Source organism: Flavobacterium lindanitolerans (assembly GCF_002846575.1).
GTDB lineage: Bacteria > Bacteroidota > Bacteroidia > Flavobacteriales > Flavobacteriaceae > Flavobacterium > Flavobacterium lindanitolerans.
Map to the genome: position 1 here is coordinate 1 of NZ_PJND01000013.1, position 55,092 is coordinate 55,092.

The window sequence follows — 55,092 nt, forward strand, 5'->3', positions numbered from 1 at the left end:
CATGTTATAATCCTTTTGGCTACGTTTAATTGCCTTACTTTCGTTGTCTTTCATAATAAAGTCGATTTGGTGTCAACTTATTTCAGGATGGGACAGACTTAACAAAAAAGCCGATAGTAAAACTATCGGCTTTTTTTATTTTGGATACTTATTAGTATTTATAAGCAACTCCTTTTTTGATAACCTGTGAGCCTCCCAAAGCATTAGAACTAGCACCAACAGTAGCTTTGTCAGCCATTAACAAAATAAAAGGACATCCTAATTTTGCAGCTTCCATTTTTAGTTTTTTCTCTGCTTTCTTATCACCTGTATTTCCTGTCTGGAAATTGATAAGACCGGTCTTACCTCTTACCTCATCTACTTTTTTCAATCCTGCGATATAAGATTTCTCCTCAAGGATAACAACTTTTTCCCAGTCTTTTTCAGAGCTCACTTCAATTTTCTCAGAAACCTCTTCTACTCTCCCGCTTTTGCCGTAAACAATTTTTTCAATAGCATATTTTCCTATTGAGTTTTCAGCATCCTCTCCATCATATTTGAAAACAACCACATATTCATCCAAACGAATAACTTTTCCATTTACAGTTTCCCCGCTGTGTTTAAAAATTTTGTCTGATTGTGCAAAAATTAACGACGAAGTCATTAATAACATTAATAATAAAATACTTTTTTTCATTTTTTTAAGTTAAAGATTGATTTTTGGCGCAAATATAAGATTTTTACTCACAAAAAAAAGTTCAATTGCTTTCACTCCTCAGATAATTAAGCTAATTTTAAGACTCATAAAAAAGCGCCATGAAAGACCTCGAAAATCGCGAAGATTTGACTCTCCTGATGGACAATTTTTATCAAAAATTGCTTCAAAACAAAGCAATCAGTTACTTGTTTACAGAAGTGGCCCAAATAGACCTGGAACATCATCTTCCTGTTATTGTAGATTTCTGGAATCTTAGCCTGTTTGGCAAAGGCAATTATAAAAACAATGTGCTTAAACTCCATTTAGACCTTAATGAAAAATCCAAACTGTCTCCGCAACATTTTAAAATCTGGCTTGATACGTTCTACCTGACTGTAGATGAAAACTTTTCAGGAGAAAATTCGGAAAAAATAAAGACCAAAGCACTTTCCATTGCCAATGTAATGCAAATTAAACTGCATAAATCAGCTTAAAATAAAATCATATTCTTAGTTATTGCGCTTAAAAATAACTATTTGATAATTATATGCATGCATAATACTTTTTTACAAAGAAGCGCGTTAATTTTTAATACATTAGCAAAAAACATAATCATTCAATAATGAACATAAAAATCATAGGTTCTGGCAGCTATATACCGGAAATCAGAGTTGCCAACCACGACTTTGACAATCATATTTTTCTGGACGACAATAGTGAGCCCTTATCACACCCTACTGAGCTTATTATTGAAAAGTTTAAGGATATAACAGGAATAGAAGAACGTCGCTACGCCGACAGTCATTTGCTGGCTTCCGATATTGGTTTTCTGGCTTCTCAAAAAGCAATTGAGGATGCCAATATAGATGCCGAAACTATAGACTATATTATTGTCGCCCATAATTTTGGTGATGTACAATATGGAAAAATCCAATCCGACATCCTGCCGAGTCTGGCTTCAAGAATCAAACACAAGCTCCAGATAAAAAATCCCAAGTGTGTAGCCTATGATATCCTTTTCGGATGTCCCGGCTGGATTGAAGGCATACTGCAAGCCAATGCTTTCATCAAATCAGGAATGGGAAAACGCTGTCTGGTCATTGGAGCCGAAACACTTTCAAGAGTTTTGGACCCGCATGACCGCGATTCCATGATTTATGCCGATGGTGCTGGTGCTACGATAGTAGAAGGTACAGATAAAAATGAAGGCTTACTGTCCTACGAAAGCGCAACTTTTGCTTATGAAGAAGCAAACTACCTGTTTTTTGGGAAGTCCTATAATAAAGAACTGAATCCGGATGTACGCTACATTAAAATGTACGGTCGAAAAATTTATGAGTTTGCCTTGAGTCAGGTTCCTATGGCTATGAAAAGCTGTCTGGAAAAAAGCGGAATCGACATTTCGGAAGTCAAAAAGGTACTTATCCATCAAGCCAACGAAAAAATGGATGAGGCAATCATCAACCGTTTTTACAAACTCTTCAAGGCAGTTCCACCAGCCGGTGTTATGCCTATGAGCATTCACAAATTGGGCAATAGCAGCGTAGCCACTGTACCAACACTATATGATTTACTTATCAAAGGAAAAATCGAAAATCAGGAACTTCGTAAAGGAGATGTTATTATCTTTGCATCCGTTGGTGCAGGAATGAATGTAAATGCATTTACGTATCGGTTATAACAAAAGTTCCGGTTTCAGGCTTCATTGCTCGAAGCCTTAAACTTGAAACAAGATGTACGAAAAAACTTTTCCAGAAAAAAGATTCAAGCTTACGCTCGATTTTTTAAATAAACATATCAATTCTTCTGAAACAATCCTGGACCTGGGAGTTGAAAATCCTTTCTCGAAAATTATGAAGGAAAACGGATTCCAGGTTATTAATACCACAGGAGAAGACCTTGATAAAGATCAGACAGCTCTTCAGTCACAGCAATACACAGTGACAACGGCGTTTGAAATTTTTGAACATCTGCTGAATCCGTACACTGTGCTTCAAAATATTAAGTCCGATAAATTATTTATATCTATCCCAATGCGCCTTTGGTTTTCACCTGCTTACCGTAGCAAAACCGATATGTGGGACAGACACTATCATGAATTTGAAGATTGGCAACTGGACTGGCTATTGGAAAAAACCGGATGGAAAATACTCGACCGTCAAAAATGGGCAAATCCGGTAAAAAAGTTTGGAATCAGGCCTTTATTGCGAAGATTTACAAACAGGTATTATATAGTATACGCAGAGAAAGTACATAATTCCTGACTTTATGAACTATTATATCGTCATTCCTGCCCACAATGAAGAAGCTTTTATTGCACTGACATTACAGTCGTTGGCAGACCAGACAGCTGTTCCGGCAAAAGTTGTTGTGGTAGATGACAATTCAACCGACAATACTTCGGCAATAGTACAGGAATTTGCCTCAAAATACCCCTACATACATCTTGTTCAAAAAACATCTGAAGCTATCCACCTCCCGGGAAGCAAGGTTATTCAGGCTTTTCACAAAGGATACGAAACTCTGGACAGCAATTATGATATAATTGTAAAATTAGACGCCGACCTAATACTGCCGGAAAACTATTTTGAAACGATAATCAATATTTTCAAATCAGACCCAAAAACAGGCATGGCGGGCGGTTTTGCCTATATCGAAAAAAACGGCGATTGGATTCTTGAAAACCTGACAGACAAAGACCATATCCGCGGAGCTTTTAAAGCCTATCGCAAAGAATGTTTTCTACAGATTGGCACTCTTAAGCCTGCTATGGGATGGGATACCGTTGATGAATTGTTGTGTAAATTTTACGACTGGAAGGTAGTAACAGACCAATCATTAAAGGTTAAGCATTTAAAACCGACTGGCGCCAATTATAACAAAACAGCACGTTACAAGCAGGGCGAAGCTTTCTATACATTAGGTTATGGTTTTTTTATTACGGCAATTGCTTCCGCAAAACTGGCAATGCTAAAGAAAAAACCTTTTTTGTTTTTTGATTACATCAGAGGCTTTTTTAAAGCCCAGTCTCAAAAAAAGCCGTTACTCGTTACCCGGGAACAGGCTAAATTTATCAGGAACTACCGATTGAAAAAAATGAAAGAAAAGCTATTCTGATTTGCAGGGTTATTTATTAGTTAAAAAACTCACAAAGCAAAACCAGCTACTCTTGACAATTTTCGTATTTTAGCCATTATTTAGAAACTCATAATGATAATTCGATACTTAACCCAGATAGGACGCTATTTTATTATGTTGAAGGAAATCTTCAATAAGCCAACAAAATGGTCCTATATGAAACAACTCATCCTGAAGGAAATTGACGATTTGATTATCGGTTCCTTAGGAATCGTTTCTTTTATTTCTTTCTTCATCGGAGGGGTTGTTGCCATCCAGACGGCGCTCAACCTGACAAATCCTCTGATACCAAAAACCCTGATCGCTTTTGCCACAAGGCAATCTGTTATTCTGGAGTTTGCCCCTACCTTTATTTCCATTATCATGGCCGGAAAAGTAGGGTCTTTTATTACTTCCAGTATTGGAACAATGAGAGTAACGGAACAAATTGATGCATTGGAAGTGATGGGAGTTAACTCTCTCAACTATCTGGTATTTCCAAAAATCATTGCCTTGATGCTTTATCCTTTCGTGATTGCCTTAAGTATGTTCTTAGGTATTTTGGGAGGTTATATGGCTTCCGTATACGGAAACCTGACATCAAGCGACGAGTTTATTATGGGTCTGCAAACGGAATTTATTCCATTCCATATCGTGTATGCGTTTATAAAAACAATGGTTTACGCCTTAATCCTGGCAACTATTCCTTCCTTTCATGGTTATTATATGAAAGGTGGTGCTTTGGAAGTAGGTAAAGCCAGTACCGTTTCTTTTGTCTGGACGAGTGTCGTGGTGATTCTCATGAACTATATTCTAACACAATTACTTTTAAGCTAATGATTGAAGTAAAAGATATAAAAAAGTCATTTGGCGATGCGCAGATATTAAAAGGGATTTCTACCACTTTTGAAGCCGGAAAAACCAATCTCATTATTGGGCGAAGCGGTTCCGGAAAGACAGTATTGCTGAAAACATTACTTGGAATCCATACTCCTGACGAAGGAACTATTTCTTTCAACGGGAAAATCTATTCTGAATTGAGTAAAGATGAAAAGAGGGAATTGAGAACCGAAATTGGAATGGTATTTCAGGGGAGTGCACTTTTCGATTCTATGACGGTTGAAGAAAATGTAGGTTTCCCGTTAAAAATGTTTACCAACAAGAAAAAAAATGAGATACGCGACCGTGTCAATCAGGTACTCGAAAGAGTGAATCTGGTGGATGCCAATAACAAGTATCCTTCAGAAATTTCGGGAGGTATGCAGAAACGTGTGGCCATTGCAAGAGCTATTGTAAACAATCCTAAATATCTTTTCTGTGACGAGCCTAACTCCGGATTAGACCCGGAAACTTCCATATTGATTGACGTGCTGATTCAGGAAATTACCAAAGAATACAACATGACAACCGTCATCAATACGCACGATATGAACTCGGTTTTGCAGATTGGAGAAAAGATTGTATTCCTGAAAAACGGAATTAAAGAATGGGAAGGAACCAATGAAGAAATTTTAGAAACGAAAAACAAGTCAATTGTTGAATTCGTTTACTCGTCCGACCTGTTTAAAAAAGTGCGCGAAAGCCTACTAGCCGATATCGAAGATGAGGACAAAGAAGAAAAATAAAAAAAGCCTGCAATAGCAGGCTTTTTATTTGTTTACAATCTCTCGGATTCTCTTTATTTCCTGCTCTTTCCCTTTAGGATAAATCAACAGTACATCTTCCTTGTCAACAATGATATAGTCGTTTAATCCATCAATAACGATTAATTTTTTAGCATCGGTACGAATAATATTATTGGAAGCATTTTCCAAAACTACAGATGCGTTTACGACAGCATTCAACTGGTTATCTTTTGGAAGTTTTTCATACAAAGAGCCCCATGTTCCTAAATCGTTCCAGTCAAAAGTGGCCGGAAGCACAAACACATTAGGCGCTTTTTCCATGACAGCATAATCAATCGAAATATTTTCAGATTCGGCATAATTCTCTTCAATAAAAACTTTTTCCAAATCAGAATTATAGGCACCATAACCAAGCATGAACAAAGCATACATCTGCGGCTGATAGGTCTCAAAAGCCTGTATAATTGATTTTGCGCTCCAGATAAATATTCCGGCATTCCAAAGAAAATTACCGCTCTTCAGAAACTCTTTTGCTGTTTCATAATCCGGTTTTTCCCGAAACTGACTTACTTTTTTTACTTGGTTTGCATCCGACTTATCGTATTCGATATAGCCAAAACCTGTATTTGGGAAAGTAGGCTGTATTCCCAGAGTCATCAAAGCATTGTCTTTTTCACAAAAATCAAAAGCAGTCTGCAAATCGCTTACGAATGCCCTTTCATCTTCAATCCAATGGTCGCTTGGAGCCACAACTATAACAGCATCAGGATTTATCTTTTTTATTTTTAATGAAGCATATAAAATACAAGGAGCCGTGTTTCTCATGGCTGGCTCAAGCAATACCTGTTCCTGGCTTACTTGAGGAAGCTGGCTTAAAACCAAGTCATTATAGCTTTCATTGGTCAGAATAAAAATATTTTCTTCCGGAATTAGTTTAGACAGCCTGCTGAAAGTTTTTTGAATCAGGGTTTCTCCCGTTCCCAACATATCGTGAAATTGCTTTGGAAACTCATTGGTACTAACCGGCCAAAATCGGGAACCCACACCTCCAGCCATTAATATGGCAAAATAGTTTTTATTCATCTTGGATAAATCATTTACACAATCTCTATGTAAATATTATTATTTCTTAATTCAAATCAAAATCGTTTAATCAACATTTAACATCTGGCAGGCAAAAGCTCAACCTCTGCATTGGGACTAAACAAATAGATTCTTCCCGTACTTATTTCCTGGCATTCGAACCTTTTGATTCTCTGAGCTCCTTTCTTAAATATTTTGCCATTATGAATCCTGAAAAAACTCCCGTAAGGTATTTCAAAAATATAACTTTTGTCGTTTTCTTTGTCAAATTGTTTTAAGGCCAAGGACAAAGTGGCATCGGTATCACTACTTGCCGCAGGATTCCTAAAATGCCTCGCCATTAGCGGTAAAACCTGACTTGGAAAAATCTCAGGACGGATAAAAGGCACCATCAATTGCTGGAAGGTATATTTCCATTCGTTACCATGGGGTTTAATATTCCTGCCAAACTTTTTAAAAGCCACAAGATGCGCAATTTCATGAATCAGCGTCATCAGGAACTTGTACTTATTCAGGTTTGAATTTATGGTAATTTCATGTTTTCCCCCGGGGCCTTTTCTATAATCACCGTGGCGCGTTACCCGTTCATTGACAATTTTAAGATGGACCTCATTAGCCTTAATTAATTCGAAACAGGGTTCCACTGCATGTTCAGGGAGATATTTTGATAAGACTTCACTCATTATTACAAATTTATTTATTTTTGGTAGAAATGCTATACATTTAGAATATGATTGAGGAAATAAAAATATATTATGATGAATTAGCATCCACTTACGACCAAAACAGGTTTGGAAATTCCTACGGCACCTACATCGACATACAGGAAAGAGCCTATTTAAAAAAGTATTTGCCTCACCTCAGCTCGGCTAACATTTTGGATTTAGGCTGTGGAACGGGAAGATTTCTGGACCTGGCAAGCCACGGAGTAGATATCAGTCCAAAAATGATTGATGTCGCAAAACACAAGTTTCCGGAAAAAAACATCAATTTAGGCAGTGTTTCAGATATTCCGCACCCTGATACTTTCTTTGACATTATATTCTCTTTTCACGTTATAATGCATTTGGACAAAGTCACTGTGCATGAATTCCTTAAGGAATCACATCAAAAATTAAAAAAAGGCGGGAAACTAATTTTTGATTTTCCTTCTCAAAAAAGAAGAAAACTTTTCAATTATAAAAAAACAGGCTGGCATGGCGCCAATGCTCTTTCAATAAAAGATATCGAAAGTCTTATAACTCCAGACTGGACCATAAAATATTACCGGGGAATCCTTTTTTTTCCTATCCACAGATTTCCTTCTTCAGCCCGACCTTTATTGCAAAAAATAGATGCCTTTTTTTGCAAATCCTTTCTCAAAGAATATTCTTCCTACCTCGTCATCGAATTAGAAAAAGCTCAACCAAGTGAAAAAACTTATCCCAACCGCAATAAAACTAAAATTCAGGGTAATTAAAAGACATATTACCGATTTAAAATTTATCTCTAAGAATCGCTTTGCCCAAAAAAGACCACAAGAAAATATATCCGGTTTCTCTATCACAATTAAACAGGAAATAAAAAAAGGAACCCATTTCGACAACAAAATCCACAATCTAAAACTGGCCTCGAAAGCAATCAATCAAGTCTGTATTTATCCTGACGAACTTTTTTCTTTTTGGAAAATAGTGGGAAATCCTTCCGAAAGAAACGGTTTTAAAAAAGGACGGAATATCGTAAACCAGAAAATTTCTGAAGAAACGGGCGGCGGACTTTGCCAACTTTCCGGAATTATTTACCACACGGCTCTCCTAGCCAATTTAGAGATACTGGAAAGGCATAACCATTCTGTAGACATCTATTCCGAAGAAGAGCGATTCACTCCCTTAGGGGCAGATGCCACTGTGGTTTATGGTTATAAAGACCTTCGGATTAAAAACAACAATCCTTTCCCTATCCAATTCAAAATCGAAATCCAAGGTTCCTATATTAGTTGCTCCCTAAACAGCCCAAAAGAAATTGAAGAGCACCACGTGACTTTCAATACCATTGATAAAGGCAGGAAAATTGAAGTGGTTACTTTTATAGAAAATAAAAAAGTGGCAATTTCTTTCTACAACAAATTAAGGAGTTGAGGAAGATACCTGAAGGACTTTTCCGTTATAGAACTTATTCCCTTTTAGAGTAAAATCATAAATATAATCTGCCATTTCTTTTGCCGAAAGTGGTGCCTGATAACCCGGGAAAGCTTCAGCAAGCATTTCGGTCTGGACAGAGCCTAACGCCAATACATTAAAAGAAATGCCTCTTTCTTTATATTCTTCAGAAAGCAGTTCAGAAAGCGTAATAACAGCACCTTTACTGGAACTATAGGCAGACAGTCCGGCAAATTTCATACTTCCCTGAATGCCGCCCATACTGCTAATTGTCACTACATGGCTTCCGGATTTTAAATAAGGCAGTGAGATTCTTGTCAGCGAAGCAACGCCAAAAACATTTACCTTATAAATCTGCTCAAAATCTTGCGTAGATGTTTCTGAAAAAGGTTTTAACAACAACGCCCCTGCATTATGAACGATTGCATCAACCTGTTTCCATGCAGAAGAAAGGAAATTTTCGATTTTAGCCAAATCGGCTTCATTCGCCAGGTCAACAGAAAGACAGGTAATATTTGGATTTTCTATTAATGCCTTTGGTGTTTTTCTGGAAATGGCCAAAACCTGATGACCTTCGTTTGCAAATAACAAAGCCAGTTCATAACCAATTCCTCTGCTTGTTCCTGTTATAATGATATTTTTCATTTCAATTTTAAATCGCAAAGCTATCTTTGCATTATAAGTTATACTTTTTGATATATAGATCTCTTAAATCTGCATAATTCTTTTAATCTGTGGCTAAATAAAATCCGCAACCGAAGCCTATCGTTCAAAACAAACGTATCATTAGCCATTAATTATTTTTCAAAACTATTTCTTTTTTTGGAAGAATGGGTTGGTTTTAGCTAAAATAAAAAATCCTGCCATTAGTCTTTCAAAATATATCCCTGCACTCTCCTCCATAGAACCATTTTTTAAGCTTTATGGTGAAATTTACGAGAATCATCCTTTTCTTACATTCTCAAAATGCCACCAAAATTGTTGAATTCCACACTTTTTTGGAGCAAATTCCACACTTTTACACAGATTCCCCATATTCCACAATAATTCAAAACATAAAAATACCATTGATTTACAGTTATTTACATATAATTCGCATTACTTTCTCAAAATGGCACATTTCTTTCTATTAACTAATCGAAAAAGAAACACAGCTATTACCACAAAAAAAATTGTTATGAAAAAGATTTTAGTATTAGCCGCATTAATATTGAGTTTTGGAGTAAACGCTGCGGCATCAGATAAAACGATAAATGAAATTTCCCTAACCCAGGAAAAACAATATAAACCTATTGAACCATCTGCTATTCCTGCTGATGTTTTAAAAACCATCAGTTCTAAATATGGCGGATATACAATAAAGGAAGCGCACGTTGCTAGCGACGGAGAATACAAGCTGGTCCTATCAAAAGATGACAAGACCGTTACTGCTTATTTCACGGCTACAGGTGAGTTTATAAAAGAAGCATAGTTTAAGTTAAGTTTGTTGAAGGAAGAATTTATAATTCTTCGCAATATAAAGGAGATGTGGGGGCATCTCCTTTATTGTTTTATATTATAACATATATTAACATTTAAAATTCGTTTAAAATTTTAAATTTGTGAAAACATTTATACCCCAATATGAGCTCGAAAATTTTGGTGATTGATGATGACACGTCTTTTTGCGTAATGCTGAAAACCTTCTTGCAAAAAAAAGGTTATGATGTTACCAACGCTTTCAATGCGAAAGAAGCTGAAGAAGCGATACGAAATCAAATTTTTGATGTTGTCCTTACTGATATCCGATTGCCTGACAGTGATGGTATTCAGATATTAAAATATATAAAAGAAACTTCTTTTAAAACCCAGGTCGTCCTAATGACCGGTTATACGGATATTAAAACAGCTGTCAGCGCGATGAAAATGGGAGCTTACGATTATGTAGGCAAACCTATCAATCCTGACGAAATTCTCCATACTATAGAGCAGGCCTTAAAAAAGAGACTTGAAAAGCCGGAACAGCCTGTTACCGAAAAAAAAGAGAAAAAGGAAACTTCCTCTTCCGATTTTGCTTTTGTAAAAGGCGGCAGCTCGACATCCAATCAGCTTCATGAATACATCAGTCTTGTTTCGCCAACCAACATGTCGGTACTCATTATTGGTGATAGCGGTACTGGAAAAGAATATATTGCCCACACCATTCACACACAGAGCAAACGAAAGGACAAGCCTTTTATTCCTGTTGATTGTGGTGCCATTCCTAAAGAACTTGCTTCAAGCGAATTTTTCGGACACATAAAAGGTTCCTTCACAGGTGCCATTAATGATAAAACGGGACATTTTGAAGCAGCAAACGGCGGTACATTATTTTTAGACGAAGTAGGAAACCTTTCCTATGAAGTCCAGATTCAGTTGCTTCGTGCGTTACAGGAACGAAAAGTAAAACCGGTGGGAAGCAATCATGAAGTCAAGGTTGATATTCGTGTTATTGCTGCTACCAACGAAGACCTTTCAGAAGCAGTCAAGCGAGGTGATTTTCGTGAGGACCTTTATCACAGGCTCAATGAATTCTGCATTCAGGCTCCAAAACTGAGTGAAAGAAAACAGGACATCATGGTTTTCGCTCATCATTTTTTGGCTTTGGCTAACGACGACCTTGAAAAAAACATCGAGGGTTTTGATGACGAAGTCATTGAACTATTCATGAATTATGACTGGCCGGGCAACTTACGTGAGATGAAGAACACCATCAAACGTTCTGTATTATTAACGAAGAGCAATTCTGTTCCTATTGACGTTTTGCCACAGGAAATGCGTTCTGCCATTGAGCAGGAAAACGCTATTCCTTATTATTCGAAAGAAAATGAAGAATCGGCTATACGCTCAGCTTTGGAAAAAGCAGGCTTCAATAAAACCAAAGCGGCTAAATTGCTGAATATCGATAGGAAAACGCTTTATAACAAATTGAAATTATACAGTATCGACCTTTAGTTTTTTTAGTTACTGAGCGACTTAGTATCTCGGCAACTAAGTACTTAAGCACACTATTTGACAAGCTAACTTCAAATCTACCTAAGAAATTCATTTTAGACGCGGATTTAAGGAAATCTATATCAATTATAAAAGGTGTGAAAAGCTCGTTTTCTATAACTTCCTATTTCGCAAACAAAACACACGACCTTAGTAACTCAGAACCTTAGCAACTTAGCATCTCTTTAACTAATTTCCTTTTCCAATTCAGAAATAAGGACTGATAATTTTTGGAAAATAATTGCTACATACTTTTCCATTTCTTCCTTATCATATTCCAAACTCTGGTCTTCTATTGGTTCTAAGAGGTCTGAAATTGAATATACTTCCATTTGTTTCAGCATCGGAATCATTTTATGGGCAACTTCCGACATCCTTTTCAGGTTCATTTCACAGGTGGCTTGTCGCAACGCTTCGGTGTTTTCGGAAACGCTGGTGATAAAAGTATCCACAATTAATTTTAAAGAAACCGGATCGTTTTGGGTAAACTTATTCAGACTAGACAAATCAAATAATTTTTCATCTTTCCTTGCTTCTGCTACCTGAACAGCAACATCTACAGGCTTTCCATTAAATATGGATTTCATAAGCAGCAACAACTCTTCCAGACGCAATGGTTTTGGATGGAATGCAGTAAATCCTTTGCTTGTAAAATCTTCAGGATTAAGATTTCTTTTACCAGATAAGGCAATTACAGGAATAGCTGCTATTTCCGGATTATTGTTATTGCGAATAATTCTCACTAATTCAAATCCGTCAATATTAGGCATCTGTATATCGCTCAGGACAAGGTCAAATTGTTCGTGCTCCAACAGATTTCTCACTTTGGCTGCGTCAACCAGTGTAGTCACTTTTACTGGATAATTCGCGAAAATTTCTTTCATCAGCGAAAGCTGCATCGCATCGTCATCAACAATCAAAATTCTTTTGTCTTTCAAAAATTCCGTTTCCGAATCCAAATTTGGAACCCCAACCTCAACAGCTTCAGCTTCCGATTTTATGGCCGGAATCGTAATCGTAAATATGGAACCTTTATTTTCTTCACTATCTACCACTATATCTCCATCTAAAAGCTGTAGCATTCTTTTCGCAATCGTCAAGCCAAGACCAGTTCCTCCAAATTTCTTTTCTATTCCGGCATGCGCTTGCGTAAACTCTTTAAAAACCGCTTTTTGCTTGTTCTTTGCAATCCCGATTCCGGTATCGATTACAGAAACAACAATGGTAGCCGATTCTACCCTGGCATGAACCTCAACAGATCCTTCCTGGGTGAATTTTATAGCGTTTGAAATCAGATTGGTCAAAATTTGCTTCAACCTGTAGGGATCAGATATAAAATTGTCATCCAACACTTCTTCCACATCCCAATTGAGCTCGATTCCTTTATTCTCTGCATTCGGCTCTAACGGCTTGCAGGTACTTTCAATCAGGTCTTTAAAATTAAAGCTGACTTTCTCAATATTAATGCGGTTGTTTTCCAATTTGGAGAAATCCACCAAATCATTAACCAGCTTTAATATATAATTTGAAGAATGTTTTATATTATCTAAGTATTGTAACTGTTTTGGATTAACATCGGTATTTTTTAACAGGTCTGAAAAACCGATCACGCTTCCCAATGGCGTCTGTATATCATGCGTAACGGTAGCCAAAAGCATCATTTTACTTCGCAACAAGTCTTCTTTTTCAGCATTAAGGGCTTCAAGCTGGTTTCTGTAGTTTTGGTTTATGGTAAGGTCTCTTATTATTATATAGCCAAAAACAATCAGGAGACAGAATGTTATGGCACCAACCCATGCAATAGTTTGGATTGTATTATCAATAGCCCGTTTGGATTCATTAATTTTTGCATATGATTTTTCCAACATCTGCTTTTCTAAAGAAGAAAGTACGGTTCGGAGCTGGTCGGAAATATATCGGTTTTCATCAAGCATTTTCTGCTCCTTTCCCACTAATTCATATTGCTTATCAATTTCTCGTGAAGCTTCTTTCCTTATCGCTCCTTGAATAGCCATAGTAAGTGAATCATTGGAAAGCGGCAGTTTGCTCAAAGAGTCCAGCTGTTTTTTCGTAAGTACTTCATTTAAAAACGAACGGTACTGCTGTCTTCCCGAAAACTGCACCGGTTTTATTTTTTTGACCAATGAATCTTTAGTGTAATATACCTTTCTTTCGGCTCTTTTATAGGTTGCCCTCGTATCGAGATATTTCCTGAATTCTATAATTTCATTGATACTGTTTTTCTTTCTCTGCAAGAGGTATTGAATCGTATCCAGCTTAGGAAGCTGTGTTTTATCCGCTTCTGATTTTATAGCTTCAATTTCTAATTTTATACTGTCAAGCAGTTTGGTATATTCATTAAGATCTGCCTTAGAACCTGTCAATATTGAGTTTCTCCCCACAGTTTCAGAAGCATATAAACTGGCAATTGCATTACTGACACGGATTACCTTTTGGCTGTCTGCATTGGCATTATTACTGGGAGTGGCAATTTTTAGGATTTCAGAATAGATAAACCAGACCGACAAAGCGGCTATTACAAAAAGCAACAAATACCCTATAATAACTTTTACTTTTAAAGATCTCGGTTTCTGACTCATGAGGATAAAGATAGTATTTTAAAATAATTTGTTAAAAAAAAATCCAGCAGAAACTGCCGGATTTTTTTAACGTCAAAATTTGACAAATTTATGCATTCAGAATACTTCTTGAAATTACGATTCTTTGAATTTCTGAAGTTCCTTCATATATCTGGGTGATTTTTGCATCACGCATCATTCTTTCTACATGGTATTCTCTAACATATCCGTTACCACCATGAATCTGTACCGCTTCAATAGTAGTATCCATTGCTGTTTGAGAAGCAAACAATTTTGCCATTGCTCCTGATTGTGAAATGTCTTGTCCCGCATCTTTTTCACAAGCTGCTTTCAGGCAAAGCATTTCTGCAGCACTGATTTGCGTTGCCATATCTGCCAGTTTAAAAGCAATAGCCTGATGCTTGGAAATTTCTTTCCCGAAAGCTTTTCTTTCTTTTGAGTATTTCAATGCCAGTTCGTAAGCTCCGGCTGCGATTCCAAGTGCCTGAGAAGCAATTCCGATTCTTCCCCCATTCAATACTGCCATTGCAAAATTGAATCCGAAACCTTCTTCACCGATTCTGTTTTCTTTTGGAACTTTCACATCTGTAAACATTAAAGAATGTGTATCAGATCCGCGAATTCCCATTTTTTGCTCTTTCGGACCAATTTCAAAACCAGCCCATCCTTTTTCAACAAGGAAAGCATTAATTCCTTTATGTCCTTTTTCAATATCGGTTTGAGCAATTACAATATAAGTAGAAGCTGTAGCTCCGTTAGTAATCCAGTTTTTTGTACCATTCAAAAGGTAATGGTCACCTTTGTCAATTGCTGTTGTTTTTTGAGAAGTCGCATCACTTCCGGCTTCCGGCTCAGAAAGACAGAAAGCTCCTATTACTTCACCTTTAGCCAAAGGCACAAGGTATTTTTGTTTTTGTTCCTCATTGCAGTATTTCTCTATACCTGCACAAACAAGTGAGTTGTTCACAGACATTACTACTGCTGCCGAAGCATCTACTTTTGCAATTTCTTTCATTGCCAAAACGTAAGAAACGCTATCCAATCCGGCTCCACCATATTTCGGGTCAACCATCATTCCAAGGAAACCTAAATCGGCCATCATTTTGACCTGTTCTGTTGGGAATTTTGAATGTTCGTCTCTTTCAATTACACCTGGAAGCAGTTCTGCCTGAGCAAAATCTCTTGCCGCTTGCTGAATCATCAGATGTTCTTCGGTTAGTTTAAAATCCATAATTTTAAAGGTATTATTTGCCGTTTTATTGTTTTTGTGCGCCCAAATGTAAATATTAAATATCAAATTTTCAATAAGATTGCCTAATTTTGGCGCTATGGCTAAAGAAAACTATAACGTTATCGGAGTTATGTCAGGCACATCCTTGGATGGTATTGATCTGGCCCATATAATTTTTAGTCGGTTGGAAAACCGCTGGCACTATCAAATTGAGGAAACCAAGGCAGTTCCTTATACGGAAGACTGGGTTTTCAGACTAAAAAAAGCAGTAGATTTTTCACCAGAAGAACTCGAAAAACTAAATACAGATTATACCTTATTATTAGGTAATGTGATTTCTGATTTTATCGCAGCAAATCAGTTGGAAAATCTGGATGGTGTATGTTCTCACGGACATACAATCCTGCACCAGCCCCAAAACGGTTTTACCTTGCAGATTGGAAATCTTCCGGAAATAGCAAAACTTACCAATCAGAAAGTAATCTGCGATTTCCGCGTACAGGATGTGGAATATGGCGGACAAGGAGCTCCATTGGTTCCAATTGGTGACCGTTTCCTGTTTCCCGAATATGATTTTTGCCTGAATCTTGGCGGCTTTTCCAATATTTCCTTTAAACAGGATGATAAAAGAATCGCATTTGATATTTCTCCTGTCAATACGGTACTTAATTTTTATGCCGACCTATTAGGTTATGAATATGACGACAAAGGAACGATTGCGCGAAGCGGAACTATTTCTGAATTGCTATTACAGGAACTTAACAACATTGATTTTTATGCTCAGGCCTATCCTAAATCCCTAGGCTATGAGTTTGTAAAAACAATCATACTGCCTATGATGGAAAGACATAACATTTCCATAGAAGACAAATTGCGGACTTTTACAGAGCATATCGCTATACAGACTTTGTTAGCCGTTCCTAAAAAAACAGGAAGACTTCTGGTAACCGGAGGTGGCGCCTATAATGAATTTTTACTCGAGAGAATGGCCTTCCATTTACCTGAAATGAAATTCGAAGTGCCGGATGACAAAACAGTACAATATAAAGAAGCGCTGATTTTTGCCTTGCTTGGCGTTTTAAAACTGCAAAATGAAGTGAATGTACTGGCTAGCGTGACCGGAGCCAAACACGACCACAGTTCAGGAAAAATATTCCTGCCATAAACGGAATTTCTAAAACTTTGCGCATTGATGCTTTTAAAACTATATTTGCAAACCAATAAAAAACAACATACAAATAATACAATATAATGAAAGATTTACTTAAGAAATTTGAGAATAAAGAGCCTGAAATAATATTCAACTGGAAAGATTCCGAAACTGAAGCCGAAGGGTGGACAGTAATCAATTCGCTTCGCGGTGGTGCTGCCGGAGGTGGAACAAGAATGAGAAAAGGACTTGACGTGAATGAGGTTCTCTCTTTGGCAAAAACCATGGAGGTAAAATTTTCAGTTTCAGGGCCGGCAATTGGCGGAGCTAAATCCGGTATCAATTTCGACCCGAACGACCCAAGAAAAAAAGGCGTTTTACAAAGGTGGTATAAAGCCGTTTCTCCTTTATTGAAAAGCTATTACGGAACCGGAGGCGATTTGAATGTTGATGAAATCCACGAAGTAATTCCAATGACTGAAGAATGCGGTGTATGGCACCCACAAGAAGGAGTTTTCAACGGACATTTCAAACCAAGCGAAGCTGATAAAATCAACAGAATCGGACAATTGCGTCAAGGTGTTGTAAAAGTTATTGAAAATCCTATCTACTCTCCTGATGTAAACCAAAAATATACAGTAGCCGACATGATTACCGGTTTTGGTGTTGCGGAAGCGGTGCGTCATTTCTATGACATCTACGGCGGAAACATCAAAGGTAAAAAAGCCATCGTTCAGGGATTTGGAAATGTTGGTTCTGCCGCGGCTTATTACCTGGCTAATTCAGGAGCGAAAATCGTGGGTATTATCGACAGAGATGGCGGAGTTATCAACGAAAACGGTTTTACTTTTGAAGAAATCAGAAATTTATTCGTTAATAAAAACGGCAACCAGCTTGTAGCAGACAATATGATTTCTTTTGCAGAAATCAATCAAAAAATATGGACTATCGGTGCTGAAATCTTCACTCCGTGTGCTGCTTCAAGATTGGTTACTCAAGAGCAATTAGACAATATGGCGGCTGCCGGATTGGAAGTGATTTCATGTGGTGCCAACGTTCCATTTGCTGATAAAGAGATTTTCTTTGGCCCGATTATGGAAGCTGCCGACAAAAAGATAAGCCTGATTCCTGATTTTATTTCAAACTGCGGAATGGCAAGGGTATTTGCTTATTTCATGGAGAAAAAAGTACAGATGACAGACGAAGCTATCTTTAGCGATACTTCTGAAACCATCAAAAATGCAATCCAGAAAGCGCATGACCTGAATGCTGACAAGAAAAACATCAGCGCCACTGCTTTCGAAATTGCCCTAAAACAGTTGGTCTAATTATTGATAGTATTCAGATAACATTTTTTCGATAATTACGTTATCTTTATCAAGCATAATTCGCAAAAACTATGAATGTCACCCTTTCTGACGAACAAAAAAAATCCTTAGCCATCACAACAGCTTTGTTTGCGTTGCTGCTATTGCTTTTGTTTCTGATCAAATTTGCTACCGAGGAAAGAATCCAGGAACTTGCCGGAGGCGGAGGTGGAGGTGTGACCGTAAATTTTGGCGATAGTGAGTTTGGTTCTGGTGCTGATTATACCAGTGAGGTTTTAAAAGTAACCCAAACGACAAAGTCAGCACCACAGCCAACAGCCAGTTCACAGGAAGACATTTTGACGCAAGACTCTGATGAGGATGCTGTTTCTGTTACCGAAACAAAAAAGCCTGTCAAAACAGAAGTCAAAAAACCTACTACTACTCCGGTTGAAGTCAAAAAACCATCCAAATCCACAAATGATGCACTTTCCAGCATTTTGGGTGGTGCCAATAAAGGCGGTGATGGTGACGATGGAATATCGGGAAATAAAGGAAAGCTGAATGGCGATAAAAATTCCAACAATTATTATGGCGATGGTGGCTCTGGCGGAGGAACCGGAGGCGGGAACGGACCGGGTAACGGTCCCGGAAATGGACCGGGAAGCGGACCAGGCTCTGGCGGCGGAAGCGGAGGCGGTTATTCGTTAGGAAACCGAAAAGCTTTGTCAAAACCAATGCCCAACAGCGATTGCAGTAATGAAACCGGGATTGTTGTTGTTGAAGTGTCTGTAGATAAAAACGGCAATACCATTAGCGCTACTGCCGGAATCAAGGGAACTACCATTACAGCCAAATGTTTAAGAGACCAGGCAAAACAAGCCGCCATGAGAACCAAATGGCAGGCAAGCAGTGATGCCCCTGACCGCCAGGTTGGTAAAATCATTTATAACTTCGGCTTAAATTAAATTACTGAAATCATCTCCTGATGACCTATACCGAAACCTTAGACTGGATGTTTAGCCAGCTGCCAATGTATCAAAAACAAGGCGCTTCGGCTTACAAAGAAGACCTGACCAATACTGTTTTATTAGCCAACCATCTTCATCATCCGGAAAAGAACATTAAAACAATTCATGTAGCCGGAACTAATGGAAAAGGCTCTACCTCTCATTTTCTGGCTTCGATTTTACAGGAAGCCGGATATAAAACCGGACTCTATACTTCTCCTCATTTAAAAGATTTCAGGGAAAGAATAAAAATTGACGGCAAAGAAATCTCAGAAGATTTTGTGATACAATTTATCGCTGCAAACAAATCTTTTTTTGAACAGAACCAGTTGAGTTTTTTTGAAATGACCGTTGGACTGGCCTTTGATTATTTCCGTCAGGAAAAGGTAGATATTGCCATTATTGAAGTGGGTATGGGCGGGCGATTGGATTCCACCAATATCATTTCTCCTTTACTTTCTGTTATTACCAATATCGGGATGGACCATGTACAGTTTTTAGGCAATACGATGGAAAAGATTGCTTTTGAAAAAGCCGGAATCATCAAACCAAAAACTCCTGTAGTTATTGGAGAATATACTACAGAAACAAGACCCGTATTTGAGAAAAGAGCAACAGAAATGCAGTCTGAAATATACTTCGCTTCCGATTTAACCAACACTACCTTCCCTTCTACCCTTACGGGAGATTATCAGGAACAAAATAAGAAAACCGTATTACAGGCCGTTCGCGCACTGCAGTCGCAGGGTAATTTTCTAATTTCAGAAGAAAATATAAAAGATGGACTCTGGAATGTCATAAAAAACACCGGATTGCAAGGACGTTGGCAGCAATTAAAAGAAGCTCCTAAGGTAATTTGCGATACAGCCCATAACAAACACGGACTGGAAATTGTTATGAAACAGGTCGCTCGTCAAAAATTTGACATTCTGCACATTGTTTTGGGTGTTGTAAACGACAAAGATTTGGATGATGTACTGCCTCTTTTTCCAAAAAATGCCAAATATTATTTTTGCAGGCCCAATATTCCCCGCGGACTAGACGCAACAGCATTACAAGAAAAAGCAGCAACTTTTGGGCTTAACGGAAAAGTATACTCCTCTGTTGCAGAAGCTTACAAAAACGCTTTAGAAAATGCTTCTGAAACGGATTTTATCTACATTGGCGGAAGCACATTTGTAGTGGCAGAAATTTTATAATTTTTACGAATATTGTTTGCAGATATAAAAAAACAGTCTATATTTGCACTCGCAAACAAGTTCACCGAACACCATTACAATAATCAAAATGATGTGAGGTAATAAGGGCGATTAGCTCAGTTGGTTCAGAGCATCTGGTTTACACCCAGAGGGTCGGGGGTTCGAATCCCTCATCGCCCACAGAAACTTAAGCCTCACCAGGAAATCCTAGTGAGGCTTTTTCTTTGGCACAACGTTTATAAATTTTGCCACAGGATGTTTGTTTTCAGCAATGGCTAAAAAAGTAAAACCTCACTAACAGCTTTCTCCCGACCTTCACAATACATCTGTCAATCCAGGCAACCTATCTTTACTTTCAAACTTGTTTACTTACTAACCGTATCATAAAAAAATCCCAAACTCTTATCAGAATTTGGGATTTAGTCATTAAGCAATTGTTTTATTTATTTTTTTATAATTTTAATAATTTTCGCGGAATCACCACTAGTTACCTTAACAAAGTAATTCCCTGACGGTAAATTCGAAAATTCCACTACTCCGTCATTCGCATTTATCGATTTGGCATATACTTCCTGGCCCAATACATTATTTACACTTATAGTATTAATTGTATGGCTATATTTAATGTACAGCACGTCCGAAGTTGGATTTGGATAAAAACTAAGCTTTGCATCATTAAAAGAATTCGTACCCAAGGCAACCGAAACCGTTACCGGATATGGAGCGCTGCTACAACCTTGACTTGTCGTATAGACTGCATAATAAGTAGCTCCGTTCACCAAAGTTGTAGTGCTGTTCAGCGGATTAGTATGTGATATTGCATCCGATTCAGAGGCATACCAGACAACAGTTGACGGACTGATAACAATATCAGAGATTGTTGCATCACCGGAAACGTCAACGGTTATTGTCTGGGACGATTCACCAACCGGAGATTCCGAATTGTTTATGGTTAAATTTAATATTGCCGTGTTGGTACATCCGGAAGCGTTGGTCGTAACATGGGTGTACGTTCCGCTCATTGTGTAAGTCGTTCCGTTTGCCGCCCACGTATAACTGTCGCAGGCCGTTTCGGTAGCGCTTGATGTCGTGCTGTTGTTGATGGTCAGGTTCAGCGTTGCGGTGTTCGTGCATCCGGAAGCGTTGGTCGTAACATGGGTGTAGGTTCCGCTCGTTGTATAAGTCGTTCCGTTTGCCGCCCAGGTATAACTGTCGCAGGCCGTTTCGGTAGCGCTTGATGTCGTGCTGTTGTTGATGGTCAGGTTCAGCGTTGCGGTGTTCGTGCATCCGGAAGCGTTGGTCGTAACATGGGTGTAGGTTCCGCTCGTTGTATAAGTCGTTCCGTTTGCCGCCCAGGTATAACTGTCGCAGGCCGTTTCGGTAGCGCTTGATGTCGTGCTGTTGTTGATGGTCAGGTTCAGCGTTGCGGTGTTCGTGCATCCGGAAGCGTTGGTCGTAACATGGGTGTAGGTTCCGCTCGTTGTATAAGTCGTTCCGTTTGCCGCCCAGGTATAACTGTCGCAAGCCGTTTCTGTAATGCTTGACGTCGTGCTGTTATTGATGGTCAGGTTCAGCGTTGCGGTGTTCGTACATCCGGAAGCGTTGGTCGTAACATGGGTGTAGGTTCCGCTCGTTGTATATGTCGTTCCGTTTACCGCCCAGGTATAACTGTCGCAGGCCGTTTCGGTAACACTCGATGTCGTACTATTGTTGATAGTCAGGTTCAGCGTTGCGGTGTTCGTGCATCCGGAAGCGTTGGTCGTAACATGGGTGTAGGTTCCGCTCGTTGTGTAAGTCGTTCCGTTTTCAGCCCAGGTATAACTGTTACAAGCCGTTTCGGTAACGCTCGATGTCGTGCTGTTATTGATGGTCAGGTTCAGCGTTGCGGTGTTTGTACATCCGGAAGCGTTGGTCGTAACATGGGTGTAGGTTCCGCTCGTTGTGTAAGTCGTTCCGTTTTCAGCCCAGGTATAACTGTTACAAGCCGTTTCGGTAACGCTCGATGTCGTGCTGTTATTGATGGTCAGGTTCAGCGTTGCGGTGTTTGTACATCCGGAAGCGTTGGTCGTAACATGGGTGTAGGTTCCGCTCGTTGTGTAAGTCGTTCCGTTTTCAGCCCAGGTATAACTGTTACAAGCCGTTTCGGTAACGCTCGATGTCGTACTGTTGTTGATGGTCAAATGCAATTCATTACTGGTAACCGAATCGATATAGATTCCGCTTGTAGTATAAGTTATTCCAGTAGCTGCCCAGGTATAGCTGTCACAGGCCGTTTCAGTTACGATCATACTTCCCGGACAGGCAATCAATGTCGGCACCTGCAGTCGCCCTGTAAGCCCGTCACCCAATTGCGAGTAATTGTTATAGCCCCAGGCCCAGAATGAACCATCATTTTTTATAGCTCCGGAAAATAATGAACTTGTACCTACTGAAATGGTACGCCAGTCATTTTCAGTACCAATTTGAGTAGGAACCAATACATCCGCAGTGCTTGCCCCTAAGCCCAACTGGTAGTATGTATTCTGTCCCCATGCCCATATCGTACCGTCAGTTTTCCTACCAATACTGAAGAAAAAACCTGCCTTAACGCTTTCCCAGTTAGTATCAGTTCCCACTTGCGTAGGTACTGAGTATCCGGAAGTAGTACCGTTACCCATTTGGCCACGTCCGCCCGTTCCCCATGCCCAAAGTGTCCCATCCGTTTTTAAAGCTAAGGCATGGCTTACACCACGGCTTACACTCTTCCAATTGGTGGCTGTTCCTAGCTGAACAGGCGAACGTTTGTCAGCAGTTGTGCCATCACCAACCTGACTGCCTTCGCCCCAACCCCAAAGTGTACCATCCGTTTTTACAGCGATTGTGACATTATTTCCTGCAGAAACACTCTTCCAACCCGTTCCGATAAGTCTGGGAGTAGTCCTGTTGGTAGTGGTACCGTCACCTAACTGGCCATGATCGTTTAGACCCCAGGCATACATGGTTCCATCATTCGTAATTGCCACTGTATGATCATATCCTGCAGCTACGCTAGACCAGACATTACTGGAGGATACCTGAGTTGGGATGGTTCTGTTAGTGGTATTACCAAGCCCTAACTGGCCGCTGGAATTAAAGCCCCATGTCCAAAGCGTCCCATCTGCTTTTATGGCTACTGTATGGAATTGCCCGCCTTCTATATTTTGCCAGTTTGAAGCAGTACCGACCTGGGTTTTTACCGGAGTATTAGTAGTATTACCGATTCCCAATTGGCCATAGTTATTTCTACCCCAGGCCCAAAGTGTTCCGTCTGATTTGATTACAAAAGTACAGGAGGATCCTGCGCCGGCCTTTTGAACACATTGCGCTGACAACTGTAGGCTTAGTGATACTAATAAAATTGTAATTATTCTTTTCATATTTGTTATTGCGGGTTAATAAATTTTCGACGGCAAACATATAAAGCATTTTGTAGGTTCCAAAGAAACTGACAGAAAATATTATATACAAGTTTACTATTTCACATTTTCATTGAACATCTTTTAAACAGCCTGCACAAAGTATTGGGTACTATCGATATGGAGCAAATTGTAAATCGAAACCATAAATTCAATGTATGTTCAAGAAAGTATTCCGGCATTTTTAATGGGTTATCACCATATTCGCCTGTACAGATTAATGATTAGATTGATTATCTTATTCTTTGAACATTGAACGATAATGACGAAATGCAAATCACGAAATCACACAAATACGTTACAATGATAGTTCAAAAGCAAGAAAAAATCCGGAACAATGAACAAGTGCTAACTATAAGCGGATTACTGTAAACCATTACAGGATATTCGTTCTTTTCAGGACGTGTTTAAAAACAAGAAAATCCAAATGTTGGGACTTCAAACGGAGTACTTTTACTGTGTTAAAATAATCAATCCAAAAGTTTTTTTTGTGTAGTATTGTAAAACGGTTATTGATGATGCGGCAAATACACTTCTACAACAGTGAAGATATATCGTGTTTGGGCATATAACTTGTTAGCACTGTATCGAACAATACCAAAACCAATGGAGTACAAAATAATAAAACCTTATAAAGATTTAAATCCTTTTATTCATTTTTACTGGGAATTAAAAGGAAACGAAGCCGAACTCCAAAGAGAACGGGTTTTCCCTGATGGCTGTGCCGGCATTCTAATAAATTTGGGAGATACTTGTTTGACGGATAACGGTTCAGTTTCTATGGAGTTTGGAAAAACCTATATAGTTGGTGCAATGAATTCTTTCAAAGATAGCTTTATTAACATTAACACTCATTTGTTAGGTGTTTGCCTGAAACCTGCAACTTTTGCTAATTTCTATAATTATGCTGACCAAAATGAGCTGACTAATGATACTGTTGAATTTGAAAAACACAACTCATTTGATATTGATAAAATAGTTGACAACCCATTCCGCTACTTTGACCATTTCTATTCTGAAAGAGTAAAAAGCCAACACATCCAATTACAACCCGTTATTAATGACATACATTTGACAAACGGGCAAATAAGTATTTCCGAACTATCAAAAAAGAACTTTACAACCGTAAGGCAGCTTGAAAGGAATTTTAAAAAATACATCGGATTAACTCCAAAAGAATATTCCAATATTATTCGATTTCAGAATGCACTGCGTGTGATTAAAAATTCCAAACAAGACCGGAGTTTATTAGATATAGCCTTTGAATGTGGTTATTATGATCATTCGCACCTTAGTAATGAAATCAGACGGAATACCGGACTTTGGCCATCACATCTGTAATTTGTCGCATTTTTACAAAGCATTATTGTTTGTCTAAAAATAAATTTGCAAAAACATTAAATGCATAATAGATGCGAAAAATATCACTTTTCATTGCAATGAGTTTAGATGGTTACATTGCAAAACCTAATGATGACCTCAGCTTTCTGAAACTCGTAGAAAAAGAGGGGGAGGATTATGGCTATTCGGAATTTGTATCAACAATTGACACAATAATTATTGGCAGAAAAACCTATGATTATGTATTAAAAGAAATCGGTCCATCCCATTACGATAACGGACAAAGAGATGTGTATGTCATTACAGGAACGGAACGTCCTCAGCTAGGCAGAACTATTTTCTATACGGGAAGCATTACCGACTTAGTTAAACAATTGAAATCCGAACAGAGAAAGAATATATATTGCGACGGTGGTGCTGAAATAATAAATGAGCTAATGAAGCATACTTTAATAGATGAATTCAAAATTTCGGTTATCCCGGTTTTATTAGGCAACGGAACGAGACTTTTCAAGGATGGAAGACCTGAACAAATACTTGAATTCGTGAAGGCAAAAACGTTTGATACAGGATTAACACAGTTGCATTACAAGAGTAAAAACAATAATGAATCCTAAAAAACCAGGCTGAACTCTTCGGTTGGGCTTTTATGTAAGCTGAACCTCTTAAAACATCCACACCTTAAAAACCTACCCCTTTTTTTATTTTTTCACAATGTTCTGTTACATTTCAAAAGGAGTCTCGTCTTAATGCAAAAGAGTTTTAAAAAATCATATTTTTAAAATCAATCATCAAAAAATAGAACGACCTATGAAACTTTTGACTACCTTATTTTTGGCAGCATTTTTTGCATTCAGCTCATTTGCACAATCCAGCTCACCAACATGGAACAAATTTCTTTCGGACTTGCAAAAAGCACAAGTCGAGTATAACAAACATTATCCCGCAAAGGAATACCAACAGGCCGCTACAGTTTTAAACACAGTTGCTACTTCATTAGATAATTTAAAATTAACTGAAAAAGAAAAGCAGGAATTCCAACCTACCATTAAAGATGTATATGCCAATGTTTACTATAATTTGGCTTGTTTACAATCATTATTAAATGAAAAAAAACAAGCAATTGCCAGCTTTGAAAAAGCAATAGACTGGGGTTATAAAGATTATCAGAATGCGCTAAATGATGCCGATTTAACAAACATTCGCAAGGAGAAAAAGTTTATAAAGGCATTTAGTCAATTAAAACAATACGACAAGTTATTCCTGCTACAGCAATCCGGGAATTACATATCAGAAAATAAAAGTTCTTTACCCGCCTTTAATTATCAGGCAGCAAATGACCGCAATCTAACAGAAGTGAAACGATATTTCAAGTTGGATTCTATAGCCGGAACAGGTGATGAAGTTTCAAAAATAATCAATATCATGTTGTTTGTTACCAACAGTATCAAATATGACGGTACCAATTGGGCACTATGTGAATTTGATGCCATTGATTTTTATAACTACCATAAGGCAACAGGCAAAGGAATCAATTGCAGACACAAGGCTATGACATTAAATGAAATGTATCTCGCAATGGGTTTTAAATCACGCTACGTAACCTGTATGCCAAAAGACGACACGGATACCGACTGCCATGTCATTAATAGTGTATATTCAGAAACGCTAAAAAAATGGCTTTGGATGGATGCTTCTCACGGGGCTTATGTCATGGACGAAAACAATAACCTGCTGAGTATTGAAGAAGTTAGGGAACGATTAAGAAACAATCAGTCCATGAAGTTAAATTCAGAAACGAAAGTAACCAAAATCTGGTATCTTGATAATTATATGGCCAAAAACCTATATTGGATTCAGTGCACTAACAAAAGCCAGTTCAATACAGAAAGCAGATACAGACAAGCCGATGCCGATTTACAATATATTTCGCTCATCCCAACTGGTTTTGACAAAGACAGTAATAAGTATCTAAAAAATAATGTTATCACTCATGACCCTGCTTATTTTTGGAAATCGCCTGAAATAAAAACCCAGCAGTAAAAAATTTGTGAGAAGAATCAGGTTTTGAAAACTGATTACTACAAAAGGATAGTAACAAAACTACATTAGTTATTTTACTTAAATAAAAAAACCGCAGTTAATAACTGCGGTTTTAAACAACCTTATACTATTTATTATTTTTTGATGCTATTGATAAAAGTCTGGAGAAGCGCATCAGTTTCTTCCAGAGTATTTCCGTTATTTTTTACAGAGCTTGAAATGATAAGGGTCAGTTTTGGATTCGTTGGATGTTCCAGGATGTAAATAACAAAGTTCCCTTTTGGAGTCCATTTGGTCGCATTAATATGCTCACGTTCATCCGTACTGCTTTTAAATGCATAGCCTTTCATGCCATTGATAGTAACTGTTTCAAACAAATTCATCAGGTTACTATTCTTGGCTTCTTTGTTGACACGGTAGGAAAGTTTAGACAGCCTGTTTTTCGAATCCAGCAAATCGTTGATATGGTCCCAAGGCAATGTATATTTCTGAATATCATAATCCTTAAATGGTTTTTTATCATTCATCTGGTTATAATTCGCATAGAACGTTCCTGCATGAATAAAATCGTCTGCTACTTCTTTGGCGTTCAGCCCCGGATATTTATCACTATCAAGAGCAAAAGCAGTATACCATATTTTGTCTTTTTCAATGAGCCTATATCCAATCTCAGTCTCTTTTCTGCCTAACATCCCGTTTTGCTTGGTGTCCATATCCCCCGCTATATTGGTCTTATCGATAGTAAGGTCGAGGAATGGCATAGTCACATTTTTTGCGTCCCAAATCGGCACGTTGAATGTCATAGGCTCTAACAATCTTACACTTTGCCCGTACTGTCTGTAACCTGTTTCTTCAGCAACGTACAACCCGATTTTTACCTGTATGGTTTTCTGAGCTTCTTGCCCAACGGCTGCTGACAATATCCAATCAAGCGTATTGCCATTGCTAAGAAAACCTCCTTCACCAAATACTTTATACTTTGTTGTTGGGGTGTTACTTTTAAAAAAATCTTCGATGGCAACATAGCCGTCTTTTTGAAGGAAAAAAGACTGGATATCTTTTTTATTTGCGTCAAGAAGCTGAACATAGAGTGCGCTTATTCCGGAAATAATGGTGACTTTTTTCTGATTCTTAAAACCAACCTGCAGCGATGCAAGATCTTTTTTGGAGACGCTTGCTCCTTCTTTGATTGCCTTCCCGTTGATATAGGCAGAAAGTTGCGCATAACTGGTAGCGCTCATCGCCAAAAACAGAACAAATAGAATTTTTTTCATTTTCAGATGTTTTATATTAAGCTTAAATAATCTCAAAAAAACCACAACCTTTCGGCTGTGGTTCACCAATGAATTAAGTAAGATGTTGTTGATTTATTTTTTAGGAACGAATTTCATCGTCGTATTATTTATCAATAACGACAAGCTTTCCGGACTAATTTCCCAAATAGTCCATTGAAACGGATCCAATGCGCCTTCAGGCATTACGTTTAGAGTTTTGTCCTCATCAGTAAGCGACCAGGTTCCAGTGTAATTTTTGATTGTATTGGTATGGTCCATCATTTCAACGGTAACTTTCCCATCAGCACCAAGATTCAATTCACTTTTTCCTTTCATATCAGCCAGTACTTTTTCAAGCTGTGCTTTATATGCCTCTTTATCCTTTGCTGCATTAAGGCCCACATTGTAATTAATGTCATCTACCACCCAAACTTTTGTCAAAGTTTCTTTGACTGATGCCGGAGCTTTTGTCTCAACAGCTTCTGTAGCGGTGCTGTCTGTAGCAACCGTATCGTTTTCTTTAGTTTCTTTTGATCCGCAGGATACCGCTAGCGCAATGACCAGCCCAAACATTACATTTCTTAATTTCATAATTATAAAAATATTTAAACAGTTAGTTATTGATTTCGTTTAGCGTCCACTACGCAGGCTTTCGGCATTCTTTTTCTTCGCAATCCAGAAAGCAAATAATGCTACAACAATAAGTGGGATTCCTGTTATTAGTGCCAATGTTCTTCTTGAAAATCCTGAATATTTCCCTCCATCAATGTCAGGCGAAATAAAATAAGTAGCCAGTAAAAGTAGAATAGATGCCACCAGCAAAGTCTTTGACGATTTCAAATTCGGACGAAAAAGGAATACTCCGAAAACAATTGACAACAACATAGAAGACCCGAACAATACTTGTACAATTGTAAAGGTAGATTCGGCCGGGAGTTTTTTAATATCCGATTCTGCTTCTGCTATCTGGCTTTCGATTTGTACTTTCGATTCGCCTGTCATGTTCTTGGCTTCTTCTTTCAATAAAGCAAGGGATTGCTGTGCCTCAGCAATTGCTGCCTGACTTTCACGAAGTTCAGTCTTATCGCGCTCAGCTCTCCAGATGGATGCAGCGCTTGCAAACAAAATAAGCAAAATGATAAAGACTCCTAAAATGCGTACTGTTGTTTTCATTTAAATTGATTTAGGTTGTAATAAAGTTAAGTTTGGCCGTTTCAGAAAACTTGATGTTCCTGAACCACATTGCAATACTAAATCAAAAAGAAATGAAAATTCGGACCGATGAACCTGCGTAGCTTTTTACAGGACTATCGTTTGGAATGAAAGAAGAAATGTTTTAAACGTAAAAAACTTACATATTCTCGAGCAGCAAAAGAAATTCTTCTTTTTTACGTACTGATAGAGGTATCGTAAGCTTGTTTTGCATTACGATTGTGTTCCCGCCATCCGACTTTATAAAATGGTCGAAATAGGCCATATTGACCAGGTGTGACTTGTGAGTACGGAAAAAATTATAAGGCACCAACATTGTTTCATATTCTTTGAGATTCGTAGAAACAATAAGTTTTGGAGCATTAATAAAATTAAAGGTAGTGTAGTTTTTATCGGCTTCGCAGCTTACAATATCCTGAATATTGACCGAATAGATTTTATCGGCAGTTTTGAGTATCAGTTTTTGAAGATTCTTTGGGCGTTCGATATTGGAAAACAGATTATTGAGTTTTGTATCGAAAATCTCTTTATTGAACGATTCCTGCGCTTTTTTTACCGCATCGACCAGCTCTGTGGCATCAAGCGGCTTCAGCAGGTAGTCAATAGCAGAAAAACGGAAAGCACGGATTGCAAAATCCTCATAGCCTGTAATAAAAATAACCTTAAATTGAATTGGTTTTAGTTTCTGGAGCAGATCAAAACCCGTTCCGTCGCTCATCTCAACATCAAGAAAAACAAGATCAGGTGAAGTGAGTTTTATTAATTTCACACCCGACTCTACTGAATCTGCCTGTCCGATTATTGAGATATTCGGACAATTTGATTTTATAATCGCAATATTTTCTTTTCTAATGCGCTCAATATCATCAATAACGACAGCTCGTATCATATAATTCTAGTTTTCGTAAATATAAGGAATTTCAAATGTTAGTCATCGAAACCGCTAAAAAATATCAGTGCAAGAAAATCTTATTAAAACGATTAACACAAACTACTCAACGTTAATAACCCAAAACGCAACGTTGCTTAATTTAATTATATATTGACATTTCTTTCTTCTATATTTGAATCATTCTAAAGATTTTTCAGAAATGAAACAACTGACCAAAAATAAAAAAGAATATTCATAATTATAACATTATTTTAAAAAAATGAATAAAACAGCACTCCTCCTTATTATGGCTTTAGTAAGCTTTACAATTACCAAAGCACAAACTATCGAATCCGGTAGCCGAAGCACCATTGGTTACATTAAAAGTGATGGAACTATTGAAAACAGCAGCCGCTCAACGGTTGGTTATATCAGAAGCGATGGCACTATTGAAAACAGTAGCCGGAGCACCATTGGTTACATTAAAAGTGATGGAACTATTGAAAACAGCAGCCGCTCAACAGTTGGCTATGTAAAGAGTGATGGAACTGTAGAAAACAGCAGCCGCTCCACTCTGGGCTATATCAAAGATGACGGAACGGTTGAGAATGCCAGCCGCAGTACTATTGGTTATGCCAAAGGAATAAAGAAAGAATGGGTGGCGGTTGTATATTTCTTTTTTAAGATGTAACCCCAAAAAAAAACAAAGAGATAAACTATTAAAACATACTATAAAATGGGATTTTTTACAAAAAAAGAAAAAAAGGAAGAAACTGCTAAAAGCAACCTGTTACTGGCAATGCCAATGTTTAACAATGGAGAAAGATTTGATATCGACAAAGTAATAGCCTACCTCCAATCTGATTGGGGAATTGACGTAACGGATATCGATAAATCTACAGAAGCAGCGAGTTTTTATGTTCAGGGAGAAACAGTCGTTTTGGCAACAGTAGCAGCGCAAATTCCAATGGGCGACATTCAAGGAGCTGCACAGTATGCCTATAACTGGCCAACTGCGGTAAAAGATTTGGAGAATCACAATGTACACGGACTGGTAACTATATTATCAAGTAACACTACCGCTAAAGAACGCTTTGGAATTTTGACAAAAGTACTAACGGCCATTCTTGCAACAAGCAATTGTATTGGAGTATACCAGGGCACTCAATCCTTGCTTATCCCAAAAGCACAATATCTTGATAGTGCAGAGGCATTAAAATCAAATCAAATTCCTCTCGACCTGTGGATTTACATCGGTATTCGCAGAGGAGAACAGACGAATAGTGCCTATTCTTACGGATTGACCGCTTTTGATAAACTGGAAATGGAGTTTGTAAATGCTCCTCTTGGTTTAAGAGAATTACACACCTTTTTAAGTCAGATTTGTGCTTATGTTATCAACAGCAATGTTACCTTTAAAAGTGGTGAAACATTAGGCTATACGGCTGAGCAGAAAATCAAAATAACACAATCAAAAGGAAAATTTGTAGAAGGAGAATCTTTCAAACTGGAATTGTAAAAAATTCTAATGCTATTATTCTCATTAAACAATAAAAGTCATGGCAGATTTAAAAAGGGAAGAACTAAAGAAACTTTTATCTCCTATCAATAAAGAATTAAGAATTCACGGCGGAAATGAAAATACCGTTAAAATTACAAAGTTAAAAGCTGAGCAAATTGACTTTTTATTGGAATTATTAAATGTTCATTTAGATGATTACAAAACTTTTGCACGGACAAAACTGGAAGAGTTCCATGCAGAAGATATTAAAACGTTGGTTAACTATAAAATGCCTGTCAGTATACACAAAATCACGTTGCCCGAAAATGATGATGAAAATTCTACCTGGAAATTAATTATTGGCAGACTAAGATTTGGTTCTACAGAAATCATATTAGACCTGAAAAAATGGGAAATTATTGACGATACATTGGTAGGTTAAATTAATACGGAAGGATATGAGTTTTTTAAATAAAATGTTGAAACAAAAAATGAAAGACGACCAAAATTTCACAAATGAGCAATTCGCAGAATATCATAATCTAAAGCTAAAATCAATAGAATCTGTTTTAGGGGTTTCGGCTGAGACTGTCGGGCATTCAATAATTCCATTTGGAACTATTGCTGACATGACTGTCGGGGCTGTTGACATGTATTATTTCCCAAATCATATATCCGGTACAGGACTTACAACCATGCAGTTAATCACCCCTGATGGAAATGGTCCTAAAAATAAAAAAGGCACGTATGAATTAATCGCTTTTACGAAACAAACTTATAATAATCCGGAGCAGGAACCACCCACACAATTCAATCAAATTGAAAGACGTATTTGTGACACTTTTACGCAGATTGCCGGCGTGGCCTCTAAAAAGGAATTTAATCCTTTAGAAATATGCCAGTTAAAAGACAATGATGGCAAAAACAAATACATCATTTTTGATCTTTACAAAGAATTCAAAATTGGAAAACAAAAGCATCATTTGTTGCTATGCATTGAAATTTTTGAAGAAGAATTGGCTACAATAGAAATGTTTGGACACAAAGGTTTTGTAAATATGTTGAAAATGATCAATATTTATCCTTACAGTGATCTGGACAGAAATTGGGTGGGAGTCAGATAATTAAGAAATATGATTTGTGATTTATTTAAAAAAAAATACTCTGGTACAATATGTTTGACCTTGAAGGCAGAGGAAAAGAAATTAAACTTGCTAAAAAAGGAACTTCCATGATACTTGCAGGAACAGTCCTGATATTCATTATTGATTACTCCTTATGGAATTTAGATTTTATAGTCGATAGTCTTTCAGATACTTCATTTGAAACCATGACTCTATTGGGTTCAAAACTTATAGGTAAAACAGTAGGGCTTCTGTCAATTGGCTTGTTTTATCTGTTGATTTTTGGAATGATGAACAGAAAAAGCTTTTTTGAACAAACATTGCAAGAGTACGAAACAATGTCACTGGTAGAAAAAGAAGAAGTAGCACAAAAAGGAAAATACCTAATCGTAATACCGTTTGCTCTGGCTTTGTTATTGTTATTTTATATTATGCTTTTTAGATTAGACTAACTCAAAATTAATAACTGGAAATTTACAAAACATCCACTTGAAAAAAAACATGATAGAAAAACTGAACATTGATCTAAGCCAGACACCCGAAAAATTCCAGGATTTAGGTCATGAAATACTTGATTTTTTGATTGGCAAACTGTTGCTGATCGATGCATTAGAACAGGAAATATATGATCGCTATCAGGTTTTGGAAGAGAAAAGAGCTTCTCCCAATCAAACACATCCCGATGAAGAAGATTTATGGGACGAATATGCCCAACGTTGCAAAGAAATAATTGCGCCAATCAGTATAAAAACCTATAACGATTCGCGTTCCTTTGGAAAACCAACCGCTTACGAATATTTAAGCTATCCCGACACAAAAATCAGCCTTATAATGAAATCGGAAAATCGTGCTGTAGTAGAAACCTATTTTGAACATGGGATAGCCAAAAAGGAACAATTTGTACTGAAAAAAGACAATAATAGTTGGAAAATTGACACCAAAAAATATGGCTTTCCAGACGAAGACAAATGGTGGAAAGATGAAATATAGTATTTGATTTCTTAAAGCAGTAACAACAAAAACCCCGATACATCTATCGGGGTTAAAATTATTTCTGATTTTCCTTTATGCGCATGAAGAACTATTAATCATTTATTTTTTTGTGTTCAAATGTCCATATTGATTCATAAGACGTAATACGTTTTCCATCCTTAAAAAGATCGATATGAAGTTTTATCGGAATCAGGGTTGAGGTAAGTGTCAGGTATTGGTTGTCTTTTGACATTTTCCATTTTCCTTTATGCACTTCGTCGCCAATAAGGCTTTCAAATTTGCCATTTTCATAAAACACCTGATATACCTGGTCTGTCTTAAAGAAATCCTTAATATCTTTTTCCTGTCCGTTATGTGTATAACGTAAGAGTTGCCATTTTCCAATAAGTTCTTTGGCAGTTTGCCCTTTTGCAGTTAAACAGGTAACGCAGAGAAATAATGTGAATAGTGTTGTTCTCATTGTGGTAGGTTTAGCAGATGGTTAAATGTACGAAAAACGGTTGGTAATTGATAGTTTATAGTGGATAATTAGTAGTGAATAGTTTTAAAGATATTCTGTTCTTAATTCTTTGGTGAAATATTTTTTAACATCCTAACAATTATTTTAACAAATCAATACATTTGTTGCCAACATCCGATGCCAATCATTACAAACAAGTAAAAGATTGAAGCAAAAGACAATTCAGCATTGATAAAAACGCCACGTATAATTTTATAAAGACAATTAAAATAGAATGAAAAAAGAAGTCCAACTTTCTAAAGAATTTAAAAATCAAGCTGCAAAATCAATTTTTGCAATCTGCTTTTTTGTACTGACCTATTTAATCATCTTACTTTTAGCACTAGTCTTGACCGGACTGAGCGTTGCCGGAGGTTTCTCTCTTATTGCATTAAAACCCAATTTTTTGACCATTGCATTGGGAATAGGCTTGGCGAGTTTGGGAATTTTAATTGTGGCTTTCCTATTGAAGTTTATTTTTAAATCTCATAAAGCAGACCGTTCGCACTTAATAGAAATTAAAGAATCCCAAGAACCAGAATTATTTCAAATGATCCGTGACCTTGTTCTTGAAGTGGGAACCACCTTCCCTAAGAAAGTGTATTTATCATCTGAAGTGAATGCCGCAGTATTTTATGACTCTAGTTTTTGGAGTATGTTTTTACCTATAAAAAAGAATCTTCAAATAGGATTAGGATTGGTAAATACGGTAACCAAAGAAGAATTAAGGGCCATATTGGCGCATGAGTTTGGTCATTTCTCCCAAAGAACAATGAAAGTTGGAAGTTATGTTTACAATGTAAATCAGGTAATCTTTAACATGCTCTATGACAATGAATCGTATGACAACCTCATCCAAAAATGGGCCAGCATAAGCGGCTATTTTTCAATATTTGTTATTCTTGCCGTAAAAATAAATCAAGGAATTCAGTGGATTTTAAGAAAGCTATATGGGGTGGTAAATAAAAGCTATATGGCACTTTCAAGAGAAATGGAGTTTCATGCCGATGAAATAGCCGCTAGTGTAACAGGCTATGAACCCTTGAAAAAATCACTTTTAAGAATGCCTTTAGCTGACAATTCTTTCAGTAATGTTTTAAGCTATTATAATACCAAGGTTTCAGAAAACATTATGAGCGAAAATATATATAATGACCAATCTTCCGTGATTCATTTTCTCGCAGAAACAAACAATCTTCCGTTTACAAATGGCCTTCCTGATATTGCGATAGAGGAACAAAGCAAATTTGACAAATCGAAGTTGGGCATTAAAGATCAATGGGCTTCGCATCCTTCAACTAATGACAGGATAGAACGATTGGAAAAAACGGGATTTTTAAGTCCGGGCCATGCTGATATGCCTGCGAATGAATTATTCAAAGACATAACAGCATTACAAAAGCAATTAACGAATAAAGTTTTTGAAAATGTAAGCTATCCGGAGGACACAATGGTCATGCCATCAGACCAGTTTATTGAAGAATACAAACAGCAGGTACAATTGAATTCATTTGCCAAAATATACAATGGTTATTATGACAACAAGAATCCTATATTTGATTTGAACGGCAATCCGGCTGAAAGCAAAATTGATTTTAATGAGTTGTATTCTGATGAAAAAGTTGATTTGGTTTATTCTTCCATCGCATTACAAAATGATATGGAAACACTCAAAAACATTGCAAACAAATCGTTTCCTATAAAATCTTTTGACTACGACGGATTCCGATACGAAAGAAAAGATGCTGACAGTCTCATAGAAAAACTAAAATCCGAACTCGATATCATTAATGCAAGAATCGAAAAAAATGATTCCGACATCTATCATCATTTTACTGAGATTGAGACCCGACTGAATAAACCTCAGCTGTTAAAATCTATCTACAATGACTTTTTTACATTTGATAAGATTTTCGACACAAAGTACGACCTGTATATCAAGCTCTTAAACGGACTGCAATTTGTGAACGTATCAACGCCTTTCGATCAGATTGCAAGCAATCTAAATTGTATTAACCCTATTGAGAGGGAGCTAAAGCAAGAAATCCACTTGCTAATGTCTGATCCTGTTTTGGCTACAGAAATTACACAAGATATAAGACACAGTCTTGAAGAATACACATCAAAGGAATGGGAGTATTTTAACGGAGCCAACTACCTTGACGGCAACTTAAACATCCTTTATACGGCCATGCATAACTATGCCTTTTTATTATCCAGAAAATATTTCCTTATGAAAAAGGCATTATTGACCTATCAGGAAGAACTAATGAAAAACCATACAACGCCGGTGGTCACTGAAAATTTCGCCTAATTTTATTACACATAATCCAAAAATGAATACACTAAAGTACATTCTTATCCTTTTGGTAGCGACAACCAACATTTATAACTCCCAAACTTCCAAAAGCAATGAGATTGATATTAAAGATTTCAAATAGTCAATTACCATTCCTGAAGGCTTTGATAAAGTGAGTGCAGCTAATCTATTTTTGAGAGCTACTTTTGATATTAAAAAGATAAAACTTAAACCTTTAAAATAAAACTAAGACATCCTTGACAAAGCTAAATTCATTACTTATCACCGTTATTTCAATAATCATAGTCCTGATCCATATTTATATTGGGCATTATTATGCTCCTCACGGAATTGATTTACTTCCTATAACAATGATTCTTGTTACCATCATGACATTTCAGTTTACAAATTTGAAAATTTATTTTAAGCTACTGATTACAGCTGTATTGTTTTTAATGCTCGACGTTGGAATAAAACTATATGCTGGTGGAACGCACGATCTTGAAGGATTAGAATGGATGTACGCATTTTACTTTATTGGGCTAATTCTTTGTTTGCCCATAATCCTATATAAGATCTTTAAAAATGCTGGGATAAATACAACAACTAAAATTTTACTTGTTATTCTTTTTATAGCCTTTTTGTATTTTCAAAAGAATATTTTTGGGAACTTAGGTTTAGGGAGGGATTTCCCAATAAATTGATTTAGGGATAATCTAGCTGTTTGTTTTTAAAGAACTAGTTTTTAAGCAAAATCCTAATCCCAACCAATGCCAAACAAATCGCCAGCACTTTAATAATATTTGTTCCTTTAACCCTATGCGAAAAATAGGCTCCCAATTGCGCACCGGGAATTACTCCTGCTGCAAGACAGACTACCATTTTTAATACTTCAGGATTGTTATAGGTACCATTCATGGCATGGACTATAACCGTAACCGTTGACATTACTGCCAGTATAAAATGCGAAGTAGCGGTTGCGATATACACCGGGAAATGCAGCCAATTGACCATGGCCGGCACATGAATAATTCCGCCGCCTATGCCTAAAAGGGGCGACATATAGCCTACTATAATACTGATGATAATACCATTGCGCTGGTTATAGCTGTATTGATAAACGGTGCCCATCTTATCAACCAATTTGCGGTGTTTTAGTCCTTTTTGCTGACTGTCGTCTTCCTGTACCTGTCTTTTTTCTGATTGCTTTTTAAAGAAAAGGAATACCGATAACGCAAGAAGCAAGACCCCGAAAATAATATTAAAAGATTCTTTTGGGATATACTGCACCGTAAACACACCCAATATAGAACCCGGAACCGTAAACAGCGCAAAAATAACACCTGCCTTGTAATCAATTTTCCCTGACTTTGCATAGGCCGCCGACCCAGAAATGGCATTTGCAGCCACTACAGCCATAGAAATAGCCGTAACGGTTTCGGGAGGCAAATCAGGATAAAACAATAACAACAATGGGACTAATATAAAACCACCACCCGCACCAATCAGCGTTCCACAGGTTCCGATGATAAAACCGGCCAATACTAAAAGAAAAAGCTCCAAACTAAAAAAGTATTAATTAGTATTCCAAAGATACATACAAAGTCCTTGGTTTTTGGTGTAAATTATTTCAGTATTCTTATTCCGCTTAATTATTTATATTAGTAACCTTTAAATCATTTCCATGAAAATTTTCAACACCCTGTTTATCATTATTATAACAGTCTCCGTATTTTTTAGCTGTAGCCGAAAACACTCCCAAAAAACAAACGTTCCAATTTCTGAAAATACTTTTAAACAAGACAGTCTGGCTTTTGAATTGTGCAAAATGTATGGCTTTGACCAGGGTATCAGGACCAACAAACTGAATTTTAACAAAAGGGAATTAATGCCTAAAATTGACTCTGTAAATTTTTCCAATATGGTTGATTTTATTATTAAGAATGGTTACCCAACTGAAGAATTAGTAGGTGAAAGAAACATGAAACATGAATGCGTTGAAGCTGCTGTTGCTGCAATTTTACTGCATAACCCACACAGACTTGTAAACGAAAAGGTATATTTTGATTTATTTCTAAAGGAAGTCAATAAAGGAAATATTGACAATGCTTTTTTTGCTTCGGTTTTAGACAAGTATTACTGGTTAAACAGTCCTAACAAAAAGCAAAGGAGAGTTTTTTATGGTTCACAGTTTGGAAAACCCTGTATTCAAACTAAAGAAGCGACCAATACGGCAAGAATTGAAATTGGCTTAAAACCATTGAATGATGAGGAATTTATAGATTGCGGACAAGAAGAATTAAATATGCCGAAAAAGAGAGATAAATAAAAACGCTTGGATGAAGCTATTAAGGCATAACTTAAAAAAGAATAGGCCCACAAAATAATTCTTTTTTATTGCCGTCAATAAATCAAAAATGAGAAAGATATTCTACATATTACTCTTCCCTCTCATCATAAACTGTAGTAAGAATAATAATTCTGATACTGTTTCTGAAGAAGATATATATTCTATTCTCAATTTTGTCATCAGTACAGAATTACCAAGATTCAGCAATACTCCCGGCAAGAGTTACATTACAGAAAGTTTTACAAATTTTTCACTTTCAAGTCAGGAAGAATATTTGAACAATAACCCTGATAGCCTTTTCAATAAAAAAGATATCGAATTTATTCATCAACAAATGGAAGATGCTGTAGACTTCAAACTCAACCAGAATTTTATAAAATCAAAGACAGTTATTTCATTTGACTCCCTACTGAAACTAAGAAATAAAGGCGAAAGAACCTGGAAATTTTGGGAACGCTTTTCCAAAAAATACGGAAAACACGAATACTTCTCTATCAGCAAACCTCTTTTTAGTGTAGACAAAAAAACAGCAATAGTAAGCTATGGGTTTCATTGCGGGAGTTTATGTGGTGAGGGATTAACAGAAATTTATAGATTAGTTAATGAGAAATGGATAAGAATCAAAACTATAGAAACCTGGGTTAGTTAAGAATTATTAAAACTACATTGAGGCATCTATATTTTGATTAATACAAAAACATTGAGGGCTATGACTAGTTTATTGGCAAGCCCTGAATTTAACCAATATCCTTGTCTCCTGCTTACCAAACAACTGGCATCTTGAGCAATACTAAAACATTTGTATATTTAACCACTTAACAAAAACTAAATCAATCAAATGAAAAAACTATTACTATTAGCCATGATTTTTATCTGGCAAAATAATTTTGCTCAGGTTTTAATATATACCGCAAAAAAGGAATTTATTCCGGCTGAAATCAGATTGGCCAATGACGAAATTATTTCAGGTTATATCAAAGAATTCAATGTCCCGAATGCCATTGAATTTACAGACTTCTCGTTTAATTTCAATCTTGAGTCCGAACTGCGTCTTGACCGTACGAAGTTCAACTTTAAGAAAACTCCGGATGGCGCTTCTGAAAAGATAGAGTTAAACAACATCAAATCCATTACTTTAAAAGGTGAGGATACGATTACCTATGAAAAATTAAAACTAAAAACAATCAACTCTAAACTGGAAGTCGTTGATCTGAAAAGGGAAATAATGGCTCCGCTTATTAAAAAAGGAAAAATCAATGTGTATGGATTGAGAGTATATGAATGTGGTCACGGGTGCTCTTTAATGTGGATATTGGCTTATATAAAGAAGCCTAATGATGAATTTGCCTATATTCCCGTTGATTATAACCGATTAAACCTATTTAACCTGGGAAAAATTGATGATAAGTTTTTTAAAGCCTTTGAGGAAGTTGGTAAAGATTGCCCGAAATTCCTGAGCTATCTGGAAACGAGAAAAGCCCAATTTAATGATAAGACCTACAAAAAAGAACTGTTAGCCGCCCGCAAACAATTTGATAAGGACAAAAAAGAAAAATTGAAACAGACAGATAAACGTGAAAGAAGAAAAATGGAAGATCAAATGGATACGGATTATTATTTGAAATTCTATTTGGATGAGATTGACGCCTATTCTTCAAGATGCCAATAATTACTACAATAAAAAAACGCTTCGGAAAACCGAAGCGTTTTTTTATTTTTTATCTGTGGCAATCACAAACTTTAAATTGTTTTTGACACCAATCTGGAGCAGGTCTACTAAATCCTGTACCTGCAGGTTATAAGGAATTCTAACAATTACGGTTTGGTCTCTGGCATCACCCATTTTTGTCAGCAATGCCGCTTCCAATTCATTAAAAGGAACATTCTGCTTATCGACATAATATTGTTTTTCTTCAGAAACCGACAGCGTAATGTGCTGTTTGTTCGTCTTGTCATTCTGCTGCGTTTTAGGCAGTGTCATCTTGATTACGTTCGGATTTGCGAGTGTTGAGATAATAAGGAAAAACAACAGCAAAAAGAACATAATATCACTCAAGGAAGAAGTAGCTACTTCCGCGTGAAATCTTCTATTTCGTTTTAGAGCCATCGTTAGGTCTTTGGATTATACTTACAAATTCCAAAATCTGTTTTTGGACATTCAAAGAAAAATTATCAATCATCCCGTTAAATAAGTGGTAGCCTGCATAAGCGATAATACCTACAACAAGTCCGGCACCACTACTAATCATCTTTTCATACAAACCTCCGGAAATGTTCCCGATACTGATATCTTCTGTTTGTGAAATGCTGTAAAAAATCTTGATAACTCCTGAAATCGTTCCAACGAAACCTAAAGTAGGTGCAATACCGGCAATAAGTCCCAAATGTCCCATTCTTTTTTCCATTTCTCCAATTTCGATATTGGCAGCTCTTTCCATATTGGATTCGATTTCAGAAATAGGTCTTCCAATAGTCAGGATTCCTTCTCTTAGAACATTGCCGGAAGCCGTGTTTGATCTTTCTGCCAATGATAAAGCTGCATTTATATTTCCGGAATTCAACTGTATAGCAATATCCTTAATCAAGTGCGAATCCTGCTTCGTTGCTTTTTTAATGGAAAGGTATCTTTCAAAAATCAGGTAGATGGTATAAAAAAGAAGAATTACAATCGGGATCAAAAATGCTCCTCCTTTCATCAGGAAGCTAAACAGGTTCATTTCTTCATTTTTGGCGATTCCCTCAATTACTGTATTCGTTGAAGCTTTTGCAATGGTATCAGTCTGCAGTAAAATTGTTGAAAATATCATAAATATAATACAGGGATTTGGTTATTTAATTTATAAAGCCGTTTGTTGCTTCAGACAAAAATAAGTTTTTTATTTAGTTTTAAAAGTATAACGGCAGTTTTTAGAATATAGTATTTTGCAGTCGCTGCCAATTCCGGGAATCCTACAATAATTCCAGCGTTCTTTCTAATGCCATGCCTCTGGAACCTTTAATGAGCAATGTCTTATTTTCTATTTTTTCAGCTTTAAATGCCTGGGCAAATTCATCATAGGTTTTAAAGAAATGCAGATTTTCCGTATCGTTTTTATTTTCGTAAAAATCTTTCCCTACAAAATAAGTCTGTACCTCTTTCTCATGCTTTAGCAAAGCCACAATATGTTTGTGTTCGCGCAGGCTTTCTTCCCCCAATTCAAACATATCTCCCAAAACAGCAACCTTATTTTCCTTGTCCAACTGCAGAAAATTTTTGATAGCCACTTCCATACTGCTGGGGTTTGCATTGTAGGCATCCAGAATAATTTCATTTGAGTTTTTCAGCAACAGTTGCGAACGGTTGTTTTCCGGAATATAACTTTCAATAGCCTCCTTTATTTCATCATCAGAAATCTTGAAATACCTTCCAATAGTTATGGCTGCATTAATGTTATTGGCATTATACAACCCTATCAGATGCGATTTGATTTTGATACCGTCAAACTCGATGGCAACAAAAGGATTGGCTTCAATCTTATTGATAAATACCGATGCATTTTTATCGGTATGGCTAAATGTGATACGAAGATTTTTAGCCGTTTTTTCTTTCTGTATTGCGTCGTCAAGGTTTACAAAAACATATTTGTTATGTTCTGACAGAAACGCATACATCTCGCTTTTTCCTTTGATAACTCCTTCTACTCCGCCAAAACCTTCCAGGTGGGCTTTCCCAAAATTGGTAATATATCCAAAATCAGGCGTAGCGATATTGCATAAGAATTCAATCTCTTTCTGATGGTTGGCACCCATTTCCACAATTCCTATTTCGGTATCTGAAGTTAGGGAAAGTAATGTGAGCGGCACTCCAATATGATTATTCAGATTGCCAACAGTAGCTCTTGTATGGTAACGCTTTGAAAGCACTACATTGATTAATTCTTTGGTAGTCGTTTTTCCGTTACTCCCGGTTAATGCCAAAATTGGCAACCCCAGATATTCCCTGTGAAACTTTGCCACTTCCTGCAATGTTTCAAGCGTATTGGCAACCAGAATTGTCTTTTCGTCAATATAATAATCTTTATTGTCTATAATTACATACAAAGCTCCCTTATTCAGTGCTTCCTGAGCAAAAGTATTGGCATCAAAATGTTCTCCTCTGATAGCGAAGAACATGGAGCCTTCCTCAATTTTTCTGGTATCGATTGAAACTGAAGTACATCTTAAAAACAGGTCGTGTATTTCTTTAATTTCCATGCTGTGCGGTTTAAAAAAACAAAAGCCCTAAAAGGGCTTTTGTAGAATTGTTATAGAAAATTAATTTCTTGCTTTTTTCTTTTTGTCAGACTTAGGACCTACTCTTGACATCGCACATCTGAATCCGATGTAATCTGTAGCCATATCCTGAGGGAAGTATCTTCTCTGAGCAGGGTCTAACCAGTAAGCTCTGTCTCTCCAGGAACCACCTTTGTAAACTCTTACGTTGTCATCGATCAAAGTTGTTCTTTTTGAAGACTTGTCATATCTTCTCACCATGTTGCCTAAACTGTCTGTAGTAACATTGTGCTTTGGAGAATCGTACATTCTTTTTGAATCGTCTATTTTCTCTCCTTCTTCAGAGTTTCCGAAGTCATAGTATCTTGTAGACTGCTTGTCACCATCTCTGTAGTTTCTGTTGTCAGACTTATCAAAGTTTTGTCTTAGGTAAGTTTCTTTTTCGTCAACAGGAACCTGAGCAATTTGTCCAGGGAAATTTCTTGCGATAATTTTACCGTTAGCCAAAGTATCGTAAGCAATGTTATCACCTGTAACGATTTCAGCTTTTCCATCTTCACCAATTTTGTTCTTCATGTAGATGTTACCTCTGTAGTAGTTGAAGTCGTTAGCCTCATCGTCAACGATTGGTCTGTAAACGTCAGCAACCCATTCTGCAACGTTACCTGCCATATCATACAATCCGAAATCGTTTGGTGGATAGTATTTTACTACGTTAGTGATATCAGCACCGTCATCAGACCATCCGGCAATTCCGCCGTAATCTCCTTTACCTTGTTTGAAGTTAGCCAATTGGTCACCTCTAACTTGTCTTTTTCCTGAACGGGTGTAGTTCCCTTTCCATGGATATTTCTTCTGACCTCTGTAAAGGTTATATTCTCTGTTACCTACATCAGCTGCTGCTGCATATTCCCACTCCGCTTCTGTTGGAAGTCTGTACTCAGGTAGTATGATACCTGAAGTTCTTTGAGCATATACGTTTTTAGCATCTTCTTTAGCGGCAAGTCTTCCTCTTTGTCCTTTCAAGACAATTTCTTCGTTACCACCGTAAGTTTTTGTAGGAGCATTAAGGTAAGTTTCTGTACTGAAAGTGTTATCACCTTTTGCATCTAATACTTTTGCATCTCTTTTCAGGTAGCCTTCTCTTTCAAGAACACCTTCGTTTACACGGTCTGTTCTCCACTTGCTGAATTCAACAGCCTGAATCCAGTTTACACCAACTACAGGATAGTTAGCATAAGCAGGGTGTCTTAAATAGTTGTTGGTCATTGTTTCGTTATAACCTAATCTATTTCTCCAAACTAATGTATCAGGAAGAGCTCCTTCGTAAATATTTTTATAATTTTCATCTTCCGGGTCGAAAACTCTTTTCAACCAGTCAAGATATTCCATATACATAAGATTGGTTACCTCAGTCTCATCCATATAGAAAGACTGAACGTGCTGCTGATTAGGTGTATTGTTCCAATCATGCATTACATCGTCCTGAACTTTACCCATAGTGAACGTTCCTCCTTCAACCAAAACCAATCCCGGAGCAGTTTCCTGCTTCTTAAACTTAGAATTGTATTGGAATCCGCCTTTTTTGTCATTGATTTTCCAACCAGTGGCAGAGGAAGCGTTTTTTGAACTGGATTTTTTGCTACAACTAGTAAAACCCATAACTAATGCCAAGGAGAGCATCAGCTTCAAAGCCATAATTTTGTTTACTTTCATACTTTCAGTAGGTAATAAATTTCGAGCCGCAATATAATAATTAACCATTAAACTGCAACAACAATTTTGAAATATTAATAAAAAACTAATTTTGTGTTAAAAGTCTCTTGCTATAACGCAAATTTATTGGGTTTATTGCACTTAATATTAAGTTAAAAAATTATTTTTACTTTTCGTAATAATTAGGCGCGACCAGCGTTATTCAAGTTAATGAAAAAGATTACCTTACTCTTATTGCTTATAAGCTCTTATGTTTCTTTTGCCCAACAAAGAGACAATGTAACTATTGAATGGATTGATAACTCCGGAATCTATTCGGAACAGGTCCAGATTAAGGCCCCTATTTTCAAATCATCCCGTTTTCAATTCGACTACGAAAAGAAAGCCGTCCTGTTTAATTTAAAAATTCCCGTATCGGGTTTTGCCGACGAAGGCAGCCTACAGGTAACCAATATTGTATACGAAACTATTTCCCGCGAACAGCTTGGCGATTTACGAATTGCATCAATTCCTTCATCAATAGAAGCCCGCATTAAAAACATGAACAATTCTGCTTCACAGAAAGCTGTTTTGAGTCTGTCTCCTATAATTAAATCCGGAAATACATTCCAACGGGTTAAATCATTTACCTATTCCTTTTCGACAACAGCAAGTCGCGCCGGCAATGCCGCACGAAACTCCAACTTTGTCTACAACTCCGTTTTGAGTTCGGGAGATTGGTACCGATTTTATGTAGTAAAATCCGGTGTTTATAAAATATCCCGAAGCTTTCTGCAGAGTCTTGGCATGAATGTAGGTGCTGCCGATGCCCGAAACATAAAGATTTATGGTAATGGTGGTCGTATGCTGCCTTTACTAAACGGTACTTATTATCCGGAAGACCTTATTGAAAACGCAATTACCTTAGTCGGAGAAAGCGACGGTTCATTCGACAGTCAGGATTATATTTTATTTTATGCGGAAGGTATGGACAACTGGAATGAAGAAAGCCAGACCCATAATAATTTGTATGCAGACCGCTCCTATTATTATGTAACATCACAAGGTGGTCCCGGAAAACGAATCACTAACATGCCTGTTATTGCCGACAACCCTACTCTTAATATATCAACGTTTGATGATTACCAATACCACGAATTGGACAAAACGAACATTGGACGTTTGGGAAGAAAATGGTTTGGAGAAAGATTCAACATCGAAAACGAACAAACTTTCGAGTTCAAATTTCCCAATATAGCCACAGGAACACAAATCAGATTAAGAACCAATGCGGCGGCGGCGGCATTTTCACAAACCTCGATGAGCGTTTCAGCCAATGGCCAGGACCTGGGCGCAATGACATTCCCGCCAACAAGCAGTGACGGTGATGTTGCTTTTGAAAGAGCGCTGACCGGCAGTTTTCCTGCTTCAGAAAATGTGGCCGTAAAAATACAATATAATAATGGTGGCGTTCCCAGCGCAGATGCCTATCTGGATTATATCATTCTGGAAGCAAAAAGGAATCTTCAGGGTTACGGCAAACAATTCCGTTTCCAATATAATGATGCCGACCTTAATACGGGAGTAATCCAGTATCAACTTTCAAGCGCAGCCAGGATAACACAAGTATGGGACATTACCGATATATATAATGTACAAAAAGTAGAAAATAACGGAGCGGATGCTTTCTCGTTTAAAGCCTACATGGGTGAAGACCGAAATTATATAGCGGTTGATGCTTCTGATTTTTATTCGCCTTTAAAAGATTCCAGAACACGCGTAGCCAACCAAAACCTAAAAGGCAGCATTCTGAAAAATGCACAGGGCTCCTTCCAGGACCTCGACTACCTTATAGTAACACCTGCTTTTTTGAGTTCACAGGCAGAACGATTGGCCAATTTCCATAGAACCAACTCAAATTTAAACGTAAAAGTCGTCAATCTGGAAAATATCTATGAAGAATTTTCTTCCGGCAAACAAGACATTGGTGCCATTCGAAATTTTGTAAAATACATCTACAATAACGGTTCGATTCCTTCTAAAAAATTAAAATACCTGAACCTGTTTGGTGATGCTTCATTTGATTTCAAAAACAGGATTTCCAACAACACCAATATTGTTCCGGTCTTCCAGGCATTGAACAGCTTTTCATTAGGAGGTTCCATCATGTCTGACGATTATTTCACGATGCTTGACGATAACGAAGGTACCATGCTACAGACCGGCTCGCAAGATATGGAACTTGCCGTTGGAAGAATGCTGGTCAGCGATTTAAAACAGGCAGAAGAAATGGTAACCAAGGTTATCGAATATCACGCTATTGAATCCTACGGAAAATGGAGAAACAACTTTGTCCTGATTTCTGACGACGTTGACGTAGCCTGGGAAAATTCCATCCAAACCGGAATTGATGCTCTGGGTGACCAGATTTCCGCACAGAAACCTTTTGTAAACGTAGAAAAAATACATACCGATTCTTATGTGCAGGAAGCTTCTGCCGGAGGTTTCCGTTATCCAAAAGCCCGAAAAGATTTTGTTGATGCCATAAATCAGGGAGCTCTTGTCTTTAATTATTTCGGACATGGTGGTGAAGACGGACTTGCCAAAGAGCGAATTTTCGAAAAAGCAGATGCCCAGAATTTAAACAATCGCTACAAATACCCGCTGTTTGTAACCGTAACCTGCGAATTTACAAGATTCGACAATCCTTACCGACCAACTGCTGGTGAGTACACCTATTGGAACCCTAAAGGTGGCGCCATTTCAATGGTGACTACTACACGACAGATAAGCGTAACCACCGGACAGGATATCAACGATGCCTTTTCAAGCGAATTGTATGGCTACGGCACAACAAATAACGTTCCTATTTCAGAAGCATTAAGAGTTGCCAAAAACAACTACAATGGCTCTGCACTTATGGTTTCTTATGTGGGTGACCCGGCCATAAGGCTTGCTATCCCAAAACCGACAATTGTGCTGACCAAAATAAACGACCAGCCCGTTGCTGCTTCCACATTTGTGTTTAACGCCTTGAGTCCGGTAAAACTATCCGGTGAAGTTAGAAATGTGGAAGGAAATACAATATTATCAAATTATAATGGCAGCCTGTCGGTAAATATTTTCGACAAAAACGTACAGAGAACCACATTTGGAAACGACGGAGTAACGGACAGCTCTGGTAACCTAATTCTAATGGACTTTATCCTATTGGGTGAAACCATTTTCCGTGGTAATGCTTCTGTCGCAAACGGGCAGTTTGAATTTAATTTTGTCGTACCAAGAGACATTGCAATTCCTGTAGGCAATGGAAGAATCAGTTTTTATGCCAAACGAAATCAGGGATTAGAAGACCAGACAGGATATAATACCGATATTAAAATAGGCGGAATCAATCCAAATGCTACGGCCGACAATATTGGTCCGAGAGTACGGCTGTACATGAATGACGAAACATTTATATCCGGGGGTATTACTAACGAATCTCCTATATTCCTTGCTTTTCTGGAAGACGAAAACGGTATCAACACCGCCAGCGGTATCGGACACGATATAGTTGCTATTTTAGATGGCGACGAAAACAATCCTTACATCCTTAATGATTATTACGAAACCGAATTGGATAACCATACCAAAGGGAAAGTACGTTTCCCTTTCCGCAATCTGGCAGTAGGACTGCACACGATTACCTTCAAGGCATGGGACGTATATAACAATCCGGTAACGGCAGAAATTCAGTTTATAGTGGTTGGTGATGAAACGGTAACATTAAAAAACGTGCTCAATTACCCGAATCCATTTGTAAGCTATACCCAATTCTGGTTCACGCACAATCGCCCGTACGAACCTTTGGAAGTACAGGTACAGATTATCACCATTACAGGAAAAATAGTGAAGACAATCAATCAGGTAGTAACTACGGAAGGATTCCTTTCAAGAGAAATCACATGGGACGGAAAAGATGATTTTGGAGATAAGATAGGTAAAGGGGTTTACGTTTATAAACTTACTGTCAAATCGACGCTGACCAATAAGAAAACAGAAAAATACGAAAAACTTGTTATACTTTAATAAAATACTATATTTGTTCAATTCAATTAATACCAATCTCAGAATGAAAAAAACCATATTATTTATTATCTGCATATTAGGACTCAATATAGCGAAAGCCCAGGAAACGAACAGGGTCATCACAACAGGAGTACCCTTTCTTCTTATCGCTGGAGACGCCAGGTCTGCCGGTATGGGTGACATAGGAGTAGCCTCTTCCCCAGATGCTTATTCACAACAATGGAACCCAGCCAAGTATGCATTTTCGCTTGATAAACAGGGTTTTTCACTTAGCTATACACCCTATCTACCGGAACTTGTAAACGACATTTCCTTAAGTCAGCTGACTTATTTCAACAGAATTAGTGAAAGAAGTGCCTTTGCGGGAAGCTTACGTTATTTCAGCCTTGGAGTTATCGAATTCAGAAATGACAACCCAGATGATCCTGCTGTTGAAGTAAATCCAAGTGAGTTTGCATTAGATCTTTCTTATGCCCTAAAATTGAGCGAAAGATTCTCAATGTCCGTAGCTGCAAGATATATCCGTTCTAACCTGAGACTGGCGCAGTTGAGCAATGATGCTTCTGCTGCAAGTTCTTTTGCTGTAGACATTTCGGGTTACTATCAGTCGGAAGAAATTGCTTATGAAGATTTCAACGGAAGATGGAGAGGTGGTTTCAATTTCCAAAATTTAGGTCCAAAAATCAATTATGATTTGGATGAATCTGATGAAGGTTCCAACTTCCTTCCTTCTAACTTAAAACTGGGAGGTGGATTTGACTTCATCTTTGACGAATACAACAAAGTTTCGATTAATGCCGAAATCAACAAGCTTTTGGTACCTACTCCTCAGGATCCGGATTTGAATGGAGATGGCGAGATTACCGATGTAGAAAGAGCACAAAACAATCAAGATTACCGTTCAATCGGATGGGTAAGCGGTATTTTCAAATCATTTGGAGATGCACCTGACGGAATTAAAGAAGAACTGAAAGAAGTTACCTGGGCTTTAGGAGCCGAATACTGGTATCAGGATTCCTTTGCAGTAAGAGCAGGTTACTTCAATGAAAGCAAAGAAAAAGGAGCCAGAAAATTCCTTTCGCTTGGAGCAGGATTCAAATACAACATCGTAAAACTGGATGTATCTTACCTGTTCTCAACTTCAAAAGTCAGAAACCCATTGGAAAACACATTGCGTTTCTCTCTTAGCTTCGCGTTCGGAGATAAATATGATGAATATTAGTATATAATTTAAAGTCTATAAAATCCAAATTGCTTTCATTAGTAATTTGGATTTTTTTTCCTCAAAACATTTATGAAACAAATCAACATTACGACCACATTCTCAGTATTCGACAACAAGGAAGAATTGCCTGAAGATGTAAAAAATCTGATGGAACAGGCCATTGAGATACGTAAGAAAGCCTACGCTCCTTATTCCAGATTCAGAGTTGGGGCAGCCATCTTTTTAGACAACGGAAAAATTGTTTTGGGTTCTAATCAGGAAAGCGCTGCATATCCGTCTGGGCTTTGCGCAGAAAGAGTTGCTATTTTCCAGGCAGGGGCTATATATCCTGACGCCAGGATTTTGAGAATTGCAATTTCAGCCACATCAGACGAAAGACCGGTTACCTCTCCTATCCCACCATGCGGTGCTTGCAGGCAATCCATATCAGAGTATGAATTCAAACAGGATTACCCGATAGAAATTTATTTTATGGGCGAAACAGGAGTAGTTTACAAGTCGGATTCGCTCAAAAATCTGCTCCCATTTATGTTTGATAAAAACTTCTTATAAAAAACCTAAAATTTACATTTTAAACTTTACTTCTAAGTTGGAATGTCTTATTTTTGCCTTTCGCAAATTTGTGTGAGGAAACTACTTTGCGTCTTATTATTTAGCAATTTACTGGCACAATAACGTTTACAAAAAACAAACAATGAAAGAAATTACAAAAGAAGTTTATTTGAAGTGGTATGAAGACATGCTGCTTTGGAGAAAATTTGAAGACAAATTAGCCGCTTTATACATTCAGCAAAAAGTAAGAGGATTTCTTCACTTATATAATGGCCAGGAAGCCGTTCTGGCTGGTGCTCTGCACGCTATGGATTTATCCAAAGACAAAATGATTACTGCCTACAGAAACCACGTTCAGCCAATTGGTATGGGCGTTGACCCAAAAGCTGTCATGGCAGAACTATTAGGAAAAGTTACCGGAACTTCTAAAGGTATGGGAGGTTCTATGCACATCTTCTCTAAAGAAAAAGGATTTTATGGAGGACATGGTATTGTAGGAGCTCAAATCCCGGTTGGGGCAGGTATTGCTTTTGCTGATAAATATTTCAACACAGGTGGTGTTACCTTAACTTATTTTGGTGACGGTGCTGCCCGCCAGGGTTCTCTACACGAAGCTTTCAACATGGCAATGCTTTGGAAACTACCTGTTGTATTTATTGTAGAAAATAACGGTTATGCGATGGGAACATCGGTAGAAAGAACCGCAAACCATACAGATATCTGGAAATTAGGATTGGGCTATGAAATGCCATGTGGTCCTGTTGACGGAATGAACCCGGTAAAAGTTGCCGAAGCAATGCACGAAGCCATCGACAGAGCGCGTCGTGGGGACGGACCAACTTTCCTGGAAATGAAAACATACCGCTACAGAGGACACTCTATGTCTGATGCGCAATTATACCGTTCAAAAGAAGAAGTAGAAGAGTACAAAAAAATTGACCCTATCACTCAGGTTCTTGACATCATCAAAGAAAACAATTATGCCACTGAAGCAGAAATTGAAGCTATTGACGAAAGAGTTAAAAACCTAGTTGAAGAGTGTGCTCAGTTTGCTGAAGACTCTCCGTTTCCTGATACACAACAACTTTACGATGTTGTTTACGAACAAGAAAACTATCCTTTTTTACCTCATAAATTATAATCATTATGGCAACAAAAATCACAATGCCTCGCTTGAGCGATACTATGACAGAAGGAACTGTAGCCACATGGTTGAAAAAAGTTGGGGACAAAGTTAACGAAGGAGATATTTTAGCCGAAATCGAAACCGACAAAGCTACTATGGAGTTTGAATCTTTCAACTCCGGAACCTTATTACACATCGGGATTCAGGAAGGCGAATCGGCTCCGGTTGATTCTCTTCTGGCAATCATTGGAAAAGAAGGTGAAGACATATCCGACCTTTTAGCCGGCGGTGGAAGTTCTTCTGACAAAAAAGAAGAGCCAAAAGCTGAAGAAAAAACGGCTGAAGCTCCTAAAGAAGAAGCTAAAGAAGCTCCAAAATCTGAAACTGCTGCCTTACCTAAAGGCGTAGTAGTCGTGACCATGCCTCGTTTGAGCGATACCATGACTGACGGTACCGTAGCTACATGGTTGAAAAAAGTAGGCGATAAAGTTAGCGAAGGTGATATCCTGGCTGAAATCGAAACCGATAAGGCTACAATGGAATTTGAATCTTTCAACTCCGGAACTTTATTACACATCGGAATTCAGGAAGGCGAATCGGCTCCAGTTGATTCTCTTTTAGCAATTATCGGACCTGAAGGAACCGATATTTCAGGTGTTGCTGAAAACTTCAAAAAAGGTGGTGCAGCATCTGCTCCTGCTCAGGAAGAAAAAGCAGAAGAATCTAAATCAGAATCTGCTGAATCTAAAGAAGAAACTGTAGAAACTGTTTCTGACGGAAGAAGAATCTTTATTTCTCCTTTGGCTAAAAAAATTGCTGAAGAGAAAAACATAAACATCTCACAAGTAAAAGGTACAGGTGAAAACGGACGTATCGTAAAGAGCGATATTGAAAACTTCAAGCCTGCCGCTGCAACTTCTCAAGCACCAGCTTCACAAGAAACGGCTGCTAAACCTGAAACTTCTGCTTCTGCTCCGGCTGTAAAACCATTTGTTCCGGCTGGTGAAACCTATTCAGAAGAAATCAAAAATTCGCAAATGCGTAAGGTTATTGCGAAACGTTTGTCTGAATCTAAATTCACTGCTCCTCATTACTATCTGACAATTGAAGTTGCAATGGATGGCGCAATGGCTTCCAGAAGTACAATTAACGCATTGCCTGACACCAAAGTTTCTTTTAACGATATGGTTATCAAAGCTTGTGCAATGGCATTGAAAAAGCATCCAAAAGTAAACTCACAATGGAAAGATGATGTGACTGTAATCCACCATCACGTACACATTGGAGTTGCTGTTGCTGTTGAAGACGGTTTGGTTGTTCCTGTATTAAAGTTTGCCGACCAATTGAGCTTGTCTCAAATTGGTGCTAACGTAAAAGATGTTGCCGGAAGAGCGAAAAACAAAAAACTACAGCCTGCTGAAATGGAAGGAAGTACCTTCACAGTTTCCAACTTGGGAATGTTCGGCATTACTGAATTTACGTCAATCATCAACCAGCCAAACTCAGCTATCCTTTCTGTTGGAGCAATTGTTGAAAAACCAGTTGTTAGAAACGGTCAGATTGTAGTAGGCAATACGATGAAAGTAACACTTGCCTGCGACCACAGAACTGTTGATGGTGCTACAGGTGCAGAATTCCTACAGACTTTAAGACAGTATCTGGAAAACCCGGTTACGATGTTAGCATAAGCTAATTCTTACTATAAAACAAAAATCCCGCCTTCTAAGACGGGATTTTTTTATTTTTAGCTTCTATCCAACGTGACATATATTCAGTGCTTCTTATTGTATGGTATTGCAAAATCTGACCTATAAAGTTCTTATTTCGATGCATCGTTAAGTTATCCTTTAAGTCCAGAACCATCGCAATAAACGATTCCTTATACAGATTCTCAGCAAATTTATTCTCCAGTAGTTGTACTCCATTTTTTTGAGCATTACGCCAAAGATTTTCGTCTTTATAAAGTTCTATAGCATGATGGGCGAAATCAGCCGGATCATCCACGATAAAGCCATTCCAAAGCCCATTCATCTGCATTCCTTCAGCACCAATACTGGTTGTAACGCTAGGCGTTCCATATTCCATAGCTTCAATAAGCTTTCCTTTTATTCCCGCTCCAAATCGCAAAGGAGCTAACATAATCTTAGCTTTTTTTATTACTTCAGCAGCACTTTCTGCCCTGGCCATAATATGAAAATTCGATTTTGGCTGATTTAATTCCAAAACCTTTTGTGACGGATAAGCACCGTAAATCAACATTTTAGCATCCGGAAGCCGTTTATGAATCAAAGGCCAGACAGCACTCTTTAAATATTGTACAGCATCCCAATTGGGCCCATGAAGGAAATTACCAATAAAAACAAAATCTTTTCGTTCTTCTAAAGGAACAAAATCTAAATTAGAATCGGCAAAAATAGGAAGATAAAACAATAAGGAAGAATCAATTTTAAACTCATCGACAAGGAGTTTCATTTCAAAATCAGAAATGATTAAAGATATATCACAGCGCAAAATACTGGCAATCTCTCTTTTTGCAGTATCAGAAAATAAATCGGAAATAGTAAATTCTTTCTTCTTTTTAAAAGCATCCTGCCTCGCCAAGCGAAGAAAGTGAAGGTCCTCTGTATCCAGAATTTTTATAGCTTCGGGACAATATTTAGAAACTCTCCATCCAAACTGTTCTTCAATTACAAATCGGTCAAATAAGACAATATCGGGTTTTAAATTTTGGACAAAAGTATCAAAGCTTTCGTCATTCAGGCTGATTTTGGTCTTTTGAATGGCTAACAATCCTAAATTAAATTCGTGTTCGCTGTCTTGTGCAGGACTGGCAAAAGTAATATCGTACGCTGCTTCTTTAAAAAGTTGTATTAACTGCAGCATCCTTCTTCCTGCTGCTGAAGAATTTGGTTCTGGAAATACCATACCAATAATCAAAAGTTTCTGCTTATCCATAATTACAAAGAAACGTTTTTAAGCAAACTCTACAAAACAAAAAAGGGTTCCCTATCGGGAACCCTTTTCAAAGGAAGGCGGCGACATACTCTCCCACAGGATTGCAGTACCATCTGCGCAGGCGGGCT

51 protein-coding genes and 1 tRNA gene are annotated in these 55,092 nt (G+C 37.5%); 34 read left to right on the forward strand and 18 right to left on the reverse strand.

The features are described 5' to 3' along the window. Window positions 1-151: 151 nt before the first annotated feature. Window positions 152-676, reverse strand: a complete 525-nt coding sequence (locus tag B0G92_RS16245) for a hypothetical protein (protein ID WP_056068950.1) — start codon at window positions 674-676, stop codon at window positions 152-154. Between the two features lie 119 nt (window positions 677-795). Here B0G92_RS16245 and B0G92_RS16250 point away from each other — a divergent pair, with 119 nt between their 5' ends. The 6 genes from B0G92_RS16250 to B0G92_RS16275 all read left to right on the forward strand — a co-directional run bounded on the left by B0G92_RS16250 (window position 796) and on the right by B0G92_RS16275 (window position 5,418). Beyond that, a complete protein-coding gene (locus B0G92_RS16250) occupies window positions 796-1,170 on the forward strand; it encodes a group III truncated hemoglobin (protein ID WP_101473028.1) in 375 nt (124 codons plus the stop codon). 128 nt (window positions 1,171-1,298) lie between these two features. Then, window positions 1,299-2,357 (forward strand): 3-oxoacyl-ACP synthase III family protein, encoded by a 1,059-nt coding sequence (locus B0G92_RS16255; RefSeq protein WP_101473029.1) that lies wholly within the window; start codon window positions 1,299-1,301, stop codon window positions 2,355-2,357. A 52-nt stretch (window positions 2,358-2,409) separates the two neighbouring features. After that, window positions 2,410-2,940, forward strand: coding sequence for a class I SAM-dependent methyltransferase (locus B0G92_RS16260; protein WP_101473030.1), 531 nt, complete (start codon window positions 2,410-2,412; stop codon window positions 2,938-2,940). 4 nt (window positions 2,941-2,944) lie between these two features. Then, complete coding sequence (locus tag B0G92_RS16265; protein WP_101473031.1) at window positions 2,945-3,793, forward strand: glycosyltransferase family 2 protein; 849 nt, start codon at window positions 2,945-2,947, stop codon at window positions 3,791-3,793. Between the two features lie 90 nt (window positions 3,794-3,883). Next, the gene (locus B0G92_RS16270) at window positions 3,884-4,630 is read left to right on the forward strand and encodes an MlaE family ABC transporter permease (RefSeq protein ID WP_101473032.1); all 747 of its coding nucleotides are present in this window, start codon (window positions 3,884-3,886) and stop codon (window positions 4,628-4,630) included. Next, window positions 4,630-5,418, forward strand: coding sequence for an ABC transporter ATP-binding protein (locus B0G92_RS16275; RefSeq protein WP_101473033.1), 789 nt, complete (start codon window positions 4,630-4,632; stop codon window positions 5,416-5,418). The genes B0G92_RS16270 and B0G92_RS16275 overlap by 1 nt, the downstream gene beginning before the upstream one ends. 24 nt (window positions 5,419-5,442) lie before the next feature. Here B0G92_RS16275 and B0G92_RS16280 read toward each other — a convergent pair whose 3' ends face one another. Both B0G92_RS16280 and B0G92_RS16285 read right to left on the reverse strand, forming a co-directional pair. Continuing rightward, entirely contained in the window at window positions 5,443-6,501 is a 1,059-nt protein-coding gene (locus B0G92_RS16280) for a mannose-1-phosphate guanylyltransferase (RefSeq protein WP_101473034.1), read from the reverse strand. A 77-nt stretch (window positions 6,502-6,578) separates the two neighbouring features. Continuing rightward, window positions 6,579-7,184 (reverse strand): SprT-like domain-containing protein, encoded by a 606-nt coding sequence (locus B0G92_RS16285; RefSeq protein WP_101473035.1) that lies wholly within the window; start codon window positions 7,182-7,184, stop codon window positions 6,579-6,581. 47 nt (window positions 7,185-7,231) lie between these two features. Between B0G92_RS16285 and B0G92_RS16290 the strand changes: the two genes are divergently transcribed. Both B0G92_RS16290 and B0G92_RS16295 read left to right on the forward strand, forming a co-directional pair. Then, window positions 7,232-7,960 carry a class I SAM-dependent methyltransferase gene (locus B0G92_RS16290; RefSeq protein WP_218971866.1) on the forward strand — a complete coding sequence of 243 codons (729 nt, stop codon included), beginning with the start codon at window positions 7,232-7,234 and terminating at the stop codon, window positions 7,958-7,960. Next, the gene (locus B0G92_RS16295; RefSeq protein WP_101473036.1) at window positions 7,911-8,618 is read left to right on the forward strand and encodes a VanW family protein; all 708 of its coding nucleotides are present in this window, start codon (window positions 7,911-7,913) and stop codon (window positions 8,616-8,618) included. The genes B0G92_RS16290 and B0G92_RS16295 overlap by 50 nt, the downstream gene beginning before the upstream one ends. Here B0G92_RS16295 and B0G92_RS16300 read toward each other — a convergent pair. Then, entirely contained in the window at window positions 8,607-9,284 is a 678-nt protein-coding gene (locus B0G92_RS16300; protein ID WP_101473037.1) for an SDR family NAD(P)-dependent oxidoreductase, read from the reverse strand. The two genes, B0G92_RS16295 and B0G92_RS16300, sit on opposite strands and share 12 nt — an antisense overlap. A gap of 532 nt (window positions 9,285-9,816) precedes the next feature. Between B0G92_RS16300 and B0G92_RS16305 the strand changes: the two genes are divergently transcribed. Together B0G92_RS16305 and B0G92_RS16310 are read left to right on the forward strand one after the other, a co-directional pair. Continuing rightward, window positions 9,817-10,110, forward strand: a complete 294-nt coding sequence (locus B0G92_RS16305) for a hypothetical protein (RefSeq protein WP_143395060.1) — start codon at window positions 9,817-9,819, stop codon at window positions 10,108-10,110. Between the two features lie 152 nt (window positions 10,111-10,262). Beyond that, window positions 10,263-11,612 (forward strand): sigma-54-dependent transcriptional regulator, encoded by a 1,350-nt coding sequence (locus B0G92_RS16310; protein WP_056068979.1) that lies wholly within the window; start codon window positions 10,263-10,265, stop codon window positions 11,610-11,612. Window positions 11,613-11,836: 224 nt separating this feature from the next. Here B0G92_RS16310 and B0G92_RS16315 read toward each other — a convergent pair whose 3' ends face one another. Together B0G92_RS16315 and B0G92_RS16320 are read right to left on the reverse strand one after the other, a co-directional pair. Then, window positions 11,837-14,251: a hybrid sensor histidine kinase/response regulator gene (locus B0G92_RS16315; RefSeq protein WP_056068983.1), complete on the reverse strand. Its 2,415-nt coding sequence runs from the start codon at window positions 14,249-14,251 to the stop codon at window positions 11,837-11,839. An 88-nt stretch (window positions 14,252-14,339) separates the two neighbouring features. Next, complete coding sequence (locus B0G92_RS16320) at window positions 14,340-15,482, reverse strand: acyl-CoA dehydrogenase (protein ID WP_056069107.1); 1,143 nt, start codon at window positions 15,480-15,482, stop codon at window positions 14,340-14,342. A 97-nt stretch (window positions 15,483-15,579) separates the two neighbouring features. Between B0G92_RS16320 and B0G92_RS16325 the strand changes: the two genes are divergently transcribed. The 5 genes from B0G92_RS16325 to B0G92_RS16345 all read left to right on the forward strand — a co-directional run bounded on the left by B0G92_RS16325 (window position 15,580) and on the right by B0G92_RS16345 (window position 20,328). Beyond that, entirely contained in the window at window positions 15,580-16,647 is a 1,068-nt protein-coding gene (locus B0G92_RS16325; protein WP_101473039.1) for an anhydro-N-acetylmuramic acid kinase, read from the forward strand. A gap of 86 nt (window positions 16,648-16,733) precedes the next feature. After that, complete coding sequence (locus tag B0G92_RS16330) at window positions 16,734-17,960, forward strand: Glu/Leu/Phe/Val dehydrogenase dimerization domain-containing protein (protein WP_101473040.1); 1,227 nt, start codon at window positions 16,734-16,736, stop codon at window positions 17,958-17,960. A gap of 71 nt (window positions 17,961-18,031) precedes the next feature. After that, the gene (locus tag B0G92_RS16335) at window positions 18,032-18,907 is read left to right on the forward strand and encodes a hypothetical protein (protein ID WP_101473041.1); all 876 of its coding nucleotides are present in this window, start codon (window positions 18,032-18,034) and stop codon (window positions 18,905-18,907) included. A gap of 20 nt (window positions 18,908-18,927) precedes the next feature. Then, entirely contained in the window at window positions 18,928-20,148 is a 1,221-nt protein-coding gene (locus B0G92_RS16340) for a bifunctional folylpolyglutamate synthase/dihydrofolate synthase (RefSeq protein ID WP_101473042.1), read from the forward strand. Between the two features lie 105 nt (window positions 20,149-20,253). Next, window positions 20,254-20,328 (forward strand) — tRNA-Val (locus B0G92_RS16345). 263 nt (window positions 20,329-20,591) lie between these two features. Here B0G92_RS16345 and B0G92_RS16350 read toward each other — a convergent pair. Continuing rightward, window positions 20,592-23,543 (reverse strand): T9SS type A sorting domain-containing protein, encoded by a 2,952-nt coding sequence (locus tag B0G92_RS16350; RefSeq protein WP_101473043.1) that lies wholly within the window; start codon window positions 23,541-23,543, stop codon window positions 20,592-20,594. Window positions 23,544-24,188: 645 nt separating this feature from the next. On the opposite strand from B0G92_RS16350, the gene B0G92_RS16355 reads away from it, so the two are divergent. From B0G92_RS16355 to B0G92_RS16365, 3 genes are all read left to right on the forward strand, one after another. Beyond that, a complete protein-coding gene (locus B0G92_RS16355; RefSeq protein WP_101473044.1) occupies window positions 24,189-24,923 on the forward strand; it encodes a helix-turn-helix transcriptional regulator in 735 nt (244 codons plus the stop codon). A 71-nt stretch (window positions 24,924-24,994) separates the two neighbouring features. Continuing rightward, window positions 24,995-25,540, forward strand: coding sequence for a dihydrofolate reductase family protein (locus tag B0G92_RS16360; protein WP_101473045.1), 546 nt, complete (start codon window positions 24,995-24,997; stop codon window positions 25,538-25,540). Between the two features lie 193 nt (window positions 25,541-25,733). Continuing rightward, the gene (locus B0G92_RS16365) at window positions 25,734-26,966 is read left to right on the forward strand and encodes a transglutaminase-like domain-containing protein (protein WP_101473046.1); all 1,233 of its coding nucleotides are present in this window, start codon (window positions 25,734-25,736) and stop codon (window positions 26,964-26,966) included. A gap of 134 nt (window positions 26,967-27,100) precedes the next feature. On the opposite strand, the gene B0G92_RS16370 is transcribed toward B0G92_RS16365, so the two are convergent. From B0G92_RS16370 to B0G92_RS16385, 4 genes are all read right to left on the reverse strand, one after another. Then, on the reverse strand, window positions 27,101-28,240 hold the full coding sequence (locus tag B0G92_RS16370; protein WP_101473047.1) for a hypothetical protein: 1,140 nt from the start codon (window positions 28,238-28,240) through the stop codon (window positions 27,101-27,103). Between the two features lie 93 nt (window positions 28,241-28,333). Next, window positions 28,334-28,831, reverse strand: coding sequence for a hypothetical protein (locus B0G92_RS16375; RefSeq protein WP_101473048.1), 498 nt, complete (start codon window positions 28,829-28,831; stop codon window positions 28,334-28,336). Window positions 28,832-28,870: 39 nt separating this feature from the next. Further along, on the reverse strand, window positions 28,871-29,413 hold the full coding sequence (locus B0G92_RS16380; protein WP_101473049.1) for a hypothetical protein: 543 nt from the start codon (window positions 29,411-29,413) through the stop codon (window positions 28,871-28,873). 178 nt (window positions 29,414-29,591) lie between these two features. After that, entirely contained in the window at window positions 29,592-30,341 is a 750-nt protein-coding gene (locus B0G92_RS16385; RefSeq protein WP_056069015.1) for a LytR/AlgR family response regulator transcription factor, read from the reverse strand. Between the two features lie 262 nt (window positions 30,342-30,603). On the opposite strand from B0G92_RS16385, the gene B0G92_RS16390 reads away from it, so the two are divergent. From B0G92_RS16390 to B0G92_RS16415, 6 genes are read left to right on the forward strand one after another with little or no spacing between them, the layout of a single operon-like run. Beyond that, the gene (locus B0G92_RS16390; protein WP_101473050.1) at window positions 30,604-31,014 is read left to right on the forward strand and encodes a 5-fold beta-flower protein; all 411 of its coding nucleotides are present in this window, start codon (window positions 30,604-30,606) and stop codon (window positions 31,012-31,014) included. A gap of 45 nt (window positions 31,015-31,059) precedes the next feature. Continuing rightward, window positions 31,060-31,842 (forward strand): DUF4261 domain-containing protein, encoded by a 783-nt coding sequence (locus B0G92_RS16395; RefSeq protein WP_101473051.1) that lies wholly within the window; start codon window positions 31,060-31,062, stop codon window positions 31,840-31,842. Between the two features lie 40 nt (window positions 31,843-31,882). Then, on the forward strand, window positions 31,883-32,266 hold the full coding sequence (locus B0G92_RS16400) for a hypothetical protein (protein ID WP_101473052.1): 384 nt from the start codon (window positions 31,883-31,885) through the stop codon (window positions 32,264-32,266). Window positions 32,267-32,315: 49 nt separating this feature from the next. Next, window positions 32,316-32,948: a hypothetical protein gene (locus tag B0G92_RS16405; protein ID WP_143395061.1), complete on the forward strand. Its 633-nt coding sequence runs from the start codon at window positions 32,316-32,318 to the stop codon at window positions 32,946-32,948. 50 nt (window positions 32,949-32,998) lie between these two features. Continuing rightward, on the forward strand, window positions 32,999-33,400 hold the full coding sequence (locus B0G92_RS16410; RefSeq protein ID WP_101473054.1) for a hypothetical protein: 402 nt from the start codon (window positions 32,999-33,001) through the stop codon (window positions 33,398-33,400). Window positions 33,401-33,449: 49 nt separating this feature from the next. Continuing rightward, on the forward strand, window positions 33,450-33,938 hold the full coding sequence (locus B0G92_RS16415; protein ID WP_101473055.1) for a hypothetical protein: 489 nt from the start codon (window positions 33,450-33,452) through the stop codon (window positions 33,936-33,938). A gap of 94 nt (window positions 33,939-34,032) precedes the next feature. Here B0G92_RS16415 and B0G92_RS16420 read toward each other — a convergent pair whose 3' ends face one another. After that, entirely contained in the window at window positions 34,033-34,401 is a 369-nt protein-coding gene (locus B0G92_RS16420) for a hypothetical protein (protein WP_101473056.1), read from the reverse strand. Window positions 34,402-34,675: 274 nt separating this feature from the next. Here B0G92_RS16420 and B0G92_RS16425 point away from each other — a divergent pair, with 274 nt between their 5' ends. Both B0G92_RS16425 and B0G92_RS16430 read left to right on the forward strand, forming a co-directional pair. Then, complete coding sequence (locus B0G92_RS16425; RefSeq protein WP_101473057.1) at window positions 34,676-36,754, forward strand: M48 family metalloprotease; 2,079 nt, start codon at window positions 34,676-34,678, stop codon at window positions 36,752-36,754. A 242-nt stretch (window positions 36,755-36,996) separates the two neighbouring features. After that, a complete protein-coding gene (locus B0G92_RS16430) occupies window positions 36,997-37,443 on the forward strand; it encodes a hypothetical protein (RefSeq protein WP_143395062.1) in 447 nt (148 codons plus the stop codon). Window positions 37,444-37,477: 34 nt separating this feature from the next. Here the strand turns inward: B0G92_RS16430 and B0G92_RS16435 are convergent, their stop codons facing one another. Beyond that, a complete protein-coding gene (locus B0G92_RS16435) occupies window positions 37,478-38,302 on the reverse strand; it encodes a sulfite exporter TauE/SafE family protein (protein WP_101473059.1) in 825 nt (274 codons plus the stop codon). 121 nt (window positions 38,303-38,423) lie between these two features. Here B0G92_RS16435 and B0G92_RS16440 point away from each other — a divergent pair, with 121 nt between their 5' ends. The 3 genes from B0G92_RS16440 (at window position 38,424) to B0G92_RS16450 (ending at window position 40,758) form a co-directional block, all read left to right on the forward strand. Beyond that, window positions 38,424-39,068: a hypothetical protein gene (locus B0G92_RS16440; RefSeq protein WP_101473060.1), complete on the forward strand. Its 645-nt coding sequence runs from the start codon at window positions 38,424-38,426 to the stop codon at window positions 39,066-39,068. An 88-nt stretch (window positions 39,069-39,156) separates the two neighbouring features. After that, a complete protein-coding gene (locus B0G92_RS16445; protein ID WP_101473061.1) occupies window positions 39,157-39,738 on the forward strand; it encodes a hypothetical protein in 582 nt (193 codons plus the stop codon). A 189-nt stretch (window positions 39,739-39,927) separates the two neighbouring features. After that, on the forward strand, window positions 39,928-40,758 hold the full coding sequence (locus B0G92_RS16450) for a hypothetical protein (protein ID WP_101473062.1): 831 nt from the start codon (window positions 39,928-39,930) through the stop codon (window positions 40,756-40,758). A 42-nt stretch (window positions 40,759-40,800) separates the two neighbouring features. Here the strand turns inward: B0G92_RS16450 and B0G92_RS16455 are convergent, their stop codons facing one another. The 4 genes from B0G92_RS16455 to gldJ form a co-directional block, all read right to left on the reverse strand. After that, entirely contained in the window at window positions 40,801-41,196 is a 396-nt protein-coding gene (locus B0G92_RS16455; protein WP_056069041.1) for an ExbD/TolR family protein, read from the reverse strand. After that, a complete protein-coding gene (locus tag B0G92_RS16460) occupies window positions 41,177-41,893 on the reverse strand; it encodes a MotA/TolQ/ExbB proton channel family protein (protein ID WP_056069110.1) in 717 nt (238 codons plus the stop codon). Before B0G92_RS16460 ends, B0G92_RS16455 begins: the two co-directional genes overlap by 20 nt. Window positions 41,894-42,038: 145 nt before the next feature. Further along, window positions 42,039-43,322 (reverse strand): UDP-N-acetylmuramoyl-tripeptide--D-alanyl-D-alanine ligase, encoded by a 1,284-nt coding sequence (locus tag B0G92_RS16465; RefSeq protein WP_101473063.1) that lies wholly within the window; start codon window positions 43,320-43,322, stop codon window positions 42,039-42,041. Between the two features lie 60 nt (window positions 43,323-43,382). Further along, a complete protein-coding gene (gene gldJ / locus B0G92_RS16470; protein ID WP_056069113.1) occupies window positions 43,383-45,056 on the reverse strand; it encodes a gliding motility lipoprotein GldJ in 1,674 nt (557 codons plus the stop codon). A 210-nt stretch (window positions 45,057-45,266) separates the two neighbouring features. Between gldJ and porU the strand changes: the two genes are divergently transcribed. From porU to B0G92_RS16495, 5 genes are all read left to right on the forward strand, one after another. Further along, the gene (gene porU / locus B0G92_RS16475) at window positions 45,267-49,106 is read left to right on the forward strand and encodes a type IX secretion system sortase PorU (RefSeq protein WP_101473064.1); all 3,840 of its coding nucleotides are present in this window, start codon (window positions 45,267-45,269) and stop codon (window positions 49,104-49,106) included. A 43-nt stretch (window positions 49,107-49,149) separates the two neighbouring features. Continuing rightward, window positions 49,150-50,328 carry a type IX secretion system outer membrane channel protein PorV gene (gene porV, locus B0G92_RS16480; RefSeq protein WP_101473065.1) on the forward strand — a complete coding sequence of 393 codons (1,179 nt, stop codon included), beginning with the start codon at window positions 49,150-49,152 and terminating at the stop codon, window positions 50,326-50,328. 72 nt (window positions 50,329-50,400) lie between these two features. Continuing rightward, complete coding sequence (cdd, locus tag B0G92_RS16485; RefSeq protein WP_101473066.1) at window positions 50,401-50,883, forward strand: cytidine deaminase; 483 nt, start codon at window positions 50,401-50,403, stop codon at window positions 50,881-50,883. Window positions 50,884-51,025: 142 nt separating this feature from the next. Then, window positions 51,026-52,024: a pyruvate dehydrogenase (acetyl-transferring) E1 component subunit alpha gene (pdhA, locus tag B0G92_RS16490; protein ID WP_056069056.1), complete on the forward strand. Its 999-nt coding sequence runs from the start codon at window positions 51,026-51,028 to the stop codon at window positions 52,022-52,024. 5 nt (window positions 52,025-52,029) lie between these two features. Beyond that, window positions 52,030-53,697 carry a pyruvate dehydrogenase complex dihydrolipoamide acetyltransferase gene (locus B0G92_RS16495; RefSeq protein WP_101473067.1) on the forward strand — a complete coding sequence of 556 codons (1,668 nt, stop codon included), beginning with the start codon at window positions 52,030-52,032 and terminating at the stop codon, window positions 53,695-53,697. A 34-nt stretch (window positions 53,698-53,731) separates the two neighbouring features. On the opposite strand, the gene B0G92_RS16500 is transcribed toward B0G92_RS16495, so the two are convergent. Beyond that, window positions 53,732-54,964 (reverse strand): glycosyltransferase, encoded by a 1,233-nt coding sequence (locus B0G92_RS16500; protein ID WP_101473068.1) that lies wholly within the window; start codon window positions 54,962-54,964, stop codon window positions 53,732-53,734. Window positions 54,965-55,092: the final 128 nt, after the last annotated feature.

Coding starts and splice junctions, on each gene's coding strand:
- B0G92_RS16245 (WP_056068950.1), bottom strand. CDS start 676: ATGAAAAAAAGTATTTTATTATTAATGTTATTAATGACTTCGTCGTTA.
- B0G92_RS16250 (WP_101473028.1), top strand. CDS start 796: ATGAAAGACCTCGAAAATCGCGAAGATTTGACTCTCCTGATGGACAAT.
- B0G92_RS16255 (WP_101473029.1), top strand. CDS start 1,299: ATGAACATAAAAATCATAGGTTCTGGCAGCTATATACCGGAAATCAGA.
- B0G92_RS16260 (WP_101473030.1), top strand. CDS start 2,410: ATGTACGAAAAAACTTTTCCAGAAAAAAGATTCAAGCTTACGCTCGAT.
- B0G92_RS16265 (WP_101473031.1), top strand. CDS start 2,945: ATGAACTATTATATCGTCATTCCTGCCCACAATGAAGAAGCTTTTATT.
- B0G92_RS16275 (WP_101473033.1), top strand. CDS start 4,630: ATGATTGAAGTAAAAGATATAAAAAAGTCATTTGGCGATGCGCAGATA.
- B0G92_RS16280 (WP_101473034.1), bottom strand. CDS start 6,501: ATGAATAAAAACTATTTTGCCATATTAATGGCTGGAGGTGTGGGTTCC.
- B0G92_RS16285 (WP_101473035.1), bottom strand. CDS start 7,184: ATGAGTGAAGTCTTATCAAAATATCTCCCTGAACATGCAGTGGAACCC.
- B0G92_RS16290 (WP_218971866.1), top strand. CDS start 7,232: ATGATTGAGGAAATAAAAATATATTATGATGAATTAGCATCCACTTAC.
- B0G92_RS16300 (WP_101473037.1), bottom strand. CDS start 9,284: ATGAAAAATATCATTATAACAGGAACAAGCAGAGGAATTGGTTATGAA.
- B0G92_RS16305 (WP_143395060.1), top strand. CDS start 9,817: ATGAAAAAGATTTTAGTATTAGCCGCATTAATATTGAGTTTTGGAGTA.
- B0G92_RS16310 (WP_056068979.1), top strand. CDS start 10,263: ATGAGCTCGAAAATTTTGGTGATTGATGATGACACGTCTTTTTGCGTA.
- B0G92_RS16315 (WP_056068983.1), bottom strand. CDS start 14,251: ATGAGTCAGAAACCGAGATCTTTAAAAGTAAAAGTTATTATAGGGTAT.
- B0G92_RS16320 (WP_056069107.1), bottom strand. CDS start 15,482: ATGGATTTTAAACTAACCGAAGAACATCTGATGATTCAGCAAGCGGCA.
- B0G92_RS16325 (WP_101473039.1), top strand. CDS start 15,580: ATGGCTAAAGAAAACTATAACGTTATCGGAGTTATGTCAGGCACATCC.
- B0G92_RS16330 (WP_101473040.1), top strand. CDS start 16,734: ATGAAAGATTTACTTAAGAAATTTGAGAATAAAGAGCCTGAAATAATA.
- B0G92_RS16335 (WP_101473041.1), top strand. CDS start 18,032: ATGAATGTCACCCTTTCTGACGAACAAAAAAAATCCTTAGCCATCACA.
- B0G92_RS16340 (WP_101473042.1), top strand. CDS start 18,928: ATGACCTATACCGAAACCTTAGACTGGATGTTTAGCCAGCTGCCAATG.
- B0G92_RS16350 (WP_101473043.1), bottom strand. CDS start 23,543: ATGAAAAGAATAATTACAATTTTATTAGTATCACTAAGCCTACAGTTG.
- B0G92_RS16355 (WP_101473044.1), top strand. CDS start 24,189: ATGGAGTACAAAATAATAAAACCTTATAAAGATTTAAATCCTTTTATT.
- B0G92_RS16360 (WP_101473045.1), top strand. CDS start 24,995: ATGCGAAAAATATCACTTTTCATTGCAATGAGTTTAGATGGTTACATT.
- B0G92_RS16365 (WP_101473046.1), top strand. CDS start 25,734: ATGAAACTTTTGACTACCTTATTTTTGGCAGCATTTTTTGCATTCAGC.
- B0G92_RS16370 (WP_101473047.1), bottom strand. CDS start 28,240: ATGAAAAAAATTCTATTTGTTCTGTTTTTGGCGATGAGCGCTACCAGT.
- B0G92_RS16375 (WP_101473048.1), bottom strand. CDS start 28,831: ATGAAATTAAGAAATGTAATGTTTGGGCTGGTCATTGCGCTAGCGGTA.
- B0G92_RS16380 (WP_101473049.1), bottom strand. CDS start 29,413: ATGAAAACAACAGTACGCATTTTAGGAGTCTTTATCATTTTGCTTATT.
- B0G92_RS16385 (WP_056069015.1), bottom strand. CDS start 30,341: ATGATACGAGCTGTCGTTATTGATGATATTGAGCGCATTAGAAAAGAA.
- B0G92_RS16390 (WP_101473050.1), top strand. CDS start 30,604: ATGAATAAAACAGCACTCCTCCTTATTATGGCTTTAGTAAGCTTTACA.
- B0G92_RS16395 (WP_101473051.1), top strand. CDS start 31,060: ATGGGATTTTTTACAAAAAAAGAAAAAAAGGAAGAAACTGCTAAAAGC.
- B0G92_RS16400 (WP_101473052.1), top strand. CDS start 31,883: ATGGCAGATTTAAAAAGGGAAGAACTAAAGAAACTTTTATCTCCTATC.
- B0G92_RS16405 (WP_143395061.1), top strand. CDS start 32,316: ATGAAAGACGACCAAAATTTCACAAATGAGCAATTCGCAGAATATCAT.
- B0G92_RS16410 (WP_101473054.1), top strand. CDS start 32,999: ATGTTTGACCTTGAAGGCAGAGGAAAAGAAATTAAACTTGCTAAAAAA.
- B0G92_RS16415 (WP_101473055.1), top strand. CDS start 33,450: ATGATAGAAAAACTGAACATTGATCTAAGCCAGACACCCGAAAAATTC.
- B0G92_RS16420 (WP_101473056.1), bottom strand. CDS start 34,401: ATGAGAACAACACTATTCACATTATTTCTCTGCGTTACCTGTTTAACT.
- B0G92_RS16425 (WP_101473057.1), top strand. CDS start 34,676: ATGAAAAAAGAAGTCCAACTTTCTAAAGAATTTAAAAATCAAGCTGCA.
- B0G92_RS16440 (WP_101473060.1), top strand. CDS start 38,424: ATGAAAATTTTCAACACCCTGTTTATCATTATTATAACAGTCTCCGTA.
- B0G92_RS16445 (WP_101473061.1), top strand. CDS start 39,157: ATGAGAAAGATATTCTACATATTACTCTTCCCTCTCATCATAAACTGT.
- B0G92_RS16450 (WP_101473062.1), top strand. CDS start 39,928: ATGAAAAAACTATTACTATTAGCCATGATTTTTATCTGGCAAAATAAT.
- B0G92_RS16455 (WP_056069041.1), bottom strand. CDS start 41,196: ATGGCTCTAAAACGAAATAGAAGATTTCACGCGGAAGTAGCTACTTCT.
- B0G92_RS16465 (WP_101473063.1), bottom strand. CDS start 43,322: ATGGAAATTAAAGAAATACACGACCTGTTTTTAAGATGTACTTCAGTT.
- gldJ (WP_056069113.1), bottom strand. CDS start 45,056: ATGAAAGTAAACAAAATTATGGCTTTGAAGCTGATGCTCTCCTTGGCA.
- porU (WP_101473064.1), top strand. CDS start 45,267: ATGAAAAAGATTACCTTACTCTTATTGCTTATAAGCTCTTATGTTTCT.
- porV (WP_101473065.1), top strand. CDS start 49,150: ATGAAAAAAACCATATTATTTATTATCTGCATATTAGGACTCAATATA.
- cdd (WP_101473066.1), top strand. CDS start 50,401: ATGAAACAAATCAACATTACGACCACATTCTCAGTATTCGACAACAAG.
- pdhA (WP_056069056.1), top strand. CDS start 51,026: ATGAAAGAAATTACAAAAGAAGTTTATTTGAAGTGGTATGAAGACATG.
- B0G92_RS16495 (WP_101473067.1), top strand. CDS start 52,030: ATGGCAACAAAAATCACAATGCCTCGCTTGAGCGATACTATGACAGAA.
- B0G92_RS16500 (WP_101473068.1), bottom strand. CDS start 54,964: ATGGATAAGCAGAAACTTTTGATTATTGGTATGGTATTTCCAGAACCA.